General features: G+C 40.0%; 28 protein-coding genes and 1 pseudogene. 14 read left to right on the top strand and 15 right to left on the bottom strand.

Annotation, left to right across the window (positions count from 1 at the left end):
• Positions 1 to 81 precede the first annotated feature (81 nt).
• The 5 genes and pseudogenes from AB5062_RS18180 to AB5062_RS18200 all read left to right on the top strand — a co-directional run bounded on the left by AB5062_RS18180 (position 82) and on the right by AB5062_RS18200 (position 8,267).
• On the top strand, positions 82 to 3,171 hold the full coding sequence (locus AB5062_RS18180; RefSeq protein WP_368326931.1) for a hypothetical protein: 3,090 nt from the start codon (positions 82 to 84) through the stop codon (positions 3,169 to 3,171).
• On the top strand, positions 3,171 to 4,946 hold the full coding sequence (locus tag AB5062_RS18185; protein ID WP_057280407.1) for an AAA domain-containing protein: 1,776 nt from the start codon (positions 3,171 to 3,173) through the stop codon (positions 4,944 to 4,946). Before AB5062_RS18180 ends, AB5062_RS18185 begins: the two co-directional genes overlap by 1 nt.
• 11 nt (positions 4,947 to 4,957) lie before the next feature.
• Positions 4,958 to 5,536: a hypothetical protein gene (locus tag AB5062_RS18190; RefSeq protein WP_032953310.1), complete on the top strand. Its 579-nt coding sequence runs from the start codon at positions 4,958 to 4,960 to the stop codon at positions 5,534 to 5,536.
• Positions 5,537 to 6,009: 473 nt separating this feature from the next.
• Positions 6,010 to 6,285, top strand: a complete 276-nt coding sequence (locus AB5062_RS18195; protein ID WP_032953313.1) for a hypothetical protein — start codon at positions 6,010 to 6,012, stop codon at positions 6,283 to 6,285.
• A 324-nt stretch (positions 6,286 to 6,609) separates the two neighbouring features.
• Positions 6,610 to 8,267 (top strand): annotated as a pseudogene (locus tag AB5062_RS18200) (IS1182 family transposase).
• Between the two features lie 108 nt (positions 8,268 to 8,375).
• On the opposite strand, the gene AB5062_RS18205 reads toward AB5062_RS18200, so the two are convergent.
• Positions 8,376 to 9,872 carry a phage integrase SAM-like domain-containing protein gene (locus tag AB5062_RS18205; RefSeq protein WP_032953315.1) on the bottom strand — a complete coding sequence of 499 codons (1,497 nt, stop codon included), beginning with the start codon at positions 9,870 to 9,872 and terminating at the stop codon, positions 8,376 to 8,378.
• A gap of 213 nt (positions 9,873 to 10,085) precedes the next feature.
• Positions 10,086 to 12,806 carry a pyruvate, phosphate dikinase gene (gene ppdK, locus AB5062_RS18210; protein ID WP_008781549.1) on the bottom strand — a complete coding sequence of 907 codons (2,721 nt, stop codon included), beginning with the start codon at positions 12,804 to 12,806 and terminating at the stop codon, positions 10,086 to 10,088.
• A 198-nt stretch (positions 12,807 to 13,004) separates the two neighbouring features.
• On the opposite strand from ppdK, the gene rlmD reads away from it, so the two are divergent.
• Both rlmD and AB5062_RS18220 read left to right on the top strand, forming a co-directional pair.
• On the top strand, positions 13,005 to 14,426 hold the full coding sequence (gene rlmD, locus AB5062_RS18215) for a 23S rRNA (uracil(1939)-C(5))-methyltransferase RlmD (RefSeq protein ID WP_005840015.1): 1,422 nt from the start codon (positions 13,005 to 13,007) through the stop codon (positions 14,424 to 14,426).
• A gap of 44 nt (positions 14,427 to 14,470) precedes the next feature.
• A complete protein-coding gene (locus AB5062_RS18220; protein ID WP_012055637.1) occupies positions 14,471 to 15,397 on the top strand; it encodes an RluA family pseudouridine synthase in 927 nt (308 codons plus the stop codon).
• Between the two features lie 1,118 nt (positions 15,398 to 16,515).
• Here AB5062_RS18220 and AB5062_RS18225 read toward each other — a convergent pair.
• The 3 genes from AB5062_RS18225 to AB5062_RS18235 form a co-directional block, all read right to left on the bottom strand.
• Positions 16,516 to 18,636: a S9 family peptidase gene (locus tag AB5062_RS18225; protein ID WP_005852570.1), complete on the bottom strand. Its 2,121-nt coding sequence runs from the start codon at positions 18,634 to 18,636 to the stop codon at positions 16,516 to 16,518.
• Positions 18,637 to 18,862: 226 nt separating this feature from the next.
• On the bottom strand, positions 18,863 to 20,728 hold the full coding sequence (gene yidC / locus AB5062_RS18230) for a membrane protein insertase YidC (RefSeq protein ID WP_005840021.1): 1,866 nt from the start codon (positions 20,726 to 20,728) through the stop codon (positions 18,863 to 18,865).
• Between the two features lie 39 nt (positions 20,729 to 20,767).
• The gene (locus AB5062_RS18235; protein ID WP_005840023.1) at positions 20,768 to 22,366 is read right to left on the bottom strand and encodes a CTP synthase; all 1,599 of its coding nucleotides are present in this window, start codon (positions 22,364 to 22,366) and stop codon (positions 20,768 to 20,770) included.
• A gap of 209 nt (positions 22,367 to 22,575) precedes the next feature.
• Here AB5062_RS18235 and AB5062_RS18240 point away from each other — a divergent pair, with 209 nt between their 5' ends.
• On the top strand, positions 22,576 to 23,970 hold the full coding sequence (locus tag AB5062_RS18240) for a DUF3078 domain-containing protein (protein WP_057099197.1): 1,395 nt from the start codon (positions 22,576 to 22,578) through the stop codon (positions 23,968 to 23,970).
• Positions 23,971 to 24,070: 100 nt separating this feature from the next.
• Here the strand turns inward: AB5062_RS18240 and AB5062_RS18245 are convergent, their stop codons facing one another.
• Positions 24,071 to 25,159, bottom strand: a complete 1,089-nt coding sequence (locus AB5062_RS18245) for a UDP-N-acetyl glucosamine 2-epimerase (protein WP_057099196.1) — start codon at positions 25,157 to 25,159, stop codon at positions 24,071 to 24,073.
• Between the two features lie 83 nt (positions 25,160 to 25,242).
• Here AB5062_RS18245 and AB5062_RS18250 point away from each other — a divergent pair, with 83 nt between their 5' ends.
• The 4 genes from AB5062_RS18250 (at position 25,243) to AB5062_RS18265 (ending at position 29,493) form a co-directional block, all read left to right on the top strand.
• The gene (locus AB5062_RS18250; RefSeq protein WP_005841975.1) at positions 25,243 to 25,857 is read left to right on the top strand and encodes a trimeric intracellular cation channel family protein; all 615 of its coding nucleotides are present in this window, start codon (positions 25,243 to 25,245) and stop codon (positions 25,855 to 25,857) included.
• 158 nt (positions 25,858 to 26,015) lie between these two features.
• Positions 26,016 to 26,519 (top strand): RNA polymerase sigma factor, encoded by a 504-nt coding sequence (locus AB5062_RS18255; protein ID WP_005841977.1) that lies wholly within the window; start codon positions 26,016 to 26,018, stop codon positions 26,517 to 26,519.
• 188 nt (positions 26,520 to 26,707) lie between these two features.
• Entirely contained in the window at positions 26,708 to 28,483 is a 1,776-nt protein-coding gene (locus tag AB5062_RS18260) for a biotin/lipoyl-binding protein (protein WP_008668959.1), read from the top strand.
• 158 nt (positions 28,484 to 28,641) lie between these two features.
• On the top strand, positions 28,642 to 29,493 hold the full coding sequence (locus AB5062_RS18265) for an N-acetylmuramoyl-L-alanine amidase-like domain-containing protein (protein ID WP_005852560.1): 852 nt from the start codon (positions 28,642 to 28,644) through the stop codon (positions 29,491 to 29,493).
• Here AB5062_RS18265 and mtgA read toward each other — a convergent pair.
• The 8 genes from mtgA to pyrB all read right to left on the bottom strand — a co-directional run bounded on the left by mtgA (position 29,465) and on the right by pyrB (position 36,892).
• Positions 29,465 to 30,187 (bottom strand): monofunctional biosynthetic peptidoglycan transglycosylase, encoded by a 723-nt coding sequence (gene mtgA / locus AB5062_RS18270; protein WP_005841984.1) that lies wholly within the window; start codon positions 30,185 to 30,187, stop codon positions 29,465 to 29,467. The two genes, AB5062_RS18265 and mtgA, sit on opposite strands and share 29 nt — an antisense overlap.
• Before the next feature lie 128 nt (positions 30,188 to 30,315).
• Complete coding sequence (locus AB5062_RS18275) at positions 30,316 to 31,035, bottom strand: OmpA family protein (RefSeq protein WP_005852557.1); 720 nt, start codon at positions 31,033 to 31,035, stop codon at positions 30,316 to 30,318.
• Positions 31,036 to 31,083: 48 nt separating this feature from the next.
• Entirely contained in the window at positions 31,084 to 32,427 is a 1,344-nt protein-coding gene (locus AB5062_RS18280; RefSeq protein ID WP_005841989.1) for an MATE family efflux transporter, read from the bottom strand.
• 198 nt (positions 32,428 to 32,625) lie between these two features.
• A complete protein-coding gene (gene glyA, locus AB5062_RS18285) occupies positions 32,626 to 33,906 on the bottom strand; it encodes a serine hydroxymethyltransferase (protein WP_005841993.1) in 1,281 nt (426 codons plus the stop codon).
• 246 nt (positions 33,907 to 34,152) lie between these two features.
• Positions 34,153 to 34,872 (bottom strand): porin family protein, encoded by a 720-nt coding sequence (locus AB5062_RS18290; RefSeq protein WP_057250663.1) that lies wholly within the window; start codon positions 34,870 to 34,872, stop codon positions 34,153 to 34,155.
• Positions 34,873 to 34,881: 9 nt separating this feature from the next.
• Positions 34,882 to 35,469, bottom strand: a complete 588-nt coding sequence (locus tag AB5062_RS18295) for a flavin reductase family protein (protein ID WP_005852554.1) — start codon at positions 35,467 to 35,469, stop codon at positions 34,882 to 34,884.
• Between the two features lie 5 nt (positions 35,470 to 35,474).
• Positions 35,475 to 35,942: an aspartate carbamoyltransferase regulatory subunit gene (gene pyrI / locus AB5062_RS18300; protein WP_005841999.1), complete on the bottom strand. Its 468-nt coding sequence runs from the start codon at positions 35,940 to 35,942 to the stop codon at positions 35,475 to 35,477.
• An 8-nt stretch (positions 35,943 to 35,950) separates the two neighbouring features.
• The gene (gene pyrB / locus AB5062_RS18305; RefSeq protein WP_005842002.1) at positions 35,951 to 36,892 is read right to left on the bottom strand and encodes an aspartate carbamoyltransferase; all 942 of its coding nucleotides are present in this window, start codon (positions 36,890 to 36,892) and stop codon (positions 35,951 to 35,953) included.
• A 160-nt stretch (positions 36,893 to 37,052) separates the two neighbouring features.
• Here pyrB and AB5062_RS18310 point away from each other — a divergent pair, with 160 nt between their 5' ends.
• Together AB5062_RS18310 and AB5062_RS18315 are read left to right on the top strand one after the other, a co-directional pair.
• On the top strand, positions 37,053 to 39,380 hold the full coding sequence (locus AB5062_RS18310; protein ID WP_115648710.1) for a transglycosylase domain-containing protein: 2,328 nt from the start codon (positions 37,053 to 37,055) through the stop codon (positions 39,378 to 39,380).
• Between the two features lie 206 nt (positions 39,381 to 39,586).
• The gene (locus tag AB5062_RS18315) at positions 39,587 to 40,414 is read left to right on the top strand and encodes a hypothetical protein (RefSeq protein WP_005852550.1); all 828 of its coding nucleotides are present in this window, start codon (positions 39,587 to 39,589) and stop codon (positions 40,412 to 40,414) included.
• 74 nt (positions 40,415 to 40,488) lie between these two features.
• Here AB5062_RS18315 and AB5062_RS18320 read toward each other — a convergent pair whose 3' ends face one another.
• A complete protein-coding gene (locus tag AB5062_RS18320) occupies positions 40,489 to 41,412 on the bottom strand; it encodes an AraC family transcriptional regulator (RefSeq protein WP_005852548.1) in 924 nt (307 codons plus the stop codon).
• Positions 41,413 to 41,604 lie beyond the last annotated feature (192 nt).

The raw sequence follows: 41,604 nt of genomic DNA on the forward strand, positions 1-41,604 counted from the left end.
TGACTGAGCGAAGTTAGGACTTGCCCGATTTTTTTGCAAACACAAAAAAAGGCCGTCTCATTTTGAGACAGCCTCTTCAACATGCCAACAGATGCACATGTATTTGAGAGAATTTCAAATAAATTAAATCCGAATAATCTCTCGTTAGCAGAGAAAAAGAAACTTATACTACATTTTGCTACTACGGATTCAACCATAAAATTTGAAGGTATTGGTGAATCTTCCATAAAAGGATTATGCCTTTGCCGTAACAACAATGGTGAGTATGTAAAATTGGGAAACATGCTCAGTAGAAGTTATGTGGTTCCAAGTTGGCTTAGTGCTTTTCAAATATGTACAGAAGACTATTTCTCAGAACTTGATACTTATCTTATTCAAGAAAAAAATATTTATCATGATGTTGTTTTTGAAAAATGGGATGAGATTAAACCAACTGAAGGTGTGGATTTGTTCTATCAAAAGGTTAAATCTTTGTATGACTTAGATGCAGAACATAATAAATCATTAACAGGTAAGAAGTATATTTTTGGTGAATCGGGAGATTATGTTGATACAAGTTACTTATTCTACAACGATTGTCTCGCATCTATTTCTAGTAAATACGCATGTTTGCAAAATGCAATGACTACTTTATTTGGAATGACATTACCACAAAAAAGTATATTGTCATATCTAAATGAAGCGCCATTTGTTACAAGTCAAAAGTCTCTGTGCAATCTAAGCTTAAAGAGCGAAGCTGGAGAAGTTGACAAAGACGACATTGTAAGTATTTTGCAGTTATGCGCTTTGCATAAGGAAACATTCTTTACTTCTTTTGTCATTGTAAATACTGATAACGGATATAAATTGTGTGCGCATGGTAATGATTGTTACCAAGTCTATTCTCAGTCAAAAACTACTCGTGAGTTTATTGAAAAGAATTGTGCTGGAACGATGTATCTGTTACCAGACGATTTTGACGATTATAAAAAATCCGAAGGCATTGTGAGCGGTGAAGATTTACATTCTGCTTTACTAACATATATAGAGGACGTTGATGAACATAAAGGTATTCTCATAGATATTGTCAAAGGTGAATCTAGAGCACAGTTCGTAAAGAAGCTTTCATCTGTAACTATTGACCTTAACAAGACAACAGATACGGAAAGTTTTGAATTCAAGATTCTTGACTTGGCTTCTAAAGTTCTAAAAAAGGATGAATGTAGAGCTTTCTATGAGAAAATGATTATCATTAAGGGAACTGATGAATATACTTATAAGGATATACCTGATACTGTGGCAGATAAGTTTACTGTTGAAGGTGGCAAACAACCTTTTGAATTATCATCAATATTACCAAATGAAAATCAGAATGCAGCTATTGTAAATGAGGTTGTTGATAAGTTTACTAAACTTGGTGCCGACAGAGATAAACTTAAAGCTCTTTTGGGAATTACAAGTGAAGCTGACGTTAATGCAATTCTCAAGAATGTACAAGATAATTATCCAGTTTTACAAAATGCCCAACAGCTTGCTTTTGTATTACTTATGTTCTCAAAAGAATCCAAGTCAAGCAGTTCAATCAAAGTGATAAATGCTGAAGGGAAAGAAGACTTTGGATTGTTCTATCTTGTTGATAAACCTTTTATTTCCAAGAATTATTTGCTTGATGGAAAGTATGCGGGAATTGAAAAATTCATGGAGATTCCTACGTCAGGTTCATTCGTCAAACTACCTTTGATTTCAGAAGGAAAATTCAATACCAAAGGGATATGTACTAAGGGAGAAGATGAGAAATATGATTATCAGAAAGTTATTTCTTTGTTAGATTACTTACGGTCATTGTATTTGTCTAATAAAGAAGCCTTTGCTAACGTAAATTGGAACGATTATAGTAATGAACTAGGCTTTTCTCCTAAGTGCTGTATATATCCTTGTATATACGCATTAGAAAACGAAAAGCTGCCATCAGAGGTAGAAAACTGGTGCAAAATAGATGCACAAAATTTAGCTACTATGGAAGCAATGGGTGTATTGATAGACTCTAGCACTATAGTTACTGTGCGAAAGCATTTCGTAAGCACTTCAAATGATATTATTGATGCAGGCAAAGTATCTGCCTGTGACAACAAGATGTTCTTGCAAAATACACTGGAGTGGCTTAATACTAACACAAGTTTTCCTCTTACTGAAGAGAACTATTCCATTGTTGAAACTATCGTAAATCGTATAAACACCTTGCGAGGAAATGCTGCAGGTATCAAAATTTCAGATACTTTCGACATAGAATTGTTGAATGATGAAAGCATTCAATACGGAGAAGATGGATATAAAGAATGGAAAGAAGAATCTAACATATCAATATATCTTTATGATGGTACCTTGCCAAAGATGATTTCCTTGAACGAATACATTAATCATGTTGTATATAGATATGTTGACGCTGATATTTGCGATAATGGTTCAGATATTATTTATGCAAATAAAGCAGGGGAGCTTCAGAAGCTACTTCACCTACATGCGGCAAACAATAATATAGGTCTTACAACTGAGCTTGTTTATAAGTTGTTTAACAGAAACATTTCTGATCTTCAAAAGGAAATTATGAAACTTAAAAAAGAGAACGAATGTTTGCGAAACAACCTTCCTGTACCTAAAGATGATGTGGATATGAAGTCGAATTCTCGTAATGATGTAGATAGTGACGAAAGACCGGAATACAATGAAGTCGCTCGTAAAAAAGTGAAAAGATTGTTAGAGGCTCAAGGTTATTTATTTACACAAGGCATTGGCGAATTTTCAATTATCCCAGGTGTATTTGATCCTGAAGGAAATAATCGACCATTGGTCGTGAAGAGCTGTAAATGGGGACGATTATATATTAGTCCTATGGAATGGGGAGTTTTACTGCGCCCCGATGCGATGCTATGGGTTTTTGATGGTCGTGACGTTACACCGTTACATCTACGCTCTTTGATTATGGGGCAAGATAAGTTGGTGTTAACAATGGATACAACAAACCTTGATGATATTGATAAGGTTTCTAAGTTTGCCCAAATTCTACAATTCTTTAAACAGGTAAACTTTGAGTTTAATAGCGTTAAGCCTTCAACAATTGCATCAACCTACAAGGAATATGCATTTGATGATAGACCTCAAGACGAGAAACTCACTTCAGACGAATTTGAATAATGATATACGACAGACAGAAACATTGGCAGTTTCTAGAAGATGAACTGAAAGCAGAAGTTGACGAGTTTAACGAAAAATTAAACACGTCAGCTTCTTACATGCTATTAGAAACTGCAGAATTATTCACTGCACAGTTTCTCTCTTTCAATGAAAGTGGAGAAATGATTTGCAAATTATCCCGAAAGAGACCAACACCTAGAAAGGGAGAGTATCTGTATTGTATGACTCTTCATAAAGAACTTCGTAATTATAAAAATTGGGGAGATCGAACATATGGTGATTTGGTAAAGAATAAAACAAACTATACCGAAGCAATTTGCATTTGGATGTCTACATCAAATGACCCCGATTTTATCCTTGCTGGATTTAAGGGAGTTGATTTTGAATTTGCGGAATGGATAAAAGATACTCCAGGAGTTGTATTAGTGCTTGGACCTAATAGACCTCCATACGAGTATTTAGCCCACCTTCAGCAGCTGGTTCTTAATAATCACACTTTATCTTGTTCAAGCATTATTGATCAAGATTTTGAAGAAACAAAGTCTATAGAACCCATCCTTCTAGATGGTAGCAGGGATGTGGCATCATTTATTGATACACAGCTTAACCTATCACCTGTTTTGGCGTTACAAGGACCTCCGGGAACGGGAAAAACATATCAGATTGCAAAACTTTGTAAGTACTTATGTGCTAAAGGTAAATCTGTGCTTGTTACAGCACTTACAAATCGTGCTTTGATGGAAGTTGCAGGAAAAAGCAGTCTTTCAGAAATGATCCAGAACAAGCAAGTATATAAAACAAAAATCACTTCAGATGAAAGTAAAGAAATACCTTCACTTCAATTGGAAAAAGATGTTACGCCAAAGAAAGGTTGTATAGTGTTAGCAACTTTTTTCGTTTCAAGTGGTGTCGCAGCGGAACTTGCAAGTGAAACCCCATTTGATTATGTTATTGTTGATGAAGCTAGCCAGGCACTACTTGCAATGTTAGGTGCTGCTCGACTTCTAGGTAAACAAGTTGTCTTCGTTGGTGATACGAACCAGCTACCGCCTGTTGTCCAGTTGAAAAAGTCAAAGATTCGCGACAATAATTATTTAAGGTTAGTAGAAGGGTTAGATGCAGTCACAAACAATGGGGCGATGCCTCTTTATCAGCTAACAGAATCCTTTCGTTTGTGCAATAGAGCTGTTTCGTATACAAACTTTTTTTATAACGGAAATCTATCATCAAAATCAAAGATGAGATTCACCGATATTCCAAACTTGTTTTTTATGCACAAAGAAGGAGGGCCATCCCTTATAAAAACAGATATGGGAATAGGGGATCTAGCCCCGGAATCTGCGTTAAAGCTCACTTTGGCAGTTGTTGCATCATTAGTTTCCTATAATTCAAAAATGGAAATAGCAGTTCTGTCATGCATGAGGAAAACTGTGCGCGAATTGCAAAAAACAATAAACTCACATATCAAGAATACGAATCTCATTATAGATACTGTCGCTAGAGTTCAAGGGCTAACGACAGATGTTTGTATTTTTGTAATTCCCAATACAAACTATCTTAGATCATTAGAACCAAGATTGTTTAACGTCGCTACAAGTCGTTCCATTATTCAAACCATCATTATTACTGACAAAGAAATTTTAGATTATTCGAGGATGAACATTAATGTAAGGCAATACTTGGAAAAATTGGAACAAGACTATTCTTTCTATTGTCCATATAACGGCAACAAAGTATTGAAACTTCCAACAGATAACATAAAAATAATTAATTAATTACATCTTGTATGAATATATTAGAACGTGCAGACAAATTTGCTGAAGGCAAGGCAAATGAAGCTATAACAAAAGCAATAGCACAAGCTTTTGTTGAAGGTTATAAGGCAGGTTATCATGACCGAGAAATGGAAATCCCTGCCGACTTACGTGATGAAAAAACGGAGTATGTTGATTTAGGGCTTCCTAGTGGAACTTTATGGGCAGCTGATTATGAAAAAGCAGATGGCAAGTACAAAGACTATACTTATGACGAGCTCTTATATGTAAAGCTTCCCACTGAAGAACAATGTAAAGAATTGTTTAATTGTTGTAAAATAGAATACGATATAAACAATTACTATGATTTTTGTAAAGTAACATTCTTGGGGCCAAATGGCAATAGGCTTGTTTTTAATAGAACTGGGTATATCTCTGTTACAGGTAACGTAGATACATGGCATGCATATATATGGATTTCAGATGATTCTTCGACTGCAAATACGTTACATATATATAATACATGGAAATACAGAAATGCAAAATACGGAGGATATGAGTTTAAGCAAATGTTTTCCGGTTTCCGTATGAAAGTTAGAACAGTAAGATAACATTAAAACGCATCGTCAGTATAGAATAGCTGGCGATGCGCTTTGGCTTTTAAGTCCTGAATGGAAAAGCTATAAGTTCAAAGTCTTAACGATATTTAAACATATGAGGTATAAGATTTAATTGCTCGTATATTGATATTGGCGGACATAAAGCAATGAAAAACAACAACCTTCACACCCGGGCTTTTCATTTCTTGTAATAAACCAGGGATTGTCTTGAGTATAAATCCAATATGTAAACGGCTGCATCCAACTACCAGTTATCTTTCCAATGTAAGAAGACGCAGAATAAACAAATCCTGAGCACTTTATAGTAAGAGAACCAAAACAATTAATGTTTACACGTTCTTTTTTGTATAAGTCATCAAGCGAATTATTCATGCCCAGTATGTCTTCAGGTGTAATCAACATTTCATCTATTAGGCTTGTAGATCGTTCATTGTGTGATATGATTGGTGTAAAGAATACCGGGTATGTCACCTTGGAGTGGGAAAAAGCATTACAAAGAATTCTTGGAAGATATGATTTCCAATATTAATATTAAAGAGGATGAAATTGAAGTAACTCAATATTTTATGTGGACAATGCTTTTTGTTGGAGAAAAGATAAACCATGTAAAGAATCTGTTTATGTTGTTGATGGGCAGGCAGCAAAGATTGACAATTGTAACCATTCTTTTTTCTGCTATTGCACAAATTTTAAAAAGTTGGGTAATAGTGTACTGGCTAATTCTATTTTTGAATATATAATGACAAAAAATGTTGATGGTGAAGGCATACGTGTTTTAAAAACGGTTTCAAGCTATCCTTATTTTATATACAATCACTTGACAAGGGTGATGCAAATAAGCCAATCTCTGAAGAAGGAATAAAAATAAAGGAGACCTGCAACAGCTCAAACAGAATGAACTGCCTGTATATCTTATTTTTGCAGAAATGCTGCGAAAATAAGATATAAAGAAGGTGTGTCAAAATGCACACCTTCTGTTTTTTACGCACAAAGCCCCGACTTTCACAAGCTGGGGCTTTGTTATTACCTAAAGATTTTGTATCTTTAGGCATAAGAATTTCACTATGACAAAGATACATTTTCGTCCTTACAATCCCAACCAAACCGTTCTTTTTCCTCAAAGAATTGATGAGGATATTGCAGAAAACGATCCGGTGCGCATGGTTGACGCCCTGGTTGAGGGCTTGAATCTTGAAAGTTTCAGAAAGCTGTATAAGGAATGCGGGCGCAGCCCTTATCACCCCAGGATGATGCTCAAGGTCATTCTGTATGCCTATATGAACAACATCTACTCCTGCCGGAAAATTGAAAAGCTCCTTCACCGTGACATCCATTATATCTGGCTGGCCGGATATGAGAAACCAGATTTCATTACCATCAACCGTTTCCGCAACCGGGTGAAGAAGGAAATCAACGAGGTGTTTACGCAAACCGTAGTTCTTCTCTCTTCCAAAGGCTTCATCAGCCTGAATGTGGAATACATTGACGGGACAAAGATCGAATCCAAAGCCAACAAGTACACTTTCGTCTGGCGAAAAACGGTTGAGCGGAACCGTGAACGCCTGATGAAGAAGATACATGTCCTGTTAGGGCAGATAGACGATGTCATTGCTCGGGAGAAGTCATCAGAGAACAATGAGGAGGTTGGGTTCACTCCGGCCATGCTGACTGAAATGGCAGGAGAATTGCGTCATGCACTGGAACAGGTTTCCGAGCCATCCGCGAAAGAGGAAAAGACTGAACTGAAAAAGAAACGCAAACAGTTGAAGGAACTGGAAGAACACAGGGACAAACTACAGGAATACGACTGCCATCCGGAAACGCTGCAAGAGAGGAATTCCTATTCCAAGACGGACACAAGGACGCTACTTTTATGAGAATGAAGGAGGATGCCATGCGCAACGGACAGACGAAGCCCGGTTACAACCTTCAAATCGGCACCGAAAATCAGTTCATCACCGATTTTGCACTCTTCCCGAACCCTACGGATACACTGACCCTGATTCCTTTCCTGCAATCTTTTTCAAACAGGTATGACCGGATGGCCCATACGGTAGTTGCTGATTCCGGCTATGGCTCCGAAGAGAATTACCGCTTCATGTCCGAAAACGGCATGGAAGCCTACGTAAAGTACAACTATTTCCACATGGAACAGCGGCCGAGATTCAAACCGGACCCGTTCAAGGCCGAAAACTTCTACTACAATGAAGAACATGACTTCTGCATCTGCCCTATGGGGCAAAGGATGCGGAGGATAGGCACCAGGAATGTGAAAACCGCATCCGGATATGTCAGCGAAAATGCACGGTACAGAGCTGTCAGGTGTGAAGGCTGTCCCCTGCGATGCCGCTGTTTTAAAGCAAAAGGAAACAGGACGATAGAACTGAATCATAGGCTTAGACAATACAAGCGGAGAGCCAAAGAACTGCTCTGCTCTGAGAAAGGACTGAAACACAGAGGGCAGAGATGCATAGAACCGGAAGCCGTGTTCGGACAAATTAAAAACAATATGAACTACAAACGTTTCCGACATTTTGGAAAGGACAAGGTCTTCATGGACTTTGCCTTCCTAGCCATTGCCTTCAATATAAAAAAGATGTGTGCAAAACTGACAAAAAAGGGTATGAACTGGCTGATTAGACTGTTTTATGAGCTTACAACTGCTGTTTTTAGATGCTGGGAACACATAAATCAAAGAAATCTTCAAAAGATCGCAGCTTAAAGAAAATGAACAGATTTGTATAGTGATGAACAAAAAAGAGGTGCATCGTGCATTACGACACACCTTCCTGATATGAATTGGGATAATTGTTCCCTCTATGTGTCCAATTTAGAATCCTTTACCTTTACTTCTGACATATACTGCTTCTTTTTGAGAATCACAGTTTGTCAATCGGAACTGTACGTTACATCCTACGGGTATGTCATTAGGAAGTTGATTGGCAAGTGCTGAAATGACATCATCAACGGTATCAAAACCTATGTCTGTAACTTCGGCAATAACTTCGCCTTTGAAATATGCTCTTCCATATATCATCATCTTTTTTGTAATACGAAACATTTTCTCTGCAGGTGATTCAAAGTTACGAACCAAACTCTGTTTACTGTTTTTATTACTGAAAAATATGAAGTCTATGATTTTTGCATTAAGTTCCCATGCTGGAGTAAAGTCTATTTTTACATAGCCTCTTGTTATATTAAATCCATGGCTATGGTTCATACCAAATGCTACCTCATACATATTTGCTCCACAATCGTTTTGAGCAATGGTTGCCCAGGTATGACGAAACGTATAAAAGCAATAATATTCCTCCTTGGACATTCCCATATCTTGGCATATTCGCCTGATTCCCATATTTATATTAGCATTGAAACTATCGGAATTACTATAACGACTATGAAAATTAAACAGATATTCATCTGTTTGGTCCGTAGATAGATATTTATTAAATGTATCCTGTATAAACGGTTCAATACGAATCTCCATGTATGCTTCATCCCTACGACTATGTTTTGTTTTCGCTCTCTTATATCCTATAATACCATTTTTATAATCTTTCTTTTTCAGTTCGTAAAGGTCTATCGTGTTAATACCACCCATACACAATGAAAGCAGGGCTATATCTCTGCCGAGTTCAGGAAGGGGAGATACCATTTTACTTTGTGGCAGAGGACGATTAAAGAATTCACGACAAGCTTCTGCACTGATTGCTCTTTTCAGTGTATTGTCTGATTTTGGGATTATAATTTTTAGCCATGGATTGTATTTTATACGCAAAATACCACGTTCTTCGTCATTCAATTCTATGATTGCTTTCTTAAAAATCTGTCTGATACAAGTGGGATACATTTCTTTTGCTCTGCTGGTCTTATACAATGTGTCAATCCATTGTGTTAAAACAGAAGTCGTAAGAATGCTAAACATGATTTTGGTAGTACCTATATACCGTTCTAAATGATTGACTGCAAGTTTATAGTTTTTTGCATTACGTTCATGCCCTTCAGATTCCATCTTCGAAATAAACTTTCTCGCATAATCACTGAAGCATGTCTCTTCATCATTTTTGTGAAGGAATTCTATGACATCCTTAAGTTCCCAAAATGTAGCGTCAACACGATTCAGTTTGTCTGTATATTGGCGTATGATTATGGCACAATATTCATTCACTACCGGGTCTGTTAACTCACCATTACTGGTTATATGAGCCGGATCAATAATCTTGTTAGTCTTGATGTAACTTGTTTTGCGCTGATGTGTGACTCTGATGTAAACTGTATAGAATCCATCTGATCTTGGCTTTTTTACCGTTGCTTTGAATGTTGTCATACCTACTAAATTTTAATGATAAAACAATGGGGAAAACTTTGGGGTAAACGGGGTAAACATGGCCATTTTTGGGGTAAACATAGAGTAAAACAAATACGTTTATTTGACTCATTTTTTGCGGTCAAATGTACGAACCGTCTAAGCGCAAATCAGGCTGTAACTACCGTAAAACGGTGAATTACAGCCTGATATAAAAATAATATTTTAAAGAGATTATTCCTCTATTGCAGCCTGTGCCGCGGCCAGTCTGGCAATAGGCACGCGGAACGGAGAACAAGACACATAGTTCAAACCAACTTTGTGACAGAATTTCACTGATGAAGGCTCACCACCATGCTCACCGCAGATACCGCATTTCAAATCAGGACGAACTGAACGGCCTTTATCTACAGCCATTTCAATCAGCTGACCCACACCATTTTGGTCGAGTACTTGGAACGGGTCTACTTTTAGAATCTTCTTTTCCAGATATACCGGCAAGAAAGAAGCAATATCGTCACGGGAATAACCGAAGGTCATCTGGGTCAAGTCATTGGTACCGAATGAGAAGTATTCTGCACGGCTGGCAATGCGGTTGGCTGTCAGCGCAGCACGCGGAATTTCAATCATGGTACCTACCTTGAACGGAATTTCCATACCTTCTTTTTCAAATAATGCTGCTGCTGCATCACGGATCACCTTTTCCTGAGCTTCGAATTCATACAGGATACCGGTCAAGGGAACCATAATTTCGGGATGCGGATCATATCCTTCTTTCTTCAGTTCAATTGCAGCACCTAGAATCGCTTGAGTCTGCATCTCTGTGATTTCGGGATAGGTGTTACCCAAACGACAGCCGCGGTGACCTAACATCGGATTGTGTTCACACAGGCTTTCCACACGTTTTTTGATTTCCTGTACGGTTACGCCCATTGCCTTAGCCATTTCTTCCTGACCTTTTGCATCATGGGGAACGAACTCATGCAAAGGAGGATCGAGCAGACGAACATTTACCGGACATCCGTCCATAGCCTTGAAGATACCTTTGAAGTCGGCTTTTTGGAAGGGGAGCAATTTAGCCAATGCTTTTCTACGTCCTTCTACATCCGGTGACAGGATCATCTCACGCATAGCGACAATCTTTTCAGCATCAAAGAACATGTGTTCCGTACGGCAAAGACCGATACCTGAAGCACCAAAAGCGCGGGCCACTTCCGCATCATGCGGAGTATCAGCGTTAGTGCGGACATTCAGCTTGGTGTATTTGTTGCAAAGATCCATCAATGCAGCGAAATCGCCTGAAACTTCGGCTGCTTTGGTTTCCACTTTACCTTTATATACTTCACCGGTAGTACCGTTCAGAGAGATGAAGTCACCTTCTTTTAAAGTAATACCTTCAATTTCTACGGTACGTGTCTTATAATCTACATTGATAGCACCAGCACCCGATACGCAGCACTTACCCATACCACGGGCCACAACCGCAGCGTGAGATGTCATACCGCCACGTGCAGTCAGGATACCTTCGGCAACGGCCATACCTGCCAAGTCTTCCGGCGAAGTTTCGATACGTACCATGACCACCTTTTTGCCATCGGCAGCCCATTTAGCAGCATCATCGGCGAAGAACACAATCTGACCGGTAGCGGCACCCGGAGAAGCGGGCAAACCACGAGTCAAAACTTTCGCTTCTTTCAACGCTTTCTTGTCGAACACAGGGTGAAGCAGTTCGTCTAATTTATTAGGTTCGCAACGCTCCAATGCTGTTTTTTCATCAATCATTCCCTGGCGCAACAAGTCCATGGCGATTTTTACCATAGCAGCTCCGGTACGTTTACCGTTACGGGTCTGCAAGAACCATAATTTACCTTCCTGTACGGTAAATTCCATATCCTGCATGTCGCGATAGTGGTTTTCCAGTTTGGTTTGCAGGGCATCCAGTTCTTTGTAGATTTCCGGCATAGCTTCTTCCATAGAGGGATATTTGGCTACGCGTTCTTCTTCAGAAATACCTGCACGTTCTGCCCAACGCTGAGAACCGATTTTTGTGATTTGTTGCGGAGTACGGATACCGGCTACAACATCTTCACCTTGTGCGTTGATCAAATATTCGCCATTAAACAAATCCTCACCGTTACCTGCGTCACGAGAGAAGCAAACACCAGTAGCCGAAGTATCACCCATGTTACCGAATACCATGGCTTGTACGCTTACAGCAGTACCCCATTCGGCAGGAATACCTTCCATTTTGCGGTAAAGAATGGCGCGTTCGTTCATCCAACTGCGGAATACAGCACAAATGGCACCCCAAAGTTGTTCGTATGCACAGGTCGGAAAATCTTGTCCGGTTTGTTCTTTTACAGCAACTTTAAAGCGTTTAACCAGTTCTTTAAGGTCTTCCACTTCCAATTCGTTGTCGAGCTTCACACCTTTTTCTTCCTTTACTTTTTCGATAATTTCCTCGAAAGGATCGATGTCTTCCTTGTTCACCGGTTTCATACCCAATACCACGTCACCATACATTTGTACGAAACGACGGTAAGAATCCCATGCGAAACGGGGGCGTCCGGTCTTGCGGCTTAAGCCTTCCACCACTTCGTCATTTAAACCTAAATTAAGGATGGTATCCATCATACCCGGCATAGAAGCGCGGGCACCCGAACGTACAGAAACCAGTAACGGGTTCTCTACATCTCCAAACTTGGAATTCATCAGATTTTCGATGTTGGCGATAGCTTTCTCAACATCCGCTTTCAGTAGTTCTACTACTTTATCTTTACCTAACTCATAATATTCGCTACAAACTTCTGTGGTGATTGTAAATCCCGGAGGTACGGGAACACCGATTAGATTCATTTCAGCCAGGTTAGCGCCTTTTCCACCAAGCAGATTTCTCATGTCTGCTTTTCCTTCAGCTTGTCCATTACCAAAGGTGTAAACTCTTTTTTTATCCATAATAAATGTATTTAAAGTTAACTCGCTCAAAAAATGTAATCGCAAAACTATACATATTTTAGTTATCTCCAAACCTTTTACTGAAAAAAAATAGTGGAAATTGCAATTTCTACTTTGCAATTTTAATATCTTACGATTTATGAGGCAATATTCAGGGAAAATGCTTAAATTTGTCCCCAAATTAACTTATTCAGAAAAGTGGCTAGAAAGAAGAAAGAACTTCCATTATTAGAGAAGATAACCATAACAGATGTAGCTGCCGAAGGAAAAGCTTTGGCGAAAGTGAATGACCTGGTAGTATTTGTGCCTTATGTAGTGCCCGGTGATGTGGTGGATTTACAAGTGAAGCGTAAGAAAAATCATTATGCAGAAGCTGTGGCTGTGAAATTCCATGAGTATTCTCCTGTGCGTGCAGTACCCTTCTGCCAGCATTATGGTATATGTGGTGGTTGTAAGTGGCAGTGTCTGCCATATACAGAACAAATAAAGTATAAGCAAAAGCAGGTGACGGATAATCTGACCCGTATCGGCAAGATCGAATTGCCGGAAATTTCACCTATCATAGGGTCGGAAAAAACGGAGTTTTACCGTAATAAGTTGGAATTTACGTTTTCTAACAAACGTTGGCTGACAGAGGAAGAGGTAAAGGAAGATGTGAAGTACGATCAGATGAACGCCGTAGGTTTCCACATTCCCGGTGCATTTGACAAGGTACTGGCTATAGAAAAGTGCTGGTTACAGGATGATATCAGCAACCAGATACGCAATGCGATTCGTGACTATGCATACGAACACAATTATTCTTTCTTTAATCTGCGTTCTCAAGAAGGAATGCTTCGCAACTTGATGATCCGTACTTCGAGTACGGGTGAGCTTATGGTGTTGCTGCAATGCAAGATTGTGGAAGAGAGCGAAATGGATCTGATGAAGCAACTGCTGGCTTTCGTGGCAGAACGTTTTCCGCAGATTACTTCCTTATTATATGTAGTCAATAACAAATGCAATGATACCATTAACGATCTGGAGGTAATGGTGTTCAAAGGCAACGATCATATTTTCGAGGAAATGGAGGGGTTGCGCTTCAAGATAGGAGCAAAATCATTTTATCAGACTAATTCCGGACAGGCGTATAATCTTTATAAGGTGGCCCGTAATTTTGCCGGATTGACCGGTAAAGAATTGGTGTATGATCTTTATACAGGGACTGGAACCATAGCCAACTTTGTTTCACGCCAGGCAAAGAAAGTGATTGGTATCGAATATGTGCCTGAAGCAATAGAAGATGCTAAAGTGAATTCGGCAATTAATGGCATTGACAATACCTTATTTTATGCCGGTGACATGAAGGATATCCTCACTCAGGAGTTTATCAACCAACATGGTCGTCCTGATGTTATAATCACTGATCCTCCGCGTGCCGGAATGCACGATGATGTGATTAATACAATTCTTTTTGCTGAACCTCAGCGGATTGTGTATGTTAGCTGTAATCCTGCCACCCAGGCACGTGATTTGTCTTTGTTAGATGCCAAATACAAGGTGATGGCCGTGCAACCCGTAGATATGTTCCCTCATACGCATCATGTGGAAAATGTGGTGTTGCTGGAAAAAAGAGGATAATCCGGATAGTTCAATTATAAATTGTTTAAACAGTAAATAGAATTATGTCAAGAGGTAAGAATAGTGATTCCGGCAGGCCAAAGGCGAGAAGTGTTGCCCGATATACTATATATAATGTGACGGAGCCCGCTGAGCTGATGGATTTTCTGATGCGGAAAATGGCGGGAATCAGTCGTAGCAAGGTAAAGGCGTTGCTTGCCAACCGCGTGATTTTGGTAGATAATGTGATTACTACCCAATATAATTTCGCATTGAAACCAGGTATGAAAGTGCAGATATCCAAGGTGAAGAATAATCGTGAGTTTAAACATCCGATGCTGAAACTGGTATACGAGGATGCTTATATCTTGGTGGTGGAAAAGAAGGAGGGACTGCTTTCTGTCAGCACAGAACATCAGAAGGAGCGTACTGCACAACATATTTTGAATGAGTATGTAAAACGTTCACATCGTTTCAACCGCGTATTTGTAGTACATCGTCTGGACCGTGAAACTTCGGGGTTGATGATGTATGCCAAAGATGAAAAAACCCAGAATACTTTACGTGATAATTGGCATGATATTGTGACGGACCGCCGTTATGTGTCTATCGTTTCTGGTGATATGGAGAAAGATTACGGTACTGTAGAGTCTTGGTTGACCGACCGGAAATTGTATGTCAGTTCCAGTCCTGTAGATAATGGGGAAGGTAAGTTTGCGGTCACTCATTATAAAACAATAAAGCGGGCCAATGGATATTCATTGGTGGAGTTGGATTTGGAAACAGGACGTAAGAATCAGATTCGTGTGCATATGTTGGATTTAGGTCACCCTGTTGTTGGTGACCGGCGCTATGGCAGTGAGTGTGATCCTTTAGGACGATTGGCGTTACATGCCTTCAAGTTATGTTTCTATCATCCGGTAACAAAAGAGTTGATGGAGTTTGAAACTCCTTATCCTACGGCATTTAAAGGATTAATGCAGAAAAAATAGAAAATTTCTTCTGTTAAAATTAAATATAAGGCTTCTTTGCTTTTATTTTGGGCAGAGGTTAAGAATAAAAAAGCAATATCCATCCATTTACCAAACTGTAGACGGATGGATATTGTTGTTTTTAGAGATTTGGCTGTTTCATTATTAAACTGCCTTTCTTAATGCAAGAATGGTCATGTAGTCCGATTTCCCAATGTTGTATTGATGAATAAAAAGGCTGAAATTCAAGATAAATTTGATTCAGCCTCTTTATTATTGTATCGGCGAAGTGATATTGAATAAAAGAGTTTTTTCAATAGATGTGATCATATAAAATCTCTAACGCACGTATGTCTACATGAAGCTACGCATATGTATGTACGGGTTTGTGCGTATGTATGTGAGTGTGAATCATATAAATCCCCCAAATATAAGGACGTTTTTAAAAAAGATCAAGAGCTTTTCAAATAACAACAGGAACTTTTTGGAAAAGATAACGAGCTTTTTTAAAAACGTTTTGATCTTTTTTATCGATATCGGAACTCTGTAAACTGCTATTTCGTGGAAGTACATCTCTTTCATATGCATTTTTGAAATGAAAAAGTCTGAAAGTACCCTGCTTTATATCAAACAGGAATACTTTATAAAAAAGAATATATAGTTGACAGCAAGCGTATTATGCGAAAATCTGCTTTAAAATATAGTGAGGGTATGAGGGCATAAGTGAGAGCAAATATTTTTACTGTAATCATGTAAGCTATTTATAATTAGATTGTTATATGTAAAATGAGAGCATGAGGGCATAAGCATTCCAGAATAATAATGAGTATGATGTTGGTTTGCTGGAATAAAAAATGATACCGACTTATCACAAGCCGGTATCACGAAAAAATAATCACTTTATTATTTTGTAATCATCCAGCTTTGTGCGCTCACAAAGCACGGGGAATAAAAAGTTATTTATATACTAACACTGTAAACAACTACTTTCACAAGCTATTGTTTACTCACCTAATAAAAGGTAGCTTAACAAATATCACTTAATGTTCATTTTTTGTTTGACATTACAAAGGTAACACAAAAATTGAAAATTATACTATATAGTTCTAATAACGGATAATATTGCAGTAATTTAGGCGTTATTTGAGCCATTTATCTAACCAACTAAAGAAAGTGCGTTGCCATAACACCCCATTTTGCGGTTTCAATACCCAATGATTCTCATCCGGATATAATAAAAGTTCGGCCGGAACACCGCGCAATACAGCTGCATTGAACGCCGACATACCTTGTGAAGCAAGAATTCTATAATCCTTTTCACCGTGAATGCAGAGAATGGGAGTGTCCCATTTATCAACGAAACGATGGGGAGAGTTGGCAAAGGTACGTTGTGCCGTTACATTGTTTTTGTCCCAATATGCACCACCCATATCCCAGTTGGCGAACCACATTTCTTCTGTTTCCAGATATTGCTGCTCCATATTGAATATACCATCGTGTGCGATAAATGCTTTAAAACGTTTGTCATGGTGTCCCGCCAGCCAATAGACGGAGAATCCGCCGAAGCTGGCACCTACGCATCCCAAACGATTAGTATCTACATATGGTTCTTTTGAAATATCATCTATGGCTGACAAATAGTCTTTCATGCATTGACCTCCATAGTCACCGCTAATTTGTTCCAACCATTCCATGCCGAATCCAGGTAGACCGCGACGATTCGGAGCGATGATAATATAATCGTTGGCTGCCATAATCTGGAAGTTCCAGCGGTAGCTCCAGAATTGGCTGACGGGACTTTGCGGGCCACCTTCACAGAATAATAAAGTAGGATACTTCTTGTTTGCGTCAAAATTGACGGGATAGATCACCCATGAAAGCATTTGCTTGCCATCAGTAGTTTTGGTCCATCTTTCCTCCACTTTGCCCAAATTCAGCTGTTTAAAGATGTGATCATTCTCGTGTGAGAGTTGCGCCACTTGCCCGTCGGCAGGAGTGAGGGTGTAGATTTCATCGGCGGCACTGATAGAGTGACGTTTGGTAATTATTTTATCGCCCGCCATGGCTACTGATCCGTAGTCATACATGCCATCAGTCAGTTTTTTTATATCACCATTCAGATTGGCACTGTATACCATGCTGGTTCCATGCCATACACCGACAAAGTACAGACTTTGCGAATCATTGTTCCAGCAATAGTCATCTACGCCTGATTCAAAACTTTCGGTAACAAATGTCTTTTGACCGTCATCTAAATTGTAGATGCACAGGCGGTTCCGGTCACTTTCGTAACCATCGCGCTCCATGCTTTGCCATGCAATGTATTTGCCGTTGGGGCTGAATTTAGGATTGGTGTCATATCCTTTCATTTCATCTGTTCCATTTGAATCTTTTCCATTCGGTTTGCACAGGTTCAGTGTTGTGCCTTTTTCTATATTATAAAGGTATATATCCGAGTCGGTAGATACTGCGTATGCCAATCCTTGCTTTTTCCGGCTGGTGTAAGCTATTTGTTTAGAGTCGTTGCTCCAAGCCAGCTGCTCGATACCTCCGAAAGGTTTCATTGGAGCTTCAAACGGCTCACCTTCCATGATATCGGTGGCTGCTCCCATCATGTTACCATCAAAATCAGCGATAAAAGGATGTGGAATACTTTCTACCCATTCATCCCAATGTTTATACATCAGGTCGTTTACAATGATACCGCTGGCTTTGGGCAGGTCAGGGTAGAGGTCTACGGTGCGTTGGCCGTATTTTATTTGTGAGATGAAAAGAATCTTTTTGCCATCCGGTGAAAAAGAGAATCCTTCTATGTTTCCTTTGAAATCGGAAATGATACGGCGTTCCGTACCGTCAGGATTCATCTCCCAAATTTGGCTGCCACCACTTTCATTGCATAAGAATGCGATTTTTGTTCCGCCTTTTATCCATTGAGGCTCGCTTTCATTCCATGCTGTTTGAGTAAGCAGGGTGTTGTTCTTTCCATCGGCATCCATTACGTAAATTACATGATGGCTTTTGTTTTCGGGAACACTATAATAGGCTACGGTGTAGGCTATCTGTTTGCCATCGGGGGAAATACTCAGACTGCCTATGCGTCCCATTGCCCACAGGGCTTCGGGGGTAAGACGACCGTCTTTGATGGTGATTTCTTGCTTGCCTATAATGGGCTCGTAGCCCTGTCCTTCCTGTTTCACTTCGGTACAGGAAGAAGCTAGCATAAGTGCTGCTGCCATGATGGTTGCGCTTGATTTATTCATATCTAAAAATTGTTTTTGATGATTAACTGATTGCAAAAATACGTATAAAAGCCGGTGATGTGAAATGTTCCTGCATATTTGTTTTGTTTCTTTGTGTGTCTGTGGAAGGGTGTCTTTGCAAAGAAGAGCAAATATAGAGGTAACCGGTATATATAAAAAAACAGCAAAGACCGCTGTTTTTTATATATGCCGGTCTTCGCTGTTTTTTTAAGGAAGTGTAAACCCGTTATTTTTTCCCTTTATTCATTCTTTCTTGTTGCAGTCGTTCCTGCTCCTTTTGTAAAGCTTCCAGTTTAGCCATCAGTCCGCCACCCGGTTTGCCGCCATTCTTTTGGCTCTTCTTTTCTTTTCGGGCTTCCAACATGGCAAGGAGTTTCTTTTCATCAGTTGTTTTGCGCAGAATCACCATGGTGAGGATACCAATCAGTCCGGAAATGAAGTAATAGTAGTTCAAGCCGGATGAATAACCGTTGAAGATGAAAATAAACATGACTGGCATGATATACATCATTAGTTTCATACCCGGCATTTGCTGTTGTCCCATATCCTGCTGCTTCATGGTGTACATGGTGTTCAGAATATTGGTGATACTGAACAGCAAACAGAAGAGGCTTAAATGATTGCCCAGCAGAGGAATGTTGGTTCCCCAGTTGATAATATCATCATAAGTGGACAAGTCCGGGGCCCATAAGAAACTTTGTTGGCGCAACTCAATAGCGTTAGGCACGAAGAAGAATAAAGCCATGAATACCGGCATTTGGATCAGCATAGGCAAGCAACCTCCCATAGGGCTTACTCCGTATTTGCTGTAAAGTGCCATCGTTTCCTGTTGCTTTTTCAAAGCATCTTCTTTCTTGGGATATTTTGCGTTGATCTCGTTGATGTAGGGTTTCAGGACGCGCATCTTGGCAGAGGACATATATGATTTGTAGGTAGCCGGATAAACTAACACTTTGACGATAATCGTCATCAGCAGCAATACGACACCCATGCTCAGTCCCCACCCTGAGAGCCAATCAAACAAATTAATAGTGAACCAGCGGTTTACCCAGCGGATAATGGGCCAGCCCAAATAAACCAGGTCTTCCAGTTCCAAATCTTTTTGGGAAAGGCTTAGATCATTGCTGTTCAGCAAAGTCTTGAAATGGTTCGGACCGAAGTAGAACTGCATATCGGTAGGCTGCTTTCCGGTAGGATCAAAGAAAGTTGTCATGTCCGCGGTATAGTTCTTCATATATCCGCTTCCTTCCTGTTGGGGGGTAGAGGTTAGGGAAGCTTTATCAAAATCTTGATCGGCAATAAGTACGCTTGAGAAGAACTGATTCTTGAAAGCAATCCAATCCAAACGGTCGGTAACATCTTCTTTTGCTTCTTTCATTTCGTTCAGATAGTCTGAACTTTTTTCTACCGGCTTGTAGGTGAGCGAAGTATAGCGCTGTTCGAAGCTGAAACCTTTTTCAAGCTGGCGTGCCCGTTGACGCCAGTTTATATTGACTGTGTTCAGGGCAGGAGGGAAGAAATTCTGCATGCCGTTTGCGCGAATAGTGAAATTCACCATGTAAGCATCCGGTAAAAGTTTGTAATCGAAATCTATATAGCCTCCATTGTTTGCTGCCAAACGCATAGTTACAGTGCTGTCTGTTACGTTGGTAGGCTGGAAATACATATCCTCGGTCAAAATATTTTCATTCTTTCCTTCGAAAGCGAAATTCATGCCCGAATCTTTTTCATCAAATAACATCAAAGGCTTGCCGTCCTGTCCGTTATAATCTTTTAATATGGCTGCGCACACCCGTCCACCTTTATTGGTGAAAGTCAGTTTTACTACATTATTTTCCAGTGTCGTTAGCTGTTCCGTACCTTGGTTTGCGCCATAGAACATAGAGGTAGAGTCTAAATGCAATGTTGCATTCTGACTCTGTGCCGTGGCAGCCTGTGCCAGTCGTTCGGCCTCTTTTTGGGCTATCGCCTGAATGGAATCCTGATAATGTTTGGCACGTGCCATTTCTTCCTGGCTAGGACGGTTGTAGATGCTGAAGCCTATCACAACTGCACCAATCAGGGCGAATCCCACTAAAGTGTTTTTGTCCATTTTTACTTGTTTACCTTATTATATTATAATTCTCGTTTCTTATTTGTCTATTGCCGCTTTGATAAATGACAGGAATAAAGGATGTGGTTTCAATACTGTACTGCTGTACTCGGGATGGAACTGTACTCCGATGAACCATTTTAATGTCGGGATTTCAATTATTTCCACTAAATCGGATTCCGGATTGATACCCACGCATTTCATACCCGCCTTTTCGTACTCCTGCTTATAGTCATTATTGAATTCGTAGCGGTGACGGTGGCGTTCCTGTATGTGTTCGCTTTTATAGGCTTCAAAAGTCTTTGAGTGTTGGTCAAGGATACATTCATAGGCTCCCAGGCGCATAGTGCCGCCCATATTGGTGATAGCTTTCTGTTCTTCCATAATGTCTATCACGTTGTGTGGCGTTTTTTCATCCATTTCGCGGCTGTTGGCATCTGTATAACCTAGCACGTTACGGGCAAACTCAATAGCCATGCACTGCATACCTAGACAGATACCAAAAGTCGGCACATTGTGTGTACGTGCATATTTGATAGCAACGAACTTACCTTCTATGCCACGTTGTCCGAATCCCGGGCAGATGATGATACCATCCATATCCTTAATCTGCTCTTCTACATTAGCATCTGTCAGTTTCTCGCTGTTTATGAAGTGGATATCCGCTTTGCGGTCATTGTAAGTGGCGGCTTGTGACAAGGCTTCAAGGATAGATTTATAAGCGTCTTGCAAATCGTATTTACCAACCAATCCAATTTTTACTTTCTCAGTTGCCTTATGACGGCGATCTAGAAAATCTCTCCATGGACCGAGGGTTGGAGTTTCACCCACGGGCAATCCCATCTTTTGGAGAATGGTTACATCCAGTCCCTGCTCTTGCATACGCAAAGGTACTTCATAAATGGTGGGCATATCGATAGACTGCACCACAGCATTTTCATCTACGTTACAGAACAGAGCAACTTTCTTTTTCAAGTTTGTGCTCAATTCGTGCTCGGTACGCAATACCAATACATCTGGTTGAATACCAACAGATTGCAGCTCTTTTACAGAGTGCTGGGTAGGTTTGGTCTTCAATTCGCCTGCTGCTGCCAGATAAGGAACATAAGTAAGGTGTACGCACAACGCATTACGTCCCATTTCCCATTTCAATTGGCGGATACTTTCCAAATAAGGAAGTGATTCAATATCACCTACGGTACCACCGATTTCGGTAATGACAAAATCAAATTTATATTTGCTTCCCAATAATTTTACATTGCGTTTGATCTCATCGGTGATATGGGGGATAACCTGAATAGTCTTTCCCAAATAGTCACCACGGCGTTCTTTGTCAATAACACTTTTGTAAATACGTCCTGTTGTAATGTTATTGGCTTTAGTTGTCTGGATGCCCAAAAAACGTTCGTAATGTCCCAAATCGAGGTCGGCTTCGTGTCCGTCTACCGTTACATAACATTCACCATGTTCATAAGGATTCAAAGTTCCCGGATCAATATTGATATACGGATCGAACTTCTGAATTGTTACATTATAGCCTCTGGCTTGCAGTAATTTACCTATTGATGATGAAATAATACCTTTACCTAATGAGGAGGCAACACCACCAGTTACGAAGATATACTTAGTTTCTCCCACGACTTAATATTTTTAAATGTTATTTTCTTAATTATCAAAATCGCAATATTTATCAAAGTTGCAAAATTACAAAATCTTTTTCAATATTGTCGGATATGCTTTAAAAAATCATTTGATGAAACTGAATTTATCATTCGTTACTATATAAAGGAAACAGTTTTTGGGGAAAAGGAAAATTAAGTGTACTTTTGCACAAAACTAAAATTAGTATGAGAAAAAGTATATGTTTGGCTATAATACTTGCTGTATTCTGTATGGAAGAAGTGCCGGCACAGAAAATAGCCAAGACGAAAGAAAATCCGGCTGTGAAAGCCTATTCTGATTCATTGTCTGCATTAAGCGCATCTTATTTTGCTTATTTCAGGCTGTGGGATGATTTGAATATTCCGGCGCCCCGGCGGGTACGTCCTAATCCGGCTTTTTATAAGTTGTTTGTTCCGCCCACTTATTATGAAGCTCCTATAAAAGAAATTTTTGAAATAAAATGGAGTCCGGATACGAAAATAATGACAGCTGTCGATTCGCTATATATGGGAAAGCGTGACTCTGCATCTGCAGCTATATATCAACTGCCCGATTTGGAAACCTTGGCCGCTGCCGACCGTTGGTCGAATAATATATTAAGGAATTATTATTTGCAATATCCGGGCAGATTGGTGAATAACGAACTTTATTTGGCTGATTTGAAACCACTGGAAAATAATCAGATAGTAAAAAGACCAAGGAAAGAGAGAATCAAAAGTTTCCTTCAACCGGAAACACCGGTGGAAAGCTTGACTACGGATAATGAATTGTTGGTGGTACGCCCTAACTTTTGGACGCATAAGGGGAATGGGTATGTTCAGTTCACACAACATTATATTTCAGATAACTGGTATAAAGGTGGTGAAAGTACTAATGCGCTGTTGTCCGGCTTAGTGCTGGAAGCTAATTTTGATGACCGCCAGCGTATAGAGTTTGAAAATAAGCTGGAAATAAAATTGGGTTTTGTTACAGCACCGTCAGATACAGTGCATAAGTATAAGACGAATGCCGACTTGCTTCGTTTAAGCAGTAAACTGGGTGTAAAAGCCTTCAAAAACTGGTATTATACTTTGGCGGGCGAGTTCAAGACTCAGTTCTTTGGAAATTATAAGACGAATACGAATGATATGATTTCTAATTTTCTGTCTCCCGCCCAATTGGATATAACCCTCGGTATGGACTTTAAGCAGAATAAGAAGAATTATTCATTGTCTTTGTTGGGATCTCCACTGGCGTATACTTTTATGTATATCAGCAATGATAAGATAACTGATCCGGGTGCTTTTAATGTGGATCCGGGGCATAAAACAGCGAATCTCTTCGGTTCGAAATTTACAGGTAATCTGACTTGGACAATTATCCCCAGTATTGTGTGGGAGTCTAAATTGGAGTACTTTACAACTTATGACACCGTAATTGCCAGTTGGGAAAATACATTTAATTTTGTGTTGAACCGTTATTTGTCTACTAAGTTGTTTGTTCATGCGCGTTATGATGACGGTGTGATACTGACAGAAGATAACAAGAGTTATTTCCAGTTGCAGGAATTGCTTAGTTTTGGTTTGAATTATACTTGGTAAGAAAGGAGAGTGTAAGCGATATCGATGGAGAACCAATAAAAACACGGATGCCGTAGAATTTGATATTCTGCGGCATCCGTGTTTTTATTGGTTCTCCATTTTAGTTATGTTCACCCAGCAATGTTTGTACAATTCTTTCTGCAGCGTGTCCATCCCAACGTTCCGGCAAATGTCCCTTCTGCCATTCTCCTTTATTCAGAATGTCAAGGGCGTCTGCCAGGATTTCAGGGTTTTCCCCCACCAGCCGGTTTGTGCCGATTGTCACTGTTTCGGGATGTTCTGCATACGTGCTTAATGTCATGCAGGGGATTCCTAAAAAAGTAGCTTCTTCCGCTACATTGCCCGAATCTGTAATGATACCCCAGGCATGGTTCACTAAATATCCGAATGACAAATAAGGTTGCGGTGGTAATATATATAACCTTTCGGAAGTAATTCCTAAAGCAGACAGCTTGTTTTTTACATATGTATGGAGCGGCGCCACGATCGGCTTGTCTGTTTTTTCCAGTATAGTGCGGAAGATGGCTTTCAGTGTTGTGTCCTTGTTTAGCAATGAATGTTTGTTCAATGTTAGCAAGAGGTATTCTTTTTCTTTCAGTCCCATAATGGAGAACGCTACCGGGCGCTGTAAACGGGTACGGTTATAACGCAGCGTATCAATCAGGATGTTTCCTACAAAATGTACATGTGCCTGTTCGGTTCCTGTTTGATTCAGATTGCGGTTGGCTACCATTCCGGCCGTGAACAGATAATCGGACAAGCCATCTGTTATCATGCTGTTCACTTCCTTTGGCATATCCATATCGAAAGAGCGGGTTCCGGCCACTAGATGAGCGACTTTTATCCCTTTCTTTTTAGCTACGATAGAGCACGCCATAGTAGGAGTCAGGTCATCCACTACAAGTACTACCTGTGCAGGATGCTGTTCCAGTTCGCGGGCGAAAGCTACCAATATACCTGCCATTCGCTGGAAAAAATCTGTATTATCTACATGCAGATATACATCGGGACGCGGCATATCCAGGTCTGTAAACAGAGAAGGTTCCAAACTTTTATCTTCGTCCGAACCTGTGTAGACCAGACGGGCAGTGATATTTTTTCCTGCTGCCTTTGCAGCCTTGATAGCACGCATTAATGGGGCAATTTTCATGAAATTGGGACGTGCACCTGCGATAATTGTTACTTTCATCTTATTTTAAGCTATTTTCTGAACACAAAAATATATTTTCTTATCGAATTTATTCGTTACTTTGCAGACAAATAACAACCATTATGCTAACATTTGTTCAAGTTTTAGATTTTATAGGCACGTTTGCCTTTGCCATCAGTGGTATCAGATTGGCGTCTGCCAAACAGTTTGACTGGTTTGGTGCATATGTAGTGGGTTTGGCAACGGCTATCGGAGGAGGTACTATCCGTGATGTGCTTCTAGATGTGACTCCGGGTTGGATGACCGACCCTATATATTTAATATGTACAGGACTTGCATTGTTTTGGGTAATTGCTTTCGGCAAGTATCTGATTCATATGCATAACACTTTTTTCCTGTTCGACAGCATCGGTCTGGCACTATTTACAGTAGTGGGAGTAGGCAAAAGTATTGCTCTCGGATATCCTTTTTGGGTAGCTATAATCATGGGTAGTATCACTGGGGCCGCAGGTGGTGTACTCCGCGATGTTTTTATTAATGAAATTCCGCTTATTTTTCGTAAAGAAATTTATGCAATGGCCTGTGTGGTGGGGGGATTGGCCTATTGGATATGTGATCTGTTTGGTCTGGAAGCCTTTATTTGCCAGATAATAGGAGGTAGTACTGTGTTTTTGGCGCGTATTTTAGCTGTTAAATATAGTATCTGTTTACCAATTTTAAAGGGGGAACAACGCTAAATAGCACCTGAAAACTATCAAAATAGGGGGTAAAAACTGATAAATGACGGTTTTTACCCCCTATTTTGATAGTTTTTTCTTTGACACCTATTTAAAATGCGCTATCCTTGCATTACCGAGAGCATGGAAAAAGAATATGAACCTAAACTGAAAGACTTATGAATAGCGTTAGTTTTAAAAAGAACCTGCTGGGTGTGCAAGAAGAATTACTTCGGTTTGCATACAAACTCACAGCCGACCGTGAGGAGGCTAATGACCTGCTACAAGAAACTTCATTGAAAGCGCTGGATAATGAAGACAAGTATATCCCCGATACAAACTTTAAGGGATGGATGTATACCATTATGCGTAACATCTTTATAAACAATTATAGGAAAATAGTGCGTGACCAGACATTTGTGGACCATACAGACAATCTCTACCATTTAAGTATGCCTCAGGATTCCGGCTTTGATAGTACCGAGGGAGCTTATGACATGAAAGAAATACATCGTATAGTCGGTTTGCTTCCTAAAGAATACCGTATTCCATTCGCTATGCATGTGTCGGGATTTAAATATCGTGAGATTGCCGAAAAGCTGGGATTGCCGTTGGGTACTGTAAAAAGCAGAATTTTTTTTACCAGACAACGCTTGCAGGGACAGCTCCGTGATTTTGTATAATCCAAGGGGGAAAATTATCAAAAAGGTAGAGTGAAATTCTTTTGCTCTGCCTTTTTGTTTTTATTGGTTTACAATATGATATTAAACATGTTTTTGGAAGCTAAAAAACAGCTTCGAATATTAACTTTATTTTTATTCATTTGTTATATTTGCAAAAGGACAAGACACCTTTAAATCAAGTAATAATTATGAAAAAAGAAATCAAATTCAGTTTGGTCTACCGCGATATGTGGCAGTCATCAGGGAAGTACCAGCCCAGAGCTGATCAGTTAGCCAAAATTGCTCCTCTAATCGTTGAAATGGGGTGTTTTGCCCGAGTCGAAACTAATGGAGGTGCTTTTGAACAAGTGAACTTGCTGTATGGTGAGAATCCTAACAAGGCAGTGCGTACATTTACCAAGCCTTTACGTGAGGCGGGTATTCAGACGCATATGTTGGACCGTGGTTTAAATGCATTGCGAATGTATCCTGTCCCAGCTGATGTACGTCGGTTGATGTATAGGGTAAAACATGCGCAAGGAGTGGATATTACTCGTATTTTTTGTGGTTTGAATGAAGTTCGTAATATTATTCCTTCCATAAAATATGCTAAAGAAGCGGGGATGATTCCTCAAGCCACTCTTTGCATCACTTATTCTCCTGTACATACGGTGGATTATTATTCTTATATTGCCGACCAGTTAATAGAAGCGGGGGCACCCGAAATCTGTTTGAAAGATATGGCAGGTATCGGCCGTCCTGAAATGTTGGGGCAGTTGGTGAGAAATATCAAAGATAAACATCCTGAAGTCATTGTACAATATCATGGACATTCCGGTCCTGGGTTATCTATGGCATCTATTTTGGAAGTTTGTGAGAATGGTGCGGATATCATTGATGTCGCTATGGAGCCGTTGTCATGGGGAAAAGTGCATCCTGACGTAATTTCTGTACAGGCTATGTTGAAAAATGCAGGTTTTCAGGTACCTGAAATCAATATGAAGGCTTATATGAAAGCGCGTAGCATGACGCAGGAATTTATTGATGATTTTTTGGGATATTTTATTGATCCTACCAACAAACATATGTCTTCCTTGCTGCTGGGATGTGGACTTCCCGGTGGCATGATGGGTTCAATGATGGCCGATCTGAAAGGGGTGCATTCGGGCATCAATCTGATTCTGAAAGGACAGGGAAAGGAACCTATGAGTTTGGATGATTTGGTAGTGATGCTGTTTGAAGAAGTGGAATACGTATGGCCGAAATTGGGATATCCACCTTTAGTAACACCGTTTAGCCAATATGTGAAGAATGTGGCTTTGATGAATGTTATGCAATTGGTGAAGGGAGAGGAGAGATGGACGATGATTGATAACCATACATGGGATATGATTTTGGGAAAAAGTGGAAAATTGCCGGGTGCGTTGGCTCCTGAAATAATCGAACTGGCGAAAAGTAAAGGCTACGAATTCACTGATGAAGATCCTCAGGTGAACTATCCTGATGAACTGGACAAGTACCGTAAGGAGATGGATGATAATGGATGGGAATATGGTGAGGATGAGGAAGAGTTGTTTGAACTGGCTATGCATGACCGGCAATACCGTGATTATAAATCGGGTGTAGCCAAGAAACGTTTTATGGATGATTTACAACGTGCTCAGGATGCGGCTATGGTAAAAAGTGGCTTCGATGAGGAAACGATCCGAAAATATAAGCGTGCTAAGGCAGATCCTATTATTGCACCGGATAAGGGGCAGATTTTATGGGAAGTTTCCGTGGAAGGTCCTTCTATGGCACCGTTTGTCGGACGGAAATACCAGCATGATGAAGTGTTCTGTTATATTTCCACTCCGTGGGGAGAGTATGAAAAGATTTTTGCTAATTTTACAGGACGTATTGTAGAAGTTTGCGCCCAACAAGGAGCTGTAGTTAATAAAGGTGATGTTATAGCTTATTTGGAAAGAACAGAGTTTACTGCATGATTTAAAGGTGCTATATAGCTTTTTTTATCCGCTATGGCAAGTGTTGAATTTGTCATGGCGGATGTTTTTATCTTTTCATTCTTTTAAAATTTGCATTCATTCAGTTATGTGTTATCTTTGTTGCCATGCAGAAAAAACAGGTAGATAAGAAAAAATATATGAGAAAGCTGTATCCGTGGTTGCTGGGAATGATTTTAGGAATAATGCCTTGTATCGTTTCAGCATCAGAAAATGACAGTATAAAAGTCGAGAGTCTGCTTCAAAAAGCTGCCCGGTTGCCGGCCGATAGTTGTAGGATATTGTTTTTTGCCCAAAATCTATTAGGGGTTCCATACGTAGCGAATACATTGGATGGGACAGATGAAGAGAGATTAGTTGTTCATTTGGATAAGGTGGATTGTACCACATTAGTTGAAACAGTACTTGCATTGAGTCTCGCTGACAAGTATGGGAAAAGTGACTTTGAAAGTTACAAAAAAGCGTTGCTGTGTATCCGCTATCGGAATGGAAAACAAGCCGGTTATGTCTCGCGTTTACATTACTTCAGTGATTGGATTAAGGATAACGAACAGAAAGGAATTGTACATGAACGTACAGGGGAATTAGGGCTTGCTGTATCACAAATCTTGAATTTGGATTTTATGTCCACACACTCTGACAATTATCACCGGTTGAAAAATAATCCTTCCATGATATCCCAGATGATTGAAATAGAGAGAAAATGGAAAAATGTTCCTGTTTCTTATATTCCTAAAACAAGTCTGAACGTTTCTTCTGAGGAGTTGGACATAAAGAATGGGGATATCATAGCGATTACTACCAATATAAAAGGGCTGGATGTGGTGCATACAGGATTTGCCTGTTGGGTGGATGGTAAATTGCATTTGCTTCATGCTTCATCGGTCATGAAGAAAGTTATTCTAGATTCTCAGACTCTCTTTGAATACTCTAAAAATAAGAAAGCCCACACGGGGGTGCGGGTTATTTCTTTTTCTTCTTTGAAACCGTAGAGGACGTATCTTGTTTGGGCGGAAATGTAGGGACGCATTTCATAAGATAAAGTATCTTCTTTTGTCTTTTAAGCATGTAGTTGCCAGGTCTGCTTGAATTGAATTTGCGAGGATTGGGAAGGCTGGCTGCAATTAGTGCGCATTCTTCCGGTGTCAGTTTGCTGGCATTCTTGTGAAAGTGTTCACGAGCTACTGCTTCGGCACCATAGATACCATTTCCCATTTCTATAGAGTTCAGATAGACTTCCATAATCCGTTCCTTGTTCCAAAATAGTTCTATCAAGGTGGTGAAATACACTTCAAGTCCTTTCCTGATCCAAGAAGAAGCAGGCCACAAGAAAATGTTTTTGGCTGTCTGTTGGCTGATAGTACTGGCACCTCGAGGGCGTTTTCGGTTCTTGTTTTCTTTTAAGGCTTTCTCTATTTCTTTGAAGTCAAAACCATTATGCTCGGCAAAGCGATTGTCTTCAGAGGCAATAACAGCCATAGACAGATGAGGGGATATGTTTTCTTTAGGTAGCCAAGAGTGTTTCCACTTTATATCTTCTCCATGAATGATTTGCTGGGTAGTACGGATAAACATCAACGGGGTAAAGTAAACCGGAATAAATCGTAAAACGATAACTGCGAGAATGGAAGAACCAAAGAAAAAAAGCAGCAGATTGCGGATGAATTTTAAAATCTTTTTTTTCATGCTTGTGTATTAAAACCAATTTCGGGCAGAAATAACCTGTCCGAAATTGGTTTATTTTATATGTTATTCCAATGTTGTGACCGTTGGTTCGGGCGTATTGGATACGCTCTACAATAACGTCATTGATATCATTTCAGTGTTCCTGCTTCCGCTTGCTGAATCATCTGTTGGCTGGCATACATATATACTTCTACACGACGGTTCTGCTGGCGTCCCTCGGCTGTGTCATTATTACCTATCGGATCTGCTTGACCCAAGCCTTCTACGGACTTGATCTGGGAATTACTTACACCGCAACCCAACAGATAACTAGCCACACTTTGAGCGCGTTCTTGTGACAGATTGAGGTTTTTTTGGATACTTTGTTCAGCTGTACTGTTTCTCCAGCCCTGGTTGTCTGTATATCCATAAATGGATACATCCATATCTCTGTTCTGGTTCAATACGTTGTTTGCAAACTTGCTCAAGGCTGATTTCGCTTGTGCACTCAAGGCTGCATTTCCTGTATTGAAGAGAATACCGGAATCAAAAGTAACTTTTACAGCCTGAAGGCCATTGTTATCTGTTACTTGTTCTACCTGTGCTCCTTGGATTTGAGCAGCTTCTTCTGCTGCTTTATCCATTTTTTTCCCAATTAACACACCGGCACCTGTACCTACTGCCGCACCTACTGCCGCACCAATAGCCGCACCTTTACCATGTCCGGCTATTCCGCCGATAATTGCTCCCAATGCTGCACCGCCGCCGCCGCCGATCAGACCGCCTTTAGCGGTATTATTCATGTTACCACATCCACTGAATACTAATGTAGCACTCAGTAATAAAGCCATAATTTTAGTCTTTTTCATAATCATGTTCATTTTAATATATTAATGACTTAATGCAAAAATTGTTCATTAAACGGCCTGATAATTTAAAGCTTTCTTCTTGATAAGCATAAACCAGATCAGACAAATAATTCCTTTCATAGTGCTAGTGATGCTTATGCTCCACCAAATACCCGGCAAACCCCAGCCCCATGATACAAACAACAGTGCCATCGGGATGCGCAGATAGTTACAGGTGACGCTGATTACGGCAGGAGGCATGGTGCGCCCCATTCCATAAAATACGCCCTGTATGGTAATTTCCAGCATCATAAATAGTTGCGAGTATCCGTCAATACGTAGAAAGACACCACCGGTTTCGTAAGCTGCTTTTTCAGGAACAAAGATAGAAAATATTTCGTTTCCATAACATATAAAAAGGAATGTGCAGAAAGATCCGAATATAAATGTCATCCATAAAGTGGTGCGATAGGCTTTCAGCACACGGGAGATTTGCCGCGCTGCATAATTCTGAGCTACAAAGGCACTGAGAGCTGTAGAAAAGCCTTGGGAGGTGTTCCAGGTGATAGCTTCGATTTGTCCTCCGGTGGTGAGTGCCATCAGCCCTAAATGACCACCTTGTTCTGTGGCGGTTCTTCCGAGAAACATATTGACGAAAGCGAATAATGTATTGAGTGCCGCTACCGGTAATCCTATTTTCAAAATGTGACGTGTATATTGTTTTTTCAGTTTAGTAAATAACCGAAAATCATCCCATAATATTTTCTTTTGTTTCAATTGATAGATAAACAGTATGCATACCGTAGCTTCGGCCAGCCAAGTGGCAATTGCTGCTCCCGTAGTTCCCCAGCTTAAACCAAAGATAAAGATAGGATCCAGTATTATATTTGTAATCAGTCCGATACCGTTAATGGAAAAAGGTATTTTGCTTCGTCCGGCGGCATTGAATATCCCTGTAAAGGCAGCTGATAAAAAGACGAATGGAAAGGCGGTTGCTATAATCCGTAGATATTCCACAGCCATCTTGGCTATATGAGGTTCTAGTTCATAGATACTGATAATAGGGGTGGCAAAGATAAATAACAATGCTCCCCAGCTCAATGATATAAGTAAGGACAAGGTAAGATTATGTGATGCGAACGCACGGGCAGCTTGCTCGTTTTGTGCCCCGATGGCTTGTCCTACGCTGACTTCCGAACCTACTTTGTTCAGAAGAGAGATAGATGTGGACATCCATGTAAGAATTCCTACCGAACCTACGGCGGCTATTGCCTCACTTCCTATTCTTCCTACCCAAGCCATGTCGGTCAGACTATATGCCATTTGTATGAATGAAGTAGCCATAATGGGCATTGCCAAAGTAAACAATTGCTTTAGGATAGGGCCTTGAGTCAGATTCTTAGTTCCTTTCATTCGTCATTAACGGATAAATTGTCTGCAAAGGTAGAAATTTATACTGATTTCTGTGGGGAATGCTGATAAAAATACTTTTCTATTACTCTTTTTAAATGGTCTGGATGTTTTATAAAAAACTTTGAAGTTCTTGAAGAAGGATAAAGCTTTTTCAAAAACTCCAAAGTCTTTTATGAGTATATTGATAGAAGTCGTTGATTAGTAAGCGAAAATAGGATATTTCTTCATTGTTTCGTTTACGCGTGCACGAACTTGTGCGATTACTTCTTCATTGTCTACGTTTGAAAGAACTGTCTCAATCATTTCGGCGATTTCCAACATCAAGTCTTCTTTTGCTCCGCGAGTTGTGATAGCGGGAGTTCCCAAACGGATACCTGAAGTTTGGAAAGCAGAACGGCTGTCAAATGGGACCATGTTCTTGTTTACAGTGATATCAGCAGCAACCAATGCTTTTTCTGCTACTTTGCCTGTCAGATCAGGGTATTTGGTACGCAGGTCTACCAGCATGGAGTGGTTGTCTGTACCACCGGAAACGATCGTAAAGCCACGGTCAATCAAAGCCTGTGCCAATACGGCTGCATTCTTTTTTACTTGTGTTTGATATTCTTTGTATTCCGGCTGTAAACATTCACCGAATGCAACAGCTTTGGCTGCGATGACATGTTCCAACGGGCCACCTTGTATACCAGGGAATACAGCAGAATCCAAAAGTTGTGACATCATCTTGATTTCACCTTTTGGAGTTTTCTTGCCCCATGGGTTAGGGAAGTCTTTACCCATCATGATGACACCGCCACGAGGGCCACGAAGGGTTTTATGGGTTGTTGAAGTGACGATATGAGCATATTTAACCGGGTTGTCCAACAGTCCGGCAGCAATCAGTCCGGCAGGGTGGGCCATATCGATCATCAGGATGGCTCCCACTTTATCTGCGATTTCACGCATACGTTTGTAGTCCCACTCGCGAGAATATGCAGAACCGCCACCGATAATCATTTTGGGTTTTTCACGTAATGCGATTTCTTCCATCTGATCGTAATCTACACGACCTGTTTCTTTGTTCAGGTTGTATTCACACGGAGTATAAATAATTCCGGATGTGTTAACCAATGAACCATGTGACAAGTGACCACCATGGGCCAAATTTAATCCCATAAATTTATCACCCGGATTCAAAACGGCCAGAAATACAGCAGCATTAGCCTGTGCTCCGGAGTGAGGTTGTACATTAGCCCATTCTGCTCCAAATATTTGTTTCAGTCTGTCGATAGCGATTTGTTCGCTCTGGTCTACCACTTCGCAACCGCCATAGTAGCGCTTGCCGGGATACCCTTCAGCATACTTGTTGGTAAGGCAAGAACCCATGGCTTGCATTACTTGGTCACTAACAAAGTTTTCGGATGCGATCAGCTCGATACCTTTGAGCTGGCGTTGATGCTCTTTTTCGATAATGTCGAAAATCAAATCGTCTCTTTTCATTTCTTTTTATAATAAGTTTATGTGCGATATTCGATTCTGAGTTCACAAAGTTAAGTAATTTTAGAATATAAGGAAATTATTTAGAGGAAAATATTTGGTGAGGTTACGGAAAAAAGATATATGACTTTCTTTTTGTCGTGTAGTAAGGTCTGAAGCTGCTGAAAGAGTTGAAGATAAGGGCGTTTTGAGGAAAGAAAAGGATATAAATGTGGCATTATGATATCTACTTAGAGAAAGCTTCCTACTTTAGAAAATAACTCCTAGCGAGAAACTTAGTACATTGCGGTGCCGGTTAATGAAGATACCTTTTTCTTGGGATATTATTCCATTTGTGTCTTTTTCATAAATGATTGATTTGGAGATATTGGTGAATCCGATTTCATACCGGAAATCAAAGAATATATTAGCAATATTTACTCCTAATCCGATAACAGAACTTATATTAATGGGGTGTAATTCTTCTTTTATACCAGAATATCCAAATCCTTCAAACTCTTCGGAAGTCTTATGTTTCCATACATATTCCAGTTTGGGACCGATAAAAAGTGCCATGCCGTAAGGCCTGCTTTTTACAAAACTATAACCATATAATATAGGTAGCTCCAAAGAGTGAATCGTGCTGTTCAGTTTAGCAAGCTCGGGAAGGGTGTTTTCTTTATTTTGATTTTTATTGAAAGCTATTTCACCTTTATAAATATTATACATAATTTCGGGTTGGATGAAATGCCTTTTCATATGCACCCGAAAAAACATGGCGGCAAAATAGCCTACTTTATAATTATTTTGTACATCTTCCATTCGTTCTCCATCTAGTTCTAACCGACTGGTAAAATACATGGAAGAGTTGAAACCTCCTTTTATTCCCACATTGATCTTAGGTTCCTCTTTCAGACCATTCTTTATTCCTTGTGCTGTAACGAACAGGGCAGGAAGTAATAAAGCGATTAATAAAAGGAGTTTCTTCATGAGATATTTTTAGGATTTTTCCTTGGTCTGTGATCTGTTCTTTTCTACAGACCAGCCAAACTTCCCGATTTTCGGTCCTAGTTCAAAATATCCGCCATGAACATAGACTAACGGGTTAGCTTCGGATAATTCGAATTTTCCTGTTTCCGCATTCAGGTATTTATCGTCGGCTTTTACATTTACCACATCGGCTATGAACATATCATGAGATCCTAGTGAGATGATTTCCTTTACTCTGCATTCTATACAGAGCGGGGATTCTTCGATGATGGGAGCACTGACTATTTTTGCTTTTCCCGGGGTCAGCTTCATTTCTTCAAATTTATTATAATCTTTGCCCGAACGCACTCCGCACCAGTCGGTAGCGAATGCCATGCTTTTGGTAGTAAGGTTGATGACGAATTCCATATTCCGTTTTAGAATGGGGTAGGAATGGCGTTCCGGACGCACGGATATATAACACATGGCGGGGTTGGTACAAATAGTACCTGCCCATGCCACTGTGATAATGTTATATTCTTCTTCCGTACTTCCGCAACTTACCAGTAGGGCCGGAAGAGGGTAAATCATAGTTCCCGGTTTCCAGTCTTGTTTCATATTCATTACAGTAGTTTGATACCTTCTTTACTTTGTTCCTTTTCGCAGTAATGACATTTCAAGATTCCATGTTCTTTGTCAATTACATGAAACAGGGTGGTCATTGGCTCATTGTTGGTGATACATTTGGGATTGGCGCATTTTACGATGCCACGTAATTCCTCAGGCATCAGGACTTGTTTCTTCTCTACCACCTCATAGTCACGGATAATGTTCAGTTTGACATTCGGGGCTACTACGGAAAGGCGGCTTATTTCCTCATCAGTAAAAAAGCGGTCGGCCACTTTTATAATTCCTTTTTTGCCTAATTTTTTGCTCTCGAAGTTGTTTCCGATGGTTATGTTAGAGTCAGAATCCTGCAAGCCCAATAGGGCGACTACAGTAAACAATTTATCGGAAGGTATATGGTCTATAACAGTGCCGTTTTTCAAAGCGGCTACCTGCAATGCTTGTTTATTATCGCTCATCTTCATTTTTGTTTTTACTTTTTTGCATCTTCTATAACATCATTCAAGGTTATGCCCAATACATCACAAAGGATGGCCTGGCGCGCATAAAGTCCGTTTTGTGCCTGCTGGAAATAGTAAGCTTTCGGATTCTCATCCACATCGTAAGCTATTTCGTTGACGCGGGGCAGAGGGTGCAGGATACGCAGATTGGGGCGGGTATGCTCCAGCATCTTATTCCTTAATATATATACATCTTTCACACGTTCATATTCCATCAGGTCGGTGAAACGTTCGCGTTGTACACGGGTCATGTAAAGAATGTCGGCGTCAGCAATGGTTTCTTCGTTAAAGTCTGTGTACTCTTTGTATTTAATATGGTGCTCCTTGCAGTAGATTTTATATTCTTCAGGCATTTTCAACTCTTCCGGAGCGATGAAATGGAAAGTGGGGTTGAAATGACGCATAGCCATCAGCAAAGAATGAACAGTTCGTCCGTATTTCAAGTCGCCTACTAGATAGATGTTTAAATTTTCAAGCGTTCCCTGTGTTTTGTATATGGAGTAGAGGTCTAGCATGGTTTGTGACGGATGTTGGTTGGCTCCGTCTCCGGCATTGACAATGGGCACCGGGGCGACTTCGCTGGCATATCTTGCGGCACCTTCCAGAAAATGGCGCATTACGATGATGTCGGCGTAATTGCTTACCATCATGATGGTATCTTTCAATGTTTCTCCTTTTGAAGAACTGGTTACTTTGGGATCGGTAAATCCGATAACGCGGGCTCCCAGTCTGTTTGCTGCGGTTTCAAAACTGAGTCGTGTACGGGTGGAGGGCTCAAAGAAAAGGGTGGCAACAACTTTGCCGTCCAAGATTTTACGGTTAGGCTTCTTTTCAAACTCTTTTGCCATCTCCAAAAGGTAGAGGATTTTCTCTTTCGAGTGTTCGGCAATAGTAACTAAACTTCTATTTTCCATATTGGCTTGTATTTATAATTACAATTTATACGGAGTGTAAAGGTATGAAAAAAAAATAAATGAGCGAAGAATTAAAAGATATTTCGTTGAACTTTGTTAGAAACACATTCTATCTCAAAGTTTTTCCTTACTTTTGTACCGTTAATTACTAGAAAATGTCATGAGGAAGAAATTTATATACGTGCTTTGGGCTCTTGTAGTCGGCGTACTGTTAGTTATAGCGCTTATATTCACCGCAATAGCGAAAGGATGGATTGGATATGTACCGCCTATTGAGGAATTGGAAAATCCGAATTTAAAGTTTGCAACCGAGATTATATCCGATGACGGCAAGATGCTGGGTACTTGGTCACTTAGTAAGGAGAATCGTGTTTTTGTAGGTTATGAGCAGCTTTCATCGAATCTGATTCGTGCGCTGATTGCTACCGAAGATGAACGTTTTGCAGAACATTCCGGCATTGATGCCCGTGCGTTTGTCCGTGCTTTGGTGAAACGGGGAGTGATGATGCAGAAGAATGCCGGTGGGGGTAGTACCATAACCCAGCAGTTGGCAAAACAATTCTATTCACCTACGGCAGATAATGTGATGGAACGTCTGTTGCAGAAGCCCATTGAATGGGTAATAGCTGTTCAGTTGGAACGCTATTATACAAAGGAAGAGATTCTGACTATGTATCTTAATAAGTTCGATTTCTTGAATAATGCAGTAGGTATCAAAACAGCTGCCAATACTTACTTCTCGAAAGAACCGAAAGATTTGAGCATTGAGGAAGCGGCTACTTTGGTTGGTATGTGTAAGAATCCGTCTCTTTATAATCCGAAACGTTTTAATGAACGTTCACGTGGACGGCGTAATGTGGTGCTTGGCCAGATGCGGAAGGCGGGATACCTGACTGATGCGGAAACTGATTCATTAAAGGCGTTGCCTCTCGTCTTAAAATATCGTCGTGTGGATCATAAAGAAGGTTTGGCAACTTACTTCCGTGAATATCTGCGTGGAGTAATGACAGCCAAGGAGCCGAAGAAAAGTGATTATCGCGGATGGCAGATGCAGAAATATTATGAAGATTCATTGGCATGGAAAACGAATCCGCTTTTCGGGTGGTGTGCTAAAAACAAGAAGAAAGACGGTACCAACTACAATATTTATACAGACGGTCTTAAGATCTATACCACTATTGATTCACGCATGCAGAAATATGCGGAAGAGGCTGTTTATGAACATGTGGCGCAATACTTGCAACCTCGTTTCTTCAAGGAAAAACGGAAAAAGAAAACAGCTCCGTTTACTAATCAGTTGACAGAGGAGGAGGTGAATACCATCATGACCAGGGCTATGAAACAGACTGATCGTTATCGTATTATGAAAGAAGCCGGATGCTCGGAAGCGGAAATAAAGAAAGCGTTTAATACTAAATACGAAATGTCTGTATTTTCTTACGAGGGAGAGAAGGATACCATTATGACTCCGATGGATTCTTTGAAATATTATAAATTCTTCCTTAGGGCGGGATTTATGTCTATGGATCCCTTGACAGGTCATGTGAAGGCGTATGTGGGTGGTCCTAACTATAATTATTTCCAATATGATATGGCGATGGTGGGGCGTCGCCAAGTAGGTTCTACTATTAAACCTTACGTGTATACTTTGGCTATGGAGAACGGTTTCTCTCCCTGTGATCAGGTGCGTCACGTAGAGCAGACATTGATAGATGAGAACGGGCGTCCATGGTCACCACGTAATGCCAGCAAAAAGCGTTATGGAGAAATGGTAACTATCAAATGGGGATTGGCTAATTCGGATAATTGGGTAACGGCTTATTTGATGGGGAAACTTAATCCTTATCAGTTGGTTCGTCTGATTCATTCATTCGGTGTGCAGAACAAACAGATAGACCCCGTAGTATCACTCTGTCTGGGACCTTGTGAAATTTCTGTAGGGGAGATGGTCAGCGCTTATTCAGCATTCGCAAACCGAGGTATCCGTACAGCACCAGTATTTGTAACCCGTATTGAGGATAATGAAGGTAATGTATTAGCGAATTTCACTCCGCAAATGGATGAGGTGATTAGTGAGACCAGTGCTTACAAAATGCTGGTTATGTTGCGTGCGGTCGTTAATGAGGGTACCGGTGGACGTGTACGCCGTCTGTATGGCATTACTGCTGATATGGGGGGGAAGACAGGTACAACCAACCGTAACTCTGACGGTTGGTTTATGGGATTCACTCCCTCATTGGTGTCCGGTGTATGGGTAGGCGGTGAAGAACGTGATATTCATTTTGATACGATGGTAGACGGGCAGGGGGCTGCTATGGCGCTTCCTATTTGGGGACTTTATATGCAGAAAGTCTATAAAGACAAGAGCTTGGGATATTCTCAGGATGAGAAATTCAATATTCCTGATGACTTTGACCCTTGCAAAGATACCTTAATAGATGAAACTTCGGTAGAAGAAACCGGAGGTTTGGATAATATATTTGAATAATTGAAAGATTTATCAATAAAAAAGTCTGTTTGCAAGGAAAAGCAAACAGACTTTTTTTATTGATATACCTTTTATAAAAGGTGCTTTCTCTACTTGGTGTTGTGGAAAATAATTTATGTAAAAATAGTGAAAACCCTTGCTGTTTCGTAAGAAAATACTATATTTACAAAAAGAAAATCTTTACCTTATGAAGATAGGAGGTAATTATGGATAGAGATGTAACTCTGTATCAGATAACTAATGTTATGGCCGAGAGAGTTTTCCAAAAAATAGATAACTTCAATAAAGGCCGTAGAGAAGATGCGGGATATTATGCAATCAGTGTTTCTACCCCTTACCGATCATATTATGCATTATGGCGTATATTTCCGGACAATATTTATTCCCCTTTGTTTATTCAATCGCTGGCTGTCACTTTTAATGATGCGGCAGAACGTGCTTTTCAGTATTTGCAGAACTGTAACGTCCTGCTGAAAGTAAAAGACAATACTTTTTTTGAACCTTATTATGGAATATCCGAGGATATAGTCGCATTTGGAAAATATCGTGGAAAAAGATTAGCGGAGGTTTATTACATTGATCCTAACTATGTACTTTGGCTGGCACACAAATTTGAGGCCCGAAATCCTAGGGATAAGAAGCTGGCAATGTTAGCGAAGGCTTTTGCTACTGTGCATTATGAAACGGTTATCAGAAAACATCATTTGCCGGCTGGCAGTCGTTTTATCGGTCAGCCGGGAGAAAAACTATCCGACTTGCGTTTAGAAGTCTTAGGGATAAGGTTACAACTGGACATATACAAAACAACCGGATATTATGTGGACCAGAGTGTGCTTGCCGCTGATGCTGATGGCAACCGTTATACTTTTATTATAAAGGCGGCGGCTTCCAGTATGTCACCGGATATGTTGAGCTGTTATACAAAAAAAATCAATGTCCATGAAAGTTTGTATTTAAAATCGGCTAAAGTTCTTTCTCATTATGAGAACAAAGGAATAAAATATACTCGCATAGGATATTTGAAGTTCAAATAGAGACCGGGCGAGGTGGGAAAAGTACTTGTCTTCATTCATGAAGATAAGGGCAGGTGGCAAGATATTATATGTTTTTATTCTATTAAGTTGGGAAAAACTTTTAGTGTTCTGAATTTTCTTGGTGACATGCCAGTTATTCGTTTAAAGAAACGGGTGAATGAGGACGGAGTAGAAAAATTCAGTTTATAGCAAATCTCCTGAATGGTAAGGTTGGAAGAAATCAGTAGGGCTTTTGCTTCAATAATTACATAATTGTCAATCCAGTTTCCTGCCAGTTCTCCGCTAACATCCCGGATTATGGAAGATAAATACTTAGGGGTTAGACAAAGTTTCTCAGCATAAAAAGAAATGTCTCTTTCTTTATAATGATGGGTTTCTACCAGTTTTAAAAACTGTTTGAATATGTCTTCTTTATGCGGCAGTTTTTTCTTTTTTATTTCCAGATGCTTTAGTAGGAGCTGGCATACTTCGTAGAAAGTAGCTTGTATCAGATATTGTATGGTAAAATCACGAAACAGATTATTTTCTTCACTGATTTTTTTGTAAAGCAATACATGATATGTTTTCAATAAATCTGTTTCCGCGATATTCAAATTGACACATGGATGATTTTTTAGAGGAATTAAAAGAGACATCATTTTATAAAAATTATCTCGGGTATCAAAATATTTATTAGATATCATGATGAGATGTGCTTTGTAATCCTCGCTTATTTCATTATATTTAATTATTTGATTAGGCACCATCATTAGTAATGTATTCTCTTTAGTAGAATAGTTGATGGAGTCTATTTCTATTTCAGAAGTTCCGGAAAGGCACAGTATAAATGAAGTATAGGTTGTTTTATATGAATTGTTGTGAAAGAAAGGATGGGCAAGAGTCTTGCGGGTAAGATCTTTTCCCGTATTATTATAAATAATGAAATCATCGGAAAAATAATCTGCGTTAATGAAAAAGCCGGTATTCCAGATGTCTATGTCGGTATGTCCTTTTATCATTCTTGATGTTATTTAAAGTAAAAGAATAAATTTAATTGGAATGAAACAACACCATTCGACTATTTGCTAATAATAAGCGACATTCAGAAAATTATTAGTTCTGTGTTATGGTTGTAAAAGGAGGTGTGTCGTAATGCACGATGCACCTCTTTTTTTGTTCATCACTATACAAATCTGTTCACTTTCTTTAAG

Source organism: Phocaeicola sp. RTP21359st1_B8_RTP21360_211022 (assembly GCF_040911965.1).
Taxonomy (GTDB): domain Bacteria; phylum Bacteroidota; class Bacteroidia; order Bacteroidales; family Bacteroidaceae; genus Phocaeicola; species Phocaeicola vulgatus.

Excerpts from the sequence above, each read along its gene's own strand:
- AB5062_RS18180 (WP_368326931.1), top strand. The coding sequence starts at position 82 with ATGCCAACAGATGCACATGTATTTGAGAGAATTTCAAATAAATTAAAT.
- AB5062_RS18185 (WP_057280407.1), top strand. The coding sequence starts at position 3,171 with ATGATATACGACAGACAGAAACATTGGCAGTTTCTAGAAGATGAACTG.
- AB5062_RS18190 (WP_032953310.1), top strand. The coding sequence starts at position 4,958 with ATGAATATATTAGAACGTGCAGACAAATTTGCTGAAGGCAAGGCAAAT.
- AB5062_RS18195 (WP_032953313.1), top strand. The coding sequence starts at position 6,010 with ATGTCACCTTGGAGTGGGAAAAAGCATTACAAAGAATTCTTGGAAGAT.
- AB5062_RS18205 (WP_032953315.1), bottom strand. The coding sequence starts at position 9,872 with ATGACAACATTCAAAGCAACGGTAAAAAAGCCAAGATCAGATGGATTC.
- ppdK (WP_008781549.1), bottom strand. The coding sequence starts at position 12,806 with ATGGATAAAAAAAGAGTTTACACCTTTGGTAATGGACAAGCTGAAGGA.
- AB5062_RS18220 (WP_012055637.1), top strand. The coding sequence starts at position 14,471 with ATGTCAAGAGGTAAGAATAGTGATTCCGGCAGGCCAAAGGCGAGAAGT.
- AB5062_RS18225 (WP_005852570.1), bottom strand. The coding sequence starts at position 18,636 with ATGAATAAATCAAGCGCAACCATCATGGCAGCAGCACTTATGCTAGCT.
- yidC (WP_005840021.1), bottom strand. The coding sequence starts at position 20,728 with ATGGACAAAAACACTTTAGTGGGATTCGCCCTGATTGGTGCAGTTGTG.
- AB5062_RS18240 (WP_057099197.1), top strand. The coding sequence starts at position 22,576 with ATGAGAAAAAGTATATGTTTGGCTATAATACTTGCTGTATTCTGTATG.
- AB5062_RS18245 (WP_057099196.1), bottom strand. The coding sequence starts at position 25,159 with ATGAAAGTAACAATTATCGCAGGTGCACGTCCCAATTTCATGAAAATT.
- AB5062_RS18250 (WP_005841975.1), top strand. The coding sequence starts at position 25,243 with ATGCTAACATTTGTTCAAGTTTTAGATTTTATAGGCACGTTTGCCTTT.
- AB5062_RS18255 (WP_005841977.1), top strand. The coding sequence starts at position 26,016 with ATGAATAGCGTTAGTTTTAAAAAGAACCTGCTGGGTGTGCAAGAAGAA.
- AB5062_RS18260 (WP_008668959.1), top strand. The coding sequence starts at position 26,708 with ATGAAAAAAGAAATCAAATTCAGTTTGGTCTACCGCGATATGTGGCAG.
- AB5062_RS18265 (WP_005852560.1), top strand. The coding sequence starts at position 28,642 with ATGAGAAAGCTGTATCCGTGGTTGCTGGGAATGATTTTAGGAATAATG.
- mtgA (WP_005841984.1), bottom strand. The coding sequence starts at position 30,187 with ATGAAAAAAAAGATTTTAAAATTCATCCGCAATCTGCTGCTTTTTTTC.
- AB5062_RS18275 (WP_005852557.1), bottom strand. The coding sequence starts at position 31,035 with ATGAAAAAGACTAAAATTATGGCTTTATTACTGAGTGCTACATTAGTA.
- AB5062_RS18280 (WP_005841989.1), bottom strand. The coding sequence starts at position 32,427 with ATGAAAGGAACTAAGAATCTGACTCAAGGCCCTATCCTAAAGCAATTG.
- glyA (WP_005841993.1), bottom strand. The coding sequence starts at position 33,906 with ATGAAAAGAGACGATTTGATTTTCGACATTATCGAAAAAGAGCATCAA.
- AB5062_RS18290 (WP_057250663.1), bottom strand. The coding sequence starts at position 34,872 with ATGAAGAAACTCCTTTTATTAATCGCTTTATTACTTCCTGCCCTGTTC.
- AB5062_RS18295 (WP_005852554.1), bottom strand. The coding sequence starts at position 35,469 with ATGAAACAAGACTGGAAACCGGGAACTATGATTTACCCTCTTCCGGCC.
- pyrI (WP_005841999.1), bottom strand. The coding sequence starts at position 35,942 with ATGAAGATGAGCGATAATAAACAAGCATTGCAGGTAGCCGCTTTGAAA.
- pyrB (WP_005842002.1), bottom strand. The coding sequence starts at position 36,892 with ATGGAAAATAGAAGTTTAGTTACTATTGCCGAACACTCGAAAGAGAAA.
- AB5062_RS18310 (WP_115648710.1), top strand. The coding sequence starts at position 37,053 with ATGAGGAAGAAATTTATATACGTGCTTTGGGCTCTTGTAGTCGGCGTA.
- AB5062_RS18315 (WP_005852550.1), top strand. The coding sequence starts at position 39,587 with ATGGATAGAGATGTAACTCTGTATCAGATAACTAATGTTATGGCCGAG.
- AB5062_RS18320 (WP_005852548.1), bottom strand. The coding sequence starts at position 41,412 with ATGATAAAAGGACATACCGACATAGACATCTGGAATACCGGCTTTTTC.